Source organism: Sphingosinicella sp. BN140058 (genome assembly GCF_004135585.1).
In the GTDB taxonomy this organism is placed as follows: domain Bacteria; phylum Pseudomonadota; class Alphaproteobacteria; order Sphingomonadales; family Sphingomonadaceae; genus Allosphingosinicella.
The window spans coordinates 712082-767002 of the sequence record NZ_CP035501.1 but is presented as its reverse complement, the minus strand read 5'-3'; the positions used below and the strand labels follow the sequence as shown (position 1 = coordinate 767002).

Annotated in this window: 54 protein-coding genes and 2 tRNA genes (2 of these 56 only partly in view); 24 read left to right on the top strand and 32 right to left on the bottom strand. The window is 65.8% G+C overall.

What is annotated here, in order from left to right; translation table 11 throughout:
- The 5 genes from ETR14_RS03515 to ETR14_RS03495 form a co-directional block, all read left to right on the top strand.
- Positions 1-448: the 3' portion of a BLUF domain-containing protein gene (locus ETR14_RS03515; RefSeq protein ID WP_165356294.1), read on the top strand. 56 nt of this gene lie to the left of the window's left edge; only the last 448 of its 504 coding nucleotides appear in the window; its start codon lies off the left edge, out of view; its stop codon occupies positions 446-448.
- 376 nt (positions 449-824) lie between these two features.
- On the top strand, positions 825-1145 hold the full coding sequence (locus ETR14_RS03510) for a hypothetical protein (RefSeq protein ID WP_129383386.1): 321 nt from the start codon (positions 825-827) through the stop codon (positions 1143-1145).
- A gap of 82 nt (positions 1146-1227) precedes the next feature.
- Positions 1228-2985: a hypothetical protein gene (locus ETR14_RS03505; RefSeq protein WP_129383385.1), complete on the top strand. Its 1758-nt coding sequence runs from the start codon at positions 1228-1230 to the stop codon at positions 2983-2985.
- A gap of 168 nt (positions 2986-3153) precedes the next feature.
- Entirely contained in the window at positions 3154-3627 is a 474-nt protein-coding gene (locus tag ETR14_RS03500; RefSeq protein ID WP_129383384.1) for a hypothetical protein, read from the top strand.
- A gap of 98 nt (positions 3628-3725) precedes the next feature.
- Complete coding sequence (locus ETR14_RS03495; RefSeq protein WP_129383383.1) at positions 3726-4358, top strand: glycoside hydrolase family 19 protein; 633 nt, start codon at positions 3726-3728, stop codon at positions 4356-4358.
- A 53-nt stretch (positions 4359-4411) separates the two neighbouring features.
- Here the strand turns inward: ETR14_RS03495 and ETR14_RS03490 are convergent.
- Together ETR14_RS03490 and ETR14_RS03485 are read right to left on the bottom strand one after the other, a co-directional pair.
- Positions 4412-4487, bottom strand: a tRNA-Val gene (locus ETR14_RS03490).
- A gap of 351 nt (positions 4488-4838) precedes the next feature.
- The gene (locus tag ETR14_RS03485) at positions 4839-5402 is read right to left on the bottom strand and encodes a helix-turn-helix domain-containing protein (protein ID WP_129383382.1); all 564 of its coding nucleotides are present in this window, start codon (positions 5400-5402) and stop codon (positions 4839-4841) included.
- 104 nt (positions 5403-5506) lie between these two features.
- Between ETR14_RS03485 and ETR14_RS03480 the strand changes: the two genes are divergently transcribed.
- The 3 genes from ETR14_RS03480 (at position 5507) to ETR14_RS03470 (ending at position 7178) form a co-directional block, all read left to right on the top strand.
- On the top strand, positions 5507-5995 hold the full coding sequence (locus ETR14_RS03480; protein ID WP_129383381.1) for a metallophosphoesterase family protein: 489 nt from the start codon (positions 5507-5509) through the stop codon (positions 5993-5995).
- Positions 5996-6066: 71 nt separating this feature from the next.
- Positions 6067-6714 carry a glutathione S-transferase family protein gene (locus ETR14_RS03475; protein ID WP_129383380.1) on the top strand — a complete coding sequence of 216 codons (648 nt, stop codon included), beginning with the start codon at positions 6067-6069 and terminating at the stop codon, positions 6712-6714.
- Between the two features lie 11 nt (positions 6715-6725).
- Positions 6726-7178, top strand: a complete 453-nt coding sequence (locus ETR14_RS03470) for an OsmC family protein (protein ID WP_129383379.1) — start codon at positions 6726-6728, stop codon at positions 7176-7178.
- Between the two features lie 608 nt (positions 7179-7786).
- Here the strand turns inward: ETR14_RS03470 and ETR14_RS03465 are convergent.
- From ETR14_RS03465 to ETR14_RS03455, 3 genes are all read right to left on the bottom strand, one after another.
- On the bottom strand, positions 7787-8692 hold the full coding sequence (locus ETR14_RS03465; protein ID WP_129383378.1) for a GNAT family N-acetyltransferase: 906 nt from the start codon (positions 8690-8692) through the stop codon (positions 7787-7789).
- Between the two features lie 89 nt (positions 8693-8781).
- A complete protein-coding gene (locus ETR14_RS03460) occupies positions 8782-9048 on the bottom strand; it encodes a hypothetical protein (protein ID WP_129383377.1) in 267 nt (88 codons plus the stop codon).
- An 85-nt stretch (positions 9049-9133) separates the two neighbouring features.
- A complete protein-coding gene (locus ETR14_RS03455; protein ID WP_165356293.1) occupies positions 9134-9526 on the bottom strand; it encodes a hypothetical protein in 393 nt (130 codons plus the stop codon).
- Positions 9527-9819: 293 nt separating this feature from the next.
- On the opposite strand from ETR14_RS03455, the gene ETR14_RS03450 reads away from it, so the two are divergent.
- From ETR14_RS03450 to ETR14_RS03430, 5 genes are all read left to right on the top strand, one after another.
- Positions 9820-10056 carry a hypothetical protein gene (locus ETR14_RS03450; protein ID WP_129383375.1) on the top strand — a complete coding sequence of 79 codons (237 nt, stop codon included), beginning with the start codon at positions 9820-9822 and terminating at the stop codon, positions 10054-10056.
- A 202-nt stretch (positions 10057-10258) separates the two neighbouring features.
- A complete protein-coding gene (locus tag ETR14_RS03445) occupies positions 10259-11284 on the top strand; it encodes an SMP-30/gluconolactonase/LRE family protein (protein WP_206185961.1) in 1026 nt (341 codons plus the stop codon).
- A gap of 99 nt (positions 11285-11383) precedes the next feature.
- Positions 11384-11866 (top strand): MucR family transcriptional regulator, encoded by a 483-nt coding sequence (locus ETR14_RS03440; protein WP_129383374.1) that lies wholly within the window; start codon positions 11384-11386, stop codon positions 11864-11866.
- Between the two features lie 78 nt (positions 11867-11944).
- On the top strand, positions 11945-13135 hold the full coding sequence (locus ETR14_RS03435) for an NAD(P)/FAD-dependent oxidoreductase (RefSeq protein WP_129383373.1): 1191 nt from the start codon (positions 11945-11947) through the stop codon (positions 13133-13135).
- A 20-nt stretch (positions 13136-13155) separates the two neighbouring features.
- The gene (locus ETR14_RS03430) at positions 13156-14631 is read left to right on the top strand and encodes a carboxylesterase/lipase family protein (RefSeq protein WP_165356292.1); all 1476 of its coding nucleotides are present in this window, start codon (positions 13156-13158) and stop codon (positions 14629-14631) included.
- A 16-nt stretch (positions 14632-14647) separates the two neighbouring features.
- On the opposite strand, the gene tilS is transcribed toward ETR14_RS03430, so the two are convergent.
- Positions 14648-15610: a tRNA lysidine(34) synthetase TilS gene (gene tilS / locus ETR14_RS03425; RefSeq protein WP_129383371.1), complete on the bottom strand. Its 963-nt coding sequence runs from the start codon at positions 15608-15610 to the stop codon at positions 14648-14650.
- 148 nt (positions 15611-15758) lie between these two features.
- On the bottom strand, positions 15759-16982 hold the full coding sequence (locus tag ETR14_RS03420) for a hypothetical protein (protein ID WP_129383370.1): 1224 nt from the start codon (positions 16980-16982) through the stop codon (positions 15759-15761).
- Between the two features lie 43 nt (positions 16983-17025).
- Here ETR14_RS03420 and ETR14_RS03415 point away from each other — a divergent pair, with 43 nt between their 5' ends.
- Positions 17026-17340, top strand: a complete 315-nt coding sequence (locus tag ETR14_RS03415) for a hypothetical protein (protein ID WP_129383369.1) — start codon at positions 17026-17028, stop codon at positions 17338-17340.
- 98 nt (positions 17341-17438) lie between these two features.
- On the opposite strand, the gene ETR14_RS03410 is transcribed toward ETR14_RS03415, so the two are convergent.
- From ETR14_RS03410 to lysA, 6 genes are all read right to left on the bottom strand, one after another.
- Entirely contained in the window at positions 17439-18308 is an 870-nt protein-coding gene (locus ETR14_RS03410) for a tetratricopeptide repeat protein (protein ID WP_129383368.1), read from the bottom strand.
- Between the two features lie 75 nt (positions 18309-18383).
- A complete protein-coding gene (locus ETR14_RS03405) occupies positions 18384-19232 on the bottom strand; it encodes a helix-turn-helix domain-containing protein (RefSeq protein WP_129383367.1) in 849 nt (282 codons plus the stop codon).
- A gap of 143 nt (positions 19233-19375) precedes the next feature.
- Positions 19376-21652 (bottom strand): phosphoenolpyruvate--protein phosphotransferase, encoded by a 2277-nt coding sequence (gene ptsP / locus ETR14_RS03400; RefSeq protein ID WP_129383366.1) that lies wholly within the window; start codon positions 21650-21652, stop codon positions 19376-19378.
- Between the two features lie 87 nt (positions 21653-21739).
- Complete coding sequence (locus ETR14_RS03395; protein ID WP_206186050.1) at positions 21740-22726, bottom strand: nitronate monooxygenase family protein; 987 nt, start codon at positions 22724-22726, stop codon at positions 21740-21742.
- 47 nt (positions 22727-22773) lie between these two features.
- Positions 22774-24012: an aspartate kinase gene (locus ETR14_RS03390; RefSeq protein WP_129383365.1), complete on the bottom strand. Its 1239-nt coding sequence runs from the start codon at positions 24010-24012 to the stop codon at positions 22774-22776.
- 58 nt (positions 24013-24070) lie between these two features.
- The gene (gene lysA, locus ETR14_RS03385) at positions 24071-25345 is read right to left on the bottom strand and encodes a diaminopimelate decarboxylase (RefSeq protein ID WP_129383364.1); all 1275 of its coding nucleotides are present in this window, start codon (positions 25343-25345) and stop codon (positions 24071-24073) included.
- A gap of 116 nt (positions 25346-25461) precedes the next feature.
- On the opposite strand from lysA, the gene ubiG reads away from it, so the two are divergent.
- Positions 25462-26199, top strand: coding sequence for a bifunctional 2-polyprenyl-6-hydroxyphenol methylase/3-demethylubiquinol 3-O-methyltransferase UbiG (gene ubiG, locus ETR14_RS03380; protein WP_129391244.1), 738 nt, complete (start codon positions 25462-25464; stop codon positions 26197-26199).
- Between the two features lie 30 nt (positions 26200-26229).
- Here ubiG and ETR14_RS03375 read toward each other — a convergent pair whose 3' ends face one another.
- The 4 genes from ETR14_RS03375 to ETR14_RS03360 all read right to left on the bottom strand — a co-directional run bounded on the left by ETR14_RS03375 (position 26230) and on the right by ETR14_RS03360 (position 29412).
- Entirely contained in the window at positions 26230-26904 is a 675-nt protein-coding gene (locus ETR14_RS03375; protein WP_129383363.1) for a glutathione S-transferase family protein, read from the bottom strand.
- A gap of 67 nt (positions 26905-26971) precedes the next feature.
- Positions 26972-27454 (bottom strand): hypothetical protein, encoded by a 483-nt coding sequence (locus ETR14_RS03370; protein ID WP_129383362.1) that lies wholly within the window; start codon positions 27452-27454, stop codon positions 26972-26974.
- A 123-nt stretch (positions 27455-27577) separates the two neighbouring features.
- Positions 27578-28381 carry an undecaprenyl-diphosphate phosphatase gene (locus ETR14_RS03365; protein WP_129383361.1) on the bottom strand — a complete coding sequence of 268 codons (804 nt, stop codon included), beginning with the start codon at positions 28379-28381 and terminating at the stop codon, positions 27578-27580.
- Between the two features lie 95 nt (positions 28382-28476).
- Complete coding sequence (locus tag ETR14_RS03360; RefSeq protein ID WP_129383360.1) at positions 28477-29412, bottom strand: complex I NDUFA9 subunit family protein; 936 nt, start codon at positions 29410-29412, stop codon at positions 28477-28479.
- A gap of 104 nt (positions 29413-29516) precedes the next feature.
- On the opposite strand from ETR14_RS03360, the gene ETR14_RS03355 reads away from it, so the two are divergent.
- A tRNA-Leu gene (locus tag ETR14_RS03355) sits at positions 29517-29603 on the top strand.
- Positions 29604-29734: 131 nt separating this feature from the next.
- Here the strand turns inward: ETR14_RS03355 and ETR14_RS03350 are convergent.
- The 5 genes from ETR14_RS03350 to ETR14_RS03330 form a co-directional block, all read right to left on the bottom strand.
- A complete protein-coding gene (locus tag ETR14_RS03350) occupies positions 29735-31489 on the bottom strand; it encodes a sulfatase-like hydrolase/transferase (RefSeq protein ID WP_165356291.1) in 1755 nt (584 codons plus the stop codon).
- A gap of 232 nt (positions 31490-31721) precedes the next feature.
- Positions 31722-34709 (bottom strand): TonB-dependent siderophore receptor, encoded by a 2988-nt coding sequence (locus ETR14_RS03345; protein WP_129383358.1) that lies wholly within the window; start codon positions 34707-34709, stop codon positions 31722-31724.
- Between the two features lie 238 nt (positions 34710-34947).
- Positions 34948-36291 (bottom strand): gluconate:H+ symporter, encoded by a 1344-nt coding sequence (locus ETR14_RS03340; RefSeq protein WP_206185959.1) that lies wholly within the window; start codon positions 36289-36291, stop codon positions 34948-34950.
- Positions 36292-36322: 31 nt separating this feature from the next.
- Positions 36323-37207 (bottom strand): MurR/RpiR family transcriptional regulator, encoded by an 885-nt coding sequence (locus ETR14_RS03335; protein WP_206185958.1) that lies wholly within the window; start codon positions 37205-37207, stop codon positions 36323-36325.
- 129 nt (positions 37208-37336) lie between these two features.
- Complete coding sequence (locus tag ETR14_RS03330) at positions 37337-39610, bottom strand: family 20 glycosylhydrolase (RefSeq protein ID WP_243455739.1); 2274 nt, start codon at positions 39608-39610, stop codon at positions 37337-37339.
- Positions 39611-39925: 315 nt separating this feature from the next.
- Here ETR14_RS03330 and ETR14_RS03325 point away from each other — a divergent pair, with 315 nt between their 5' ends.
- From ETR14_RS03325 to ETR14_RS03295, 7 genes are all read left to right on the top strand, one after another.
- Complete coding sequence (locus tag ETR14_RS03325; protein ID WP_206185957.1) at positions 39926-41095, top strand: mandelate racemase/muconate lactonizing enzyme family protein; 1170 nt, start codon at positions 39926-39928, stop codon at positions 41093-41095.
- A complete protein-coding gene (locus ETR14_RS03320) occupies positions 41092-41493 on the top strand; it encodes a RidA family protein (protein ID WP_129383355.1) in 402 nt (133 codons plus the stop codon). Before ETR14_RS03325 ends, ETR14_RS03320 begins: the two co-directional genes overlap by 4 nt.
- Positions 41490-42263 carry a creatininase family protein gene (locus ETR14_RS03315; RefSeq protein WP_129383354.1) on the top strand — a complete coding sequence of 258 codons (774 nt, stop codon included), beginning with the start codon at positions 41490-41492 and terminating at the stop codon, positions 42261-42263. The genes ETR14_RS03320 and ETR14_RS03315 overlap by 4 nt, the downstream gene beginning before the upstream one ends.
- Before the next feature lie 183 nt (positions 42264-42446).
- Positions 42447-43409, top strand: coding sequence for a hypothetical protein (locus ETR14_RS03310; protein WP_129383353.1), 963 nt, complete (start codon positions 42447-42449; stop codon positions 43407-43409).
- Entirely contained in the window at positions 43394-44152 is a 759-nt protein-coding gene (locus ETR14_RS03305) for an ATP-binding cassette domain-containing protein (RefSeq protein WP_243455738.1), read from the top strand. Before ETR14_RS03310 ends, ETR14_RS03305 begins: the two co-directional genes overlap by 16 nt.
- A 459-nt stretch (positions 44153-44611) precedes the next feature.
- Positions 44612-45964, top strand: a complete 1353-nt coding sequence (locus ETR14_RS03300) for a glycoside hydrolase family 43 protein (protein WP_129383352.1) — start codon at positions 44612-44614, stop codon at positions 45962-45964.
- A 191-nt stretch (positions 45965-46155) separates the two neighbouring features.
- On the top strand, positions 46156-46755 hold the full coding sequence (locus tag ETR14_RS03295; RefSeq protein WP_129383351.1) for a L,D-transpeptidase family protein: 600 nt from the start codon (positions 46156-46158) through the stop codon (positions 46753-46755).
- Positions 46756-46779: 24 nt separating this feature from the next.
- Here the strand turns inward: ETR14_RS03295 and ETR14_RS03290 are convergent, their stop codons facing one another.
- Entirely contained in the window at positions 46780-46992 is a 213-nt protein-coding gene (locus ETR14_RS03290) for a dodecin (protein WP_206185956.1), read from the bottom strand.
- A 117-nt stretch (positions 46993-47109) separates the two neighbouring features.
- Here ETR14_RS03290 and ETR14_RS03285 point away from each other — a divergent pair, with 117 nt between their 5' ends.
- Positions 47110-48861 carry a DUF885 family protein gene (locus ETR14_RS03285; protein ID WP_129383349.1) on the top strand — a complete coding sequence of 584 codons (1752 nt, stop codon included), beginning with the start codon at positions 47110-47112 and terminating at the stop codon, positions 48859-48861.
- A gap of 7 nt (positions 48862-48868) precedes the next feature.
- On the opposite strand, the gene ETR14_RS03280 is transcribed toward ETR14_RS03285, so the two are convergent.
- From ETR14_RS03280 to ETR14_RS03240, 9 genes are all read right to left on the bottom strand, one after another.
- Complete coding sequence (locus tag ETR14_RS03280; protein ID WP_129383348.1) at positions 48869-49270, bottom strand: hypothetical protein; 402 nt, start codon at positions 49268-49270, stop codon at positions 48869-48871.
- Between the two features lie 67 nt (positions 49271-49337).
- The gene (locus ETR14_RS03275; RefSeq protein WP_129383347.1) at positions 49338-49823 is read right to left on the bottom strand and encodes a hypothetical protein; all 486 of its coding nucleotides are present in this window, start codon (positions 49821-49823) and stop codon (positions 49338-49340) included.
- A 1-nt stretch (position 49824) separates the two neighbouring features.
- Positions 49825-50400: a demethoxyubiquinone hydroxylase family protein gene (locus ETR14_RS03270; protein WP_129383346.1), complete on the bottom strand. Its 576-nt coding sequence runs from the start codon at positions 50398-50400 to the stop codon at positions 49825-49827.
- Positions 50397-50885, bottom strand: a complete 489-nt coding sequence (locus ETR14_RS03265; RefSeq protein WP_206185955.1) for a disulfide bond formation protein B — start codon at positions 50883-50885, stop codon at positions 50397-50399. Before ETR14_RS03265 ends, ETR14_RS03270 begins: the two co-directional genes overlap by 4 nt.
- 25 nt (positions 50886-50910) lie before the next feature.
- A complete protein-coding gene (locus tag ETR14_RS03260; protein ID WP_129383344.1) occupies positions 50911-52260 on the bottom strand; it encodes a S41 family peptidase in 1350 nt (449 codons plus the stop codon).
- 191 nt (positions 52261-52451) lie between these two features.
- Positions 52452-53621, bottom strand: coding sequence for a murein hydrolase activator EnvC (locus tag ETR14_RS03255; protein WP_129383343.1), 1170 nt, complete (start codon positions 53619-53621; stop codon positions 52452-52454).
- Positions 53622-53625: 4 nt separating this feature from the next.
- Complete coding sequence (locus ETR14_RS03250) at positions 53626-54048, bottom strand: 23S rRNA (pseudouridine(1915)-N(3))-methyltransferase RlmH (protein ID WP_129383342.1); 423 nt, start codon at positions 54046-54048, stop codon at positions 53626-53628.
- 95 nt (positions 54049-54143) lie between these two features.
- A complete protein-coding gene (rsfS, locus tag ETR14_RS03245; RefSeq protein WP_129383341.1) occupies positions 54144-54539 on the bottom strand; it encodes a ribosome silencing factor in 396 nt (131 codons plus the stop codon).
- A 9-nt stretch (positions 54540-54548) separates the two neighbouring features.
- On the bottom strand, positions 54549-54921 hold the 3' portion of the coding sequence (locus ETR14_RS03240) for a nicotinate-nucleotide adenylyltransferase (RefSeq protein WP_129383340.1). The gene runs 269 nt beyond the window's last position; only the last 373 of its 642 coding nucleotides appear in the window; the start codon falls outside the window, past its right edge; it ends in the stop codon at positions 54549-54551.

The window sequence follows — 54921 nt, the reverse complement described above, 5'->3', positions numbered from 1 at the left end:
CGGCCCTCGACGAGCGGCGGCGCGGGAAGGGGAACGAAAGGTCCTTGGTTTGAAGTCGCTTCTCTACGCGAGTGCCAGTGCGCTCGCGCCCGGCGATGAACAGGCGGAAATCGAGCGGATCGTTACGTCCGCGCGCATGCGCAACTCGCGCCTCGGAATCACCGGAACGCTCGTCTTCACCAAAACCAGTTTCGCGCAGATCCTGGAGGGGCCCAATGAGGCGGTCGACAGCTTGATGGAGCGTATCGCCAAGGATCCTCGCCACGATCAGGTCACCGTCGTGGACACGATCGAGGCGGACGCGCGGCTGTTCGACGGTTGGTCGCTCTCTTACTCCGGCGCGTCCCGTTACGTCGACAAGCATATCGCACCGTTGCTCGACGGCGGCGGTCGGGAAGAGGCGCAACAGCTGCGGAGACTCATGAAGGCACTCGCCGCGGTGGCGTGAGGCGCCGGCAAGCGTGATCGGATCGATCGCGTCGCGCCTTACCGGCTGTAAGCATTTCGGTGGCCTCGCGAGGCCGGCAGCCGCGCTGCAATACCCATCAGCGATATAACGCCCGTGCGGCGGTCGCACATCCGGCCGGCCAAACGACTGAACCTGCGCCGACTTGGACGGAACCAGGCGTTCGCCGGTTCCGGCGTTGGCTATTGGATGCGAACGCAAACGATGTGCCTGGTCTCGGCCGACCGGGCACACCGCGGATATTGCGGCGGAAGCTTCGCTTCAGCCTTGCTGCGCAACGCAGTGACCAGCTCGCGGCGATCGAGCGCCAGCCGGCAGGGCCGGGCGCCCTGTTTTTCAAAGCAAGTGGAGAGTAAAAATGGTGACCATCGCGATTGCGGTGCAGGCGGACGGCTGCGTGCCGTGTGCAGAGGACGCTGCGATTCTATTCGATCTCGGCGTCAGCTACGCCACAGGTACCGGCGGCAAGACGATCGACGCGATCGAAGCGCACAAGTGGCTTAATATCGCGGCGGCTTGGGGTCATCGGCCGGCGGCTGAGGCACGCGCATCGCTCGCGTCCGATATGACACGTGCGGAAATTGCCGCCGCCCAACGCGCCGCTCGGAGATGGATCGCTGCGCCTTCGGGTCTTCCACCAGCGCGCCCAGCGGCGGCCATCGTGGAAAGCACTGACTGAACCGGCGCGCAGCGGAGGCTTCGCTGCGCCGTATGCGTGAACATCAAAAACCGCCCGTGTGCCGGGCATCTTGGAGGTGGATATGGCTTTGTTCGGTGGTTCAGGCAGACGTTTGAAGGCGATCCAGCAGCCGGCGAGCCCGCTGATGGTCCTTGCGCCTCCAAGTGGCGAGCAAGACATGTTCGAGGGCGGGGGCGCGGCAGCGTTGTTTCCCAACCGCGAGCCCCAGCTTCGGCCCTATGATATCCATGCACCCTATATCGATGGGACGCGATTGCGCCCCGCCAGGTTCTTGCCGGATCTGGCGCAATTGCGAAGCGACCACCCGGACGACTATCCCGCAGCGCCTTTTGCCGACGCTGCCTACGATCCCGAGATCGTTGACGGGGCTGCGGCGGGCGACGATGGCCGTTCCTCTGACGAAACAGACGAGATCGTCGTGTCCGCACGCCGGCAGCGCCTGACGCCTGCGCAGTGGCGGGCGTTCGAGGCCCGGCAGGCTGCTGCAATCGCCGCGGAAGAGCGGGAGTCGGCAATACCGCTACGCGCCGCTCGCGGAGAGCGCATCGATGCGACGCCACAAAGAGCGTGGGTGGGGGACGGGGGCTCGGAGTCTCTGGTCGAGCCGACCGGAGATTACGTTCCGAAGGACAATCCGGCTCTGGCTGGGGTGCGCGACATCTACCGAAAGATGCTCGCTGCCAACCGACCGCATCACGAGGTCCGCCGCTTCCTGAAAGGCCGTGGCATCGTCAACGCCGATACGCTCACCTCCGTGCGGCGCCAGCTCGCCTTTCGTCGGCATCACCCCGAAGTGCCCATCTCGGCCTACTCCACCGACCAGCTTGACGACATGTGGGTCGAAGTGGACCCCTACAGGGTGGAAGCCAGAAAGCAGAAGGAGGCAATGGAGCGCTTCCAGGGAAAACCCGGTGCCGAGGAGGTGATCACCCAAGGGGTGGTGATGGGTTTCCGAGATGAAGGAGGCGGTTTCGGCAACGTGATCAAGAATGGCTTGATGTCGCCATTTACCGACGAGGAATTCGATCCGTACCGTGCTTACCAGGTCGGAAAGCAGATCGAGCTAATGCGCCTGGAGGAAGCGAGAGGGAACGTTGGTTGGGCTGCAGTTCCACTGGAGGTCGCGGGTGCGTTGCTGGCTGCCAATCCGACAGGCGTAACCAAGCTGCCGTCCGCGCTTGAGCGAGTGAAGGCTGCCAGAAACCAGGGGGCGATCGAAGGTATGGTTTCCGGCTTTGGCAACGGAGAAGGGTTCGTCGATAGTAGTCTGAGCGCAATATCTGGAGGGGTGCTTGGCGGATCGACCGCTACGCTCTCCGCGTTGGCGCCGGAATTGCCTGGGATGGCCGCCGCGCTCATTCGCCGTCGTCGAGCGTTGCGCCGCGGCGTTCACCCTGCTGGATCGGTCGCAGCAAAGAGGGAAGCGCACGGCGATCAATCCTATCGCGGGATGGGAAACCATTTCTACAGCCGGGCTCAGATAAAAGAGTGGCTGAAGAATGCGCCGCCGTGGCTCCACGGACCGATCAAGTGGTTCCGGGACAGCCCCTTCAACGTCCTGAAGCGCGATACCTATCGCGAAATGTACGTGGATCATTACCTCAACGATCCGCGCTTCTGGGGGGCGAGGATGCCCAAGGGTATGGGCGGAGGATGGAGGGGCAAGGATTTGGGGATCAAAAAGCACGACGATCTTCAGGCAACAATCCTCGGTGCGCCTCCTGCGCTCAAGATGGTGGTGGGAGTGCCGTTGCTGGGAGCAAATGCGGCTGCGGGCTCGTATTTGTTCGGGCGTGATGGTGAATCAAATGACGAGTAAACTGCTCCTCATGCTAAGTCGCGAAACGCTCAGCAGGCAGTTGGCTTTACTTCTTCATATCGACAACCTTGTTCCCCAGCGATAAGCAATCACCAAGCGCGCTCCACGCTCGATTTCCGTTCGAATGCGAGTAAGCGTTTTGAGGCGCACCATGCAGGAGAGAGAAAGATGGATCGGCAGCATGCGGCGCTCGACATGGGTTTTCCTGGCGGGATCGAGTGTCTCCATGATTTTCCGGATGAATCGCCGGACGATAGCGAAATAGAGACTGACCCTGGTTGGTGGTCCATCACTGAAGCGATCGTCGGAATCCTTGAGAGCGGTGGGTATGTCTCTGAGAGCGTTGAGCCCGAGGAAGAACATTCCTGCTGGCTCATTTCCTTGTCGAAGGGTGGAGAGGAGCTGCACGTACGGGTTTACGCTCTCGATGAAGTGATCATCTCCGCAGAGAAGATCGGCAAACGAAAGAATGATCCCGCCGCTCGAGAGCTTGTTGGAGCACTTCTGCATTTCCTCTGGGGTGAGATGGAAAGGGACGGCCGGTTCAGGGACATCGAGTGGCTGACCTACTCGATCAGCGGGCTCGGGTTGGTCGCGCCGATCGGCGAGCCGGGGCCGCGCGCTCTTGGAGGCCAGAAATGAAAACCTCCAATCAGCGCCATTTGGCCCCTTTAGGTCACGGACGCCAATGTTGTTCGAGCTGAAATAGACTAAGAAGCAAGCGTCTTGGGGGGAAGGATATGGATGTAGCAGGTCTTCAGAAGCGGCTGATAACGCTCGGCCAGGATCCTGGGCCCGCCGACGGAATCCTCGGCGCTCGGACCTATGCGGCGCTGCTGGCGCACGTCGCGGGGCGGCGGCTCGATGATCGCGGGCGGGCGCTCGGCGCGGGAGCTGCGGCGCACTTCAACGCCTATGGGGTGACCACGCCGCTTCGGCTCGCCCACTGGATCGGACAGATGGCGCATGAGAGCGGCGGGTTTCTGTACTTGCAGGAACTCGGCGGGCCTTCCTACTTCTTCAAGATGTACGACAAGGATGGCAGCCGGCCGCAGGTCGCCGCGAAACTTGGCAATGTCGAGCCAGGCGACGGCGCCCGTTACTGTGGGCGCGGTATCATCCAGCTGACCGGCCGCACCAATTATCGGGTAACGGGCGCCCGGATCGGCCTCGACCTCGAGGACCAGCCGGATCTTGCCGCCGAGCCGGACACTGCGGTGTTGATCGCCTGCGACTATTGGCGGCAGAAAGACATTAATGCGCTGGCCGACCGTGACGATATCGTCGCCGTGACCGAAGCGATCAACGGCGGCACCAATGGGCTGGACGATCGTCGCAAATACACGCAGCGCGCGAAAGACGCTCTTCTGTAGCCCTCCAGTGGAGGTCTGACCATGCCAGGCATGCCGGCAGGCGCTTCGACGCCTGGTGGGCGCTGACGGGCTCGAACCGCCGACCCTCTCGGTGTAAACGAGATGCTCTACCAACTGAGCTAAGCGCCCTTTGCAGGAGCGAGCGCGTTTGCGGGACTTTGGACGTCCGGTCAAGTCGATAGCAGGAAGGCCGCCACGCGACTGCATTTGAGCTCATTGGCTCCCGCTGCTGCCGTCACCGTCTTCAACAAGCCGGCGTTGATGACGGACGAGGACTGGCGGCGCGGCCGCGACCCGCCACCGCGCGTCGCGACGAGATGCTGTCGGCCGGTGCCGTCAGATATGGATCCAGCCGGTCAGCAGCAGCAACAGCAATGTGCCGATGGCGGTGAGCAGCAGCGAACCGGCGCATCCCATTCGGTTCGAGAAAAAGAAGAACAAGGGTCGACTCCGCTGATCTCTCGTCAACGCGGCAGTGGTTCAGAGGCTCCTGATCAACGTCACCGCGACTCCCGCCCATGGCGGGATGGCCACCACCACCTGCCGCTGCCCCGGTCCGAGCGGCAGGATGTGGAGCTTGCCGGATTCCCGGCCGATCAGGCGTCCGAACAGGAATCGGCCGCCTGGCCTTGGAACGAGTACGTCCCGATTCAGCGCGGTGCCGAGCGCTTCGGGCGGGACCCGATTGAGCCAGATCTGATCGCCTGCCCGGTAGTCTCCGATTCCCGCTGACACCGCGATCGCGATGCTGCCGGCCACCGGCCGTGGCTGGAGGGACATCTGCTCGCGCCTGGGCGCCACGGCGCCATCCGCGCCGAGCATAGCCGCAACTGGCACATCCTCGCGATCGGGCAGGCGGACGAGATCGCCGGCCTCGACCTCGAGTGCTGCGGCGATCCGGTTCAGCCAGCCGACCGAGACGGTACGGTTGCCGGTCTCGAGCCTGCCGATCGTCTGCGGCGTGGTTGGCGGCATGCAGCGCCCGGCAACGTCCTGGAGGGTCAGCCTTCTCGCCCGGCGGACTTCGCGGATGCGGGTGATCATCGCCTCTCCTCGCCTGTTCGGTACGCCAATGTGGGACAAAGAGCGCCGAGCTGGCAAGTCGCCGACGGGGCGGCACCGGCGCGCCCGCGCCGCGTTGGCGGCCTATGACGCGCTTCTTCACCAGCGACACGCATTTCGGCGATCACCGGGTGCTCAACATCCACAAGCGCGCATTCGCATCCGTCGCGGAAATGGATGCGGCTCTCGTCTCGGCCTGGAATGCATGTGTCGCACCGCAAGACGAGGTTTGGCACCTCGGGGATTTCGCCCGCAAGGCCGCGGACGTGCCGGACCTGCTCGGCAGCCTCAACGGCACCAAGCACCTCATCCGCGGCAACAATGATCCGCCGGGCACGCTGGAGGCGGGCGGCTGGGCAAGCGTGCACGACTATCACGAAATTGATGAGGAGGGGGTGAAGCTCGTTCTCTGTCATTACCCTTTCCGCAGCTGGAATGGTCAGCACAAGGGCGCGCTCAACCTCCATGGCCACAGCCATGGCAAGCTGAAGCCGATCCCGCGTCAGATCGATGTCGGCGTCGACGTGTGGAGCTGGCGGCCGGTGACGCTTGCGCAACTCCGCGCCGGCAGCTGATCTCCCCGCCCGCTTGTGCGGAAAAGGGGAGGGGCGTAGGGAGCTGCGCAAGGTTCGGATGGGGGTTCGCGATGATCGTCTACGGCTCTTCACTATCACCTTTCGTACGCAAGGTGCTCGTCTACGGGGCGGAGAAGGGGATTCCGCTCGAGCATAATCCGCTTGGCTTGGGATCGGAGGAGCCGGACTTCGTGGAAGCGAGCCCGTTCCGCAAGATACCGGGTTTTCGCGACGGCGACTTCTCGATCTGCGATTCGACCGCGATCATCACCTATCTCGAAGCGCTGCAGCCAGATCCGCCCCTGATACCCGTCGAGCCGAGGGCCCGCGCCCGAACGATCTGGTACGAGGAATTTGCGGACACCATCCTGATGTCCGCGGGGCGTACGCTCTTCTTCAACCGCATCGTTGCGCCGCGTTTCCTTGGACGCGCGGGCGACAGCGAGGCCGCGGATCGCGCCGAGCGGGACGAGTTGCCGCCGATCTTCAACTATCTGGAGACTGTGGTTCCGGAGAGCGGCTATCTGGTCGAGGATCGGCTGACCCTTGCCGACATTGCGGTGGCGAGCCCGTTCGCCAATCTCGATTATCTCGGTGTCGGTCCCGATGCCGAGGCCTATCCCAAGACTGCCGCCTACGTGCACGGCATCCTCTCGCGGCCAAGCTTTGCGAGCTGGATCGAACGCGAGCGTGATTTCCTGCAGCGCAGCGCGGCCTGATCCGCATGGCCATGGCCGACCACCTCGCAATCGTCGAATGGAGCGCGGACGGTGCGTTCGAGAGCGGCCGCTACAGCCGCCGCCATATTTGGCGGTTCGACGGCGGCGCAGAGATCGCCGCCTCGTCCTCTCCGCATGTCGTGCAACCCCCGTTTTCCGATCCTTCGGCCGTGGATCCGGAAGAGGCGCTGGTCGCCTCCGCCTCATCCTGTCACATGTTGTGGTTTCTCCACGTCGCACGCGACGCCGGCTACCGGGTTCGGCAGTATCGCGATGAAGCGCATGGCAGGATGGGGCGCGATTCTCAGGGCCGAATGGCGCTGCTTCGAATCACGCTGAGGCCGCAGATCATATTCGATGGGCAGGAACCCGATCCCGCCGCCCTGGAACGGCTCCACGAAGCGGCGCACGAGCAATGCTTCATCGCCAATTCGCTCAGAACGGAAATCGTCGTAGAAAGCTGAACCCGCTCGATGCTCTCCCGGTCAGGCGCGGCCCGAGGGGTGGTGTGTCGCGGCGGTGGGACGACGCGCTTCGTATCGGCTCCAGCCGCAGCGGGGGCAGCTCTCTCCCTCGAGAGCTGCATGGATGCCCCACGGAGTGCTCTGCGAACAGATGAGCGGAACCGGGCCGGAACGGCCCAGAAGCTGAGGCTGGCTTGCCATCAGGCGAACGCTCCCATGGTTGAGGAGGGGCGCAGATCAAGATCGTCCATCGAGACTTCTCCATGCTGCAGTGCACCAACGATCGCGCCTGCCGCCCTTGCGGTCAAGCAGGTTGGCAAAGGGCGCGATTATTTCGCCGGGCTGTGGACGGATCCGAAGATCAGCCCCGGCGATAGCGGCGACGGAACGCCCGCACGCGCAAGGTTGTAAGAACTGCGCTGATCAGCAGCAGGAGCAGAAGATACGCAAGAACCGGCATTTCGACGTTCCTTTCGAAAGAGCGTGATTTGCCTGCCGTCAACGACACGGCCCGTCCTTCCGTTTCGGCGTGGTTGTGCGAGGTTCAGCTTGGCACGACGCGCTGGTTGTGGAGCCCGACGAACCGCATCAGTCTCGCCCGAACGGGATTATTCCTCCAGTGAACGAGCATAAAGATAGGCTGCCCTGGTCCAGCCTATCCGGCGAAAGAAATCGGGCGCCGCGCCGAGTTCGATCTCCGCCATCGCCTCGACTCGGGTGCAGCCAGCATCGGCCAGGCGCGCTAGCGCTTCTTCGACGAGCGTACGGCCGATCCCGCGACGGCGCATCCGCTGCGCCACGATGAGCAAACTGATCCGCCCCAGCGGCGCATCGTCCTGAAGCAGCGGCACGGCGTGCCAGGTGAGGCAAGCCAGAATGTCTCGGTCCTCTTCCGCCACGATCGGCGCTTGGCCGGCCTTGCGCAGCGCGGCGATGCGCCTTGCAACCGCCTCCTTGGTCGTCCCCGCTCCGAGCAGATCCGCGATGCCCGCCGCGTCCGCGGGACGCGCATCGCGAACTTTCAGGATCGCTCGCAGCGGAGCCGGCGCCGGAGGCGGTGATGGCGGCGGCGGCGGCGGAGAAGGCGCAGGAGCCGGGCGAGGCCGAGGCCTTTCGGCGGCGGGCGCGACAATGCGGAGTTTGGGCTTGCTCCTGGGTGGGGGCTCGGCGCCGGCCCGCGGTTGGGCCGCCTTCGAGGGTCGCTCTGCCGGAGGTGTCGCTGCGGCTGCCGTTCCGCTCTTCGAGCTTTTTGCCGGCGGGGTCGCGGCCGCAGCGGCGAGCGAACTCTTCCAGTCCGCGACCAGGCCCTTGCGAAGAAAGGATTCGATCTCCTCGGGCGAGGCGGTAAGGCCGTCGGCAGCGATGCCGAACACGTCCCGATCGGTGCCGGCGTCCTTCAGGCCGTAACGGCCATAATCGCCGACCCCCGGGGTTCTCCGGCGCGATTTGACGAGACGGCAGCCGCGATTGGCCGCCATCTCCTTCAGCATCTTGTCACGGTCGCTTTCGGCCATCGGTCTCGCTTCGCAGCTTCGAATGCGATGGCGGCATCGCAGCGATCGCGCAAGCCGGGGCAGCGAAGCGTTTGCTGCCCGGCCGGGCGTCAGGCGTCCTGCTTGGCCTTCTTGGTCTTGGCGGCCGGTTTCGCGTCGTCGTCCGCCTTGCGGCCGCGCACGAGCGGGATCGCCGCCGCCGCGGCAAGTCCGGCGACGACCACGGCGCCTGCCGCGATCACGGTCTTGGGATTGTCACGGGCCAGTTCCGCGACCTTGGCGGCCCTCCCGGCGGATGTCGGCTTGTCCTGCTTCAGCGCTTCCTTCTTCTCGGCAGGAGCGGCATGCGGCATGGCGGAATTCGGGATGTGCGACATCGTCACCTCTTTCGCGTGAATGTGGGAATGGATTGGGAACGGAGCGATCCGGCCAAGGTTCCCGAACTGTCTCCCGCGCGAGAGTTCAACTGCACGCCCAATCCGCATCGACTTTCTCGATCGGGCGGTCGCGGGCGCCGCCGACACTGACGGTTGCCGGCCCCTGCGAGATCATTTGCTGGCCGGCGGCGGGCACGGTCCTGCCGATGCTCACGCTTGCGCCGTCTGCGACGAAGAACCCGCCCGACGGGCCCAGCGGGCCGCCGATGCGAAGCCGCAGGATGCGTCCGTCGAGCCGCGCGATCGCGCCCCGCGCATTGGCGAGCAGCAGCAGACGCTCGCCCTGGACGAGCCTGCATCCTCGGCCTTGCCGAAGATCGGCGGGGACATCGGTGGCTGTGATGGTCCCGAGCCGCGGGCCGTCCGTATCCTGCGGATCCTTGAGCACCCGCGCATCCTCGATCCGGTTGTACAGCACGTCGGCAGGAAGGTCGGACGCGCTTGCCTGCTCATCCCCCTGTCCGCACCCGACAAGCAGCAGCAGGATCGCACCCGCAAGACTGCGTTGGACGGGGCCGGTGCAACGAGTGCGTGGGGGCTCTGCCGGCGATGCGGCTCGGATCTGCGACATGATCGACCAACGAGCATCGCAGCCCGCGGTTGCCGTTCGACCGCGGCGACTCCGCGGTTTGTGCCGTGCGCGGTGCTTCTGAAACCTTGGCCGTGCTTGTGAGTAGAAGTTCGAACCTACAGCGTGCGGGAGGCAGCGATATGATGCCGGCATTCTACTTCCACTTGCGCGGCGACGAATATCACGTGCCCGATCTTACTGGCCAGGAGTGGCCCGACGAGATGGAGGCGAGACGGGAGGCGGAGCGACTTGCCGCCGAACTCGTCGACACCGCCCGGCTCGCCGGCGGTCTGCCCCGTGGCGGCACCATCGAGGTTCTGGATGCCGATCAGCGGCCGATCCTGACTCTGCCGCTGCAGAGTGGCGAACGCAAATGACGTCCAATGGCTGGTGGGGCGCCTGTCCCCGGGAATAGCGCGCTGCCCACCTGGACCGCTCCAGCATCCCGAACTTGATCTTTGCTGCCATTTTGCTGCACCAGCCTCTGCGAGGATTGGCGGACCACCGGTCGCTTTCGGCGGAGCGCCGTCGAAGCGATCGATCGGCTTCCGGCGATCCGAGAGCGGAGGGAGCGTGCCGATGAGCGTTTTGCGGATGATTGCTCTCGGCAGCCTGCTGGCGACGGGAGGATGCATGAGCGGGGAGAGTGCGAGCAGGACTTATGAGACGGTTGGCAGGATCGTTGCTCCTGCGCCCGCTCTCGCTGCGCTGGTGCCGGCCGATGCGCGCATCGAAAAGCTGGCCGATGGGCTGACCTGGAGCGAGGGGCCGGTATGGATAAGAGACGGCCGCTATCTTCTGCTGAGCGATGTTCCGGCCAACAAGATGTACCGATGGTCGGAAGCGGACGGGCTCTCGGTGTTCCTCGAACCATCAGGTTTCTCCGGTCCCGATCCATCCGGTTTCCGGGAGCCAGGATCGAACGGCCTGATCGAAGGACCCGGTAACACCATCCTTGTTGCGGATCATGGCAATCGCGCGGTCGCGCAGCTCGATCTGGCGACCAAGAAGAAGACGTTTCTCGCAACGCATTTCGATGGCAAGCGATTCAACTCGCCCAACGACCTGGTACGTGCCTCCGACGGCTCGATTTATTTCACAGACCCGCCTTATGGCCTGGAGGGCATAAACCAGTCGCCGATGAAGGAACTGGGCTGGAACGGAGTTTACCGTCTGAAGCCCGATGGTGCCGTGGAACTGGTGATCAAGGACCTGACCTTCCCCAACGGCATCATTCTTTCCCCCGATCAGCGCACGCTTTACGTTGCGAATTCGGATCCGGATCGTGCGGTGATCATGGCCTATCCGCGTTCGGAAAATGGAAAGATTGGAGAGGGTCGGGTTTTCGCCGACTTGACAGCCCTCGCCAAGTCGGGATTACCAGGTCTTCCGGATGGAATGGCGATCGACAAACAGGGTAATCTTTTCGCCACCGGGCCTGGCGGCGTCCATGTCTTCACTCCGACGGGGGAGGAGCTCGGACGCATCGATACCGGCACTGCCGTCGCGAATTGTGCGTTCGGCGAAGACGGTCGCACGCTCTTTCTCGCCTCGAACAACTTCCTCGGGAAAATACGGTTAAACACAATAGGGCTTGGATATTGACGCGAAGTGGCCGAGTAGCGCCGCAACCGAATCAATCCCGCAAAATTGCTTCGGACGTGATTCTTATTCGAGATTCATCGCGTGACCACGGAGAGTGCAATGGAAAATGAACAGCTTGTGCAACTGACTGCCGACATCGTCGCAGCTCACGTCGCCAACAACAACGTCGCCGTGGGCGACGTCGGCAACCTCGTCCAGCGAGTCTACGAGGCGCTCTCCGCGCTCGAAAAGCCGGCCGAGGAGGCCAAGCAGGAAGAGAAGACGCCGGTCGTCTCGGTCCGCGCCTCGATCAAGCCGGAATATATCGTCTGCATGGAATGCGGTGCCAAGCAGCGCATGCTGAAGCGCCACCTGATGACCGCCCACCAGATGACGCCGGAGCAATATCGTTCCGATTACGGTCTGCCGCGGGACTATCCGATGGTCGCTCCGAATTACTCCGAGCAGCGCCGCGCGCTTGCCCACTCGATCGGTCTCGGCCGCAAGAAGGGTGGCGAAGAAGCGCCTGCACCGGCCGCCGAGCCTGCAAAGGCCTCGGGTCGCGGTCGTGGTCGTCCGCGCAAGGCCGCAGCGGACGCCTGATCTCGATTGCCGCATGACAGAACGCCTGCTCCGGCCTAGCCGGGGCGGGCGTTTTTGTGTGTTTGCGCCCGAGCGGAGATGATGGTTCCAAGCGAGACCTTCGATGCGATCGTCCTTGGCGCCGGCGGCGCCGGACTGATGTGCGCAGCCGTGGCAGGCCAGCGCGGCGTACGTGTCGCGCTGCTCGATCATGCGGACGCGCCCGGCAAGAAAATCCTGATCTCCGGTGGCGGCCGCTGCAACTTCACCAACATCCATGCGGCTGCCGACCGCTACCTGTCGGCAAATCCGCATTTCGCAAAGTCGGCGCTCGGCCGTTATCGTGCCGACGACTTTCTGGAGTTGGTGAAGGCTTACGGTATCGCTTGGCACGAAAAAACGCTTGGGCAGCTGTTTTGCGACGGATCGGCGCGGCAGATCGTCGCGATGCTGCTGGAGGAGTGCGCGAAGGGTACGGTCACGCTTCGTCTCGGCGCTGTGCTGGGCGAGATCCGCCACAGCGACGGCCTGTTCCATGTCGAGCAAGGCGGAGCGACACTGGCCGCGCGTGCGCTCGTCATCGCCACCGGCGGACCATCGATCCCCAAGCTCGGCGCGACCGGCTTCGCCTACGATCTCGCCCGCCGCTTCGGGCTCAAAGTGGTCGAGCCGCGCCCGGCCCTGGTGCCACTCACGCTTGGTGGGGAGGAGATCTTGTTCCGGTCGCTATCCGGCGTTGCTGCCGAAGTGATCGCCGGAGCCGGCAAGGCGAGGTTCCGGGAAGCTGCGCTGTTCACGCACAAGGGGCTTTCCGGGCCGGCGATCCTGCAAATCTCTTCCTACTGGCGGCACGGTGAACAGATCGGCATCGACTTTCTGCCCGACGCAGAACCGGACTGGCTGGTCCAGGCGAAGCGGGAGCGGCCGCGCACCACCCTCAAGGCGTCGCTGGCGAGGCGCTTGCCGGAGCGGCTGGCGGAAACGCTCGCCGAGCGGCTCGGCATCGGTGGGGAACTCGGCAACCTCGCCGATCGGCTATTGCGGGATGGCGAGCGCCGGCTCGGCGACTGGCGCTTCAGTCCGAACGGCACCGAAGGATTTGCCAAGGCCGAAGTAACGGTCGGCGGCATTGCCACCGATGGCCTGTCCTCGCGGAGCATGGAGGCGAAGTCGGTTCCCGGGCTGTATGCGATCGGCGAGGCCGTGGACGTCACCGGATGGCTGGGCGGCTACAATTTTCAATGGGCATGGGCGAGCGGCTGGGCCGCAGGACAAGCCCTCGCATCGTGAACCCATCGCAAAACGAGAGGATGACCATGATTGCACGCGCTATCGCCGCAGCGATGGCAAGCCTGCTGCTGGCGGCAGCGCCGCCCCCGACCGTGAAGGTCGAGGGCGGTGTCGTTCGCGGAGCTCAGGACGGCGGTGCGTCGATCTTTCGCGGTATCCCGTTCGCGGCGCCGCCGATCGGGGCTCGCCGCTGGACCGCGCCGGCGCCGGTGGAGCCCTGGCGCGGCGTTCGCGACGCGGCCGCGCCGGCGGCCGCCTGCATCCAGAACGATCAGGGCTGGAACCATGCGGACTTCGTCTCTGCCGACGAAGATTGCCTCCCGCTCGACATCCGCACCCCAAGCCTCACCGGACGGCGACCCGTGTTCGTCTGGATCCACGGCGGCAGCAACCGCGCGGGTTCGCCGGGCGACATGGTGCTGTCACGGTTCGGCAAAGGCGAGATCGTGCTGGTGGCGATCCGCTATCGCCTCGGCATCTTCGGCTTTCTGTCGCATCGCGCACTGAGCGCGGAGGCGGGAAGCGCCTCCGGCAATTACGGGATCATGGATCAGATCGCCGCGCTCGACTGGGTGAAGCGCAACATCGCACGCTTCGGCGGTGATCCCGATCGCGTGACCATCGGCGGGGAATCCGCCGGCGCCCAGGATGTCGGGCTGCTGCTTGCCGCACCGGCCGCGCGGCCGTTGTTCGCGCAGGCGATCATGGAGAGCGGCACGCCGGGCTTCGGGCTGCCCTGGCGCAGCCGTGAAGCGGGCGAGCGGATCGGCGATCAGGCCGATGCCCTGCTTCAGACCGGGGGCGACGTCGCCAGGCTGCGCGCCGCATCGGTGCCCGCGTTGCTCCAAGCCGATCTGCGGCTCCACGACGAGGCGCTGGAGGCCGACGATTATCTTTGGCTGCGCACGACCGTCGACGGCCGGGTGTTTACCCGAACGCCGGACGTCCATCTGAAGGAAGGCCCGGGCAAGCCGCTGCTGATCGGCAGCAACCGCTTCGAGCTTGGCTTGCCCGGCGGCCGGCCGCATCGCGACGCCTTCGTCGCGCGCGCCTTCGGCGACAAGGAGGCAAAGGCGAGAGCCTTCTACCGGCTCGATCAACCCGATCCGACGCCGGATCCGCGGATGGGATCGCGCGACGATCAGATCGCGACCGACGTCACCTTCCGCTGCCCCGCCGGAACCATGGCGTCGCTGATGGCGGCCAAGGGCCGACCGGTCTGGCGCTACGAATTCGATCTTGCCCCGGGCGGCGGCCGCACCAGTCATTCGGCGGAGCTCGCCTATATTTTCGGCGAGCAGCGCCTGTCGCAAACCCTTTCGCTCGGCGACTACTGGACGAGGTTCGTCCTCAACGGCGATCCGAACGGCGAGGGTCTGCCGGCCTGGCCGCGCTACGACGTCGCGGATAGGGCGCACGTCACGTTCGATGCCAGCGGCGTCGTTCCGGGACAGCGGCTCCGCGAGGACGTCTGCCGGCTGAGCGATCGGCTCTGACGCCAGGGCAGGGGGCTTAGACCCGGCGCCGCGGTTCCGGCTCGAACCGCCAATGCTCCCCACCGCGGCACAAGGCGCCGGCAAGGTTGCAGGTTTCGCCTTTGCCGAGCCGATCGAGAAGGCCGCCGAGCTGATCGCCGCGCGGCGCGGCATCCGGCGCGACGTGAACAAGTGCGCGCGTGACCAGGCGCCGCAACAGCAGCGCCGGAACCCCCGCAGGGGCGAGCAGCGCCCAGCCTTCGCCGGTCGACAGACGCTCCGCTGCCAATCCCTCGGCGACTGCGTCCAGGGTCTCATCCGCTTCGGCAAGCGCGGCGGCGCTCCGGCTGAGTGCGAGCGGATCGATCCATTGCGCCTCTGAGAGCCGCCGGCGCATGCGGGCACGGTCGAAACGCTCGTCCCGATTGCTTGGATCGTCGACCGCATCGCCGCCGGCGGCAGCGACGATCGCGGCGAGTTCGTGGCGCCGCCAGCCGAGTAGCGGGCGGCAAAGCAGTGCGGACGGGCCCAAGGTGGTTCTGGCGCGTATGCCGGCAAGGCCGGCGACGCCCGATCCGCGGAGCAGGCGCATCATCAGCGTCTCGGCCTGGTCGTCCGCATGATGGCCGGTGACGATTACGGGAAGCTGCTCGGTCTCGGCCCAATGGCGCAATGCAGCGTAACGCGCTTCCCGTGCCCGTGCCTGGACACTGGCCCCGCGGGGCACCTCAACCGCAAGGATGTGATGCGGAACGCCGATGCCGGCGCAGATCCGCGCTACCGTTGCGGCCTCCTCCGCGCTTTCGGGCCGAAGCCGGTGATCCACCGTCGCTGCAGCGACCGCCGCCGGGGCGGCAGCCGAGGCGAGCAGCAGCAGCGCCAGGCTGTCGGGACCGCCCGACACCGCCACTCCGATGCGCCGGGGCACGCCGCCCGCCGCCGCATGCAGGTCGTGGCGGAATCGTTCGACGAGCAGGGGATCCGGAGCGGTGAAGGCCATCCGCGCCTTCTACCCCCAAGTCAGCGCTCCTGCGACCCACTGGGGCACCACGCAAACACCCGCGGCACCGACGTCAGCAGGGCATCCGCAAGCTGTTGCGCCCCGCCTCGATCACCTCCTCCCCACAAGTGGGGAGGAGGTCGCCCGATCATTGGCCGAACAGCTTGCCCAAGCCCTTCTTGAGCTTTGACTTGGTGCTTTCGGGCTTGGCCGGCGCGGAGTCCGTGCTGTCGGCGTCGCCAGCGTCGCGGCCGCCCAACATCTGCCCCATGTCCATGCCGAGAAGCCCGGTATAGGTGGATTTCGTGCGCAGCTTCACCGTCCAGTCCGGTCGCCAGGATGCAGGGGCCCGGGCCGGGCGGGCGGGGTGGCTGAAATTCGCCTCACCGCCGAATGCGCCGACGCTGAGCATCGACTGTGGCGCCGCCTTGGCGACCTCGGCCGGAACGGTGCAGGCGGTCGCCGTGGCCGGCAGCAGCACCTTGCCGGCGACCAAGCGGCGGACCTCCTCGGGCGCGAGATAGTCGCTCATCATAGCCATCGCCTGAACCTCGCTCGAGCTCCAGATCACGAAGTCGCCGTTTTGGCCCGATCCCATCGTGCCGGCGAGCCATGCCAGCGCTCCGGGCACAGGGCTCCACGCGAGCGGAACGGCGCCGCTCGGCCCAGCCTTGTTTGCGGTCAGGGAAATGGGGGCGAGGAAATCCTGACCCGGCGCAAGTGTGAAATTGATCTCGGGCGTGTAATTGCCCTTGATGACATGGGCTCCGACCAGCGAACCCTTTGCCGGCACGCGGGTCTTGGAGCGGTCGTTCGGCCATTCGCCATAAGTGGTGCTGCTCGCCGGCGATGGCGGGGTCATGAACTTGAACGTCGTGGTCGCAAATGCCGGCGGCATCTTGCCTGCGGTCATCGCCGCGAAGTCGAAGACCACCGGTTGCCCGCTTCGGGCATGCTCGCCGCAGCCCCAATAAATCAGCATCCTCCCCTTCGGCTTCGCCATCGTCCGCCAGGGCTCGGTCGGTCCGGATGCGCTCGGCGCCGCCTTCGGTGCCACCAAAGGGAGGCTCGCGCCGGCCTGAAGACCGGCCGGTGGAAGATGCTCCGCATTCGCCTCTCCGGCCGGACGCTGCCCGGTTCCGAGCTGCAATGTCAGATTATGGGCGTAGCCGGCGCCGCGACCGCCGCCGAGCATCGCCGACACCATCCCTCTGGTGCCGCCGGCGGCCATTGCGCCCATGCCGGACATCGTGTCCGCGCTCATCCAGTAGGTGGCGGTCGCGCCGGTCTTTTGCTGACCCTGCGCAGTGCCGATCGCCATCGCGCACACGGCGCCGGTTGCGCCGAGCAGCGCAAGCCGTTTCCTGTTCATGAAGTAACTCCCCGCACTTCCCCTCGGGCTCGATCATACCGGATTGACGATCCTGCTGCAATTCGTCGCTCGCCGTCCGCTGCCGCAAATGGTCGTGTCTCAGGTGCAACAGCGACGCAGTTGCAAAAAGAAGCAGGAACGAACTCTTCCGCCAAGGTTTCGTGACGTGGACTCGGAAGAAGGGCGTTTTTGGCGGGCGAGCATGGAAGACGCAGAGTCCCTCAGAGCCCAGGCAGCACGATGCCGACGTCTCGCGGCGATGGTGACGACTCCGGACGTGATCGAGACGCTTCGCCAAATGGCGCGGGAATATGAAGCGCGCGCCGACGCGCTGGACGCCGGCGGCGAAAAGACCTGAGCCTTCCCGCTGCTAAAGCCTGATCACCTCAGGTTGTAGCGCTTAGCTCCAACCTGAGGTGTGAATCCGGCTCTAAACCAAGGTCGAGAGCATGATCTCTATTTGCACTTCGACGCGCTGCGCGCCTGTGGCAGGCGCTGCTTCAAATAATCACGGATCGTCGCGCCGTAGACATCCTGCAATTCGTCATAGGCCTTGCAGGCGTCCGCGGGTTTGCCGAGCGCGACCAGGGATTGGCCGAGAAAGAACAGGCTGTCAGCGGCACGTTCGCCCTTCGGATTGTCCTGATAATTGGCCAGGAACACCTTCGCGGCAGCCGCCGGCTTGCCGTCATCGAGATAGGCGCGACCGGCAAGATTTGCGGCCCAGCTCGCATAACGATGCTTGGGCCACTTCTTCGCTACGGCTTCCAGCGTCTTCTGCGCCTCGCCAAATTTCTTCTGTTCCCACAATTTGTAACCCGCATTGTAGGCGGCCTCAGCCTCGTCCGCGGTCGAAGTCGCTGCCGGAGCCTGCGTCGCAGCGGGAGCCGCAGGACGCGTGCTTGCCTGTGGGGCGTCCTCGTTCGTCGCCGCCGGCTGCACCGCAGGCTGCTCCAGCACCTCCAGGCGCGCGTTGGTGGTGTCGCGCAGGGTGTTGAAGGCGGATTCGAGCTGGCGCACGCGATTGGCATTCTGCTCGATCTGGCCGGTGAGGGTGGCAAGCTGCGATTCCAGCGCATCGACCCGCGCCGTCAGGTCGGACACCGCGGTGCCGGCTGGCACGCCGTGCTGCTCTACGGTCGGCGTTGCCGGTGCGATTTCCGGGCCGACATAGGGCGCGTTCGCGCCTGGGAAGACGCGGCGCTGCACCGCGCGCATCTCCTGCTCGAGACGATCGACCCGACGGTCGATGCGCTCCGCCTGCTGGGCCGCGGCAGGCATCGCCACGCCGGCCATCAGCGCGATGGCAAGAAGATGAAAACGCATGCTTATTCCCCGCTCTCAGTCAGACGCATGTTCTACTAGCCGCTGATGGCTGTCGCCAGCATTAAGAACGTACGCTCAGCGCGCCACGCCGCCCGTGGCCGCGGCCGGCGGGGGGAACGCCGCCGCGGCGCCCGTCGCCGGCGGCGTTCCCTGCGCTCGGGCAACCAGATCTGCAGCGCGCAGGCTGACCTTCGAGATTGTCCGATCGGGCGGACCCAGCGGCGGAACCGCCGTCGGGCCGACCGTCACGCGAAGTGATTGCGGCCGCCCGGTGCGCACCTGGGGGGCCTGAGCGGTGGCCGGCACTTCGTAGCGCTCGCCGGCCTTCAGCGTGCCCTGATACAAGGCGGCAGCGCCACCGGGCTCGTCGACGCGCAACCACACGTCCTCGATCGCGGTCAGAACGACGGGTCCGGTCGCCGGCGCAGCAGGCTGCGCAGGGCGCGGCTGCACGGGCTGCGCTTTCGGCTGGGTGGTTGGAGTCTCCGTGATCTCGGTCGTCGGCAGGGAATCGTCGACCGCCCGATTGCGCCACAGGAAGTAGCCGCCAGTCAGCAGGGCCGCGATCACGATCGCCACGATGACCAGCGTCCAGGGCGGCACCCGCGCCGGATCCGCCGGTTCGTAATGGGCGGTGACAGGGCCCGAAGGACTGCGCGCCAGGCCCATCTGCTCGCGCACCTGCGCACCGACTTCGGACGGCTCGAGACCGACGACCTGGGCATAGGAGCGCGCGAACCCGACGCTGTACGTCGCCGCCGGCAGCGAGTCCCATTCGCCGAGTTCGATATGCTCCAGGTGACGGATCGGGATGCGGGTCTGTACCGCCACTTCCTGAAGGGTCAGGCCCTTCTGCTCGCGCGCGGCCTTGAGCCGATCGCCGACGGTTCCTTCATGCGCCTGATCCTGAACCGTGTCCGCCATCAACGCCCCTTGCTGTACCGAGCTTCATATCTGTTATCGCGTAATCACGCGGGAGCAAGGCTCCGAAATCAATTTTGCGGTCGCTCCACCCGGATTCACGCCGGAAACCGATGTGCGTGTTTGGGCGATTTTCCGCCGCGATTCTAGCCCACGAACACCCCATTATCCTCCGCCCAGCGGCCGAGCGTCTCGCGCATGTCCGAAGGCGGCTTCGCCAAAATCTGCTCCATCACCGGCAGCAATGCCGCGCGATCGAGCGAACGGATCATGGCCTTTATCGGCCCCACCGCAACCGGGGTGATCGAGAAGCGCTCGACGCCCAGTCCGATCAGCGCCATTGCTTCCAAAGTGCGTCCGCCCATCTCCCCGCACACGCCGACGGGCACGCCGGCCCCGGACGCCTGCCGGACCACCCGGGAGAGGAAACGCAGGATGGCCGGAGACAGCCAATCGTAGCGCTCGGCAAGCTTCGGATGCGCACGATCGGCGGCGAAGAGGAACTGGGTAAGATCGTTGGTGCCGATCGACAGGAAGTCGATCTTCGGAAGCAGGAGGTCGAGCGTCTCGGCGAGCGCCGGCACTTCGAGCATCGCCCCGTAGGAAATCCGGCACGGCAGCAATTTGCGCCGCTCGGCAAGCCAGCTTCGCTGCTGCTCGACGATGTCGCGCGCGGCATCGAATTCCCACGGCTCCGAGACCATCGGGAACATGATGTTGAGCTCGCGCCCAGCGGCAGCCTCGAGCAATGCGCGGGCCTGCGCCTTCAGCAATCCGTCGCGATCGAGCGCGAGCCGGAGCGCGCGCCAGCCCATCGCCGGATTCTCCTCCTGCTCGTCGCCGTCTCCCGATTGGAGATAGGGCAGGGCCTTGTCGCCGCCGACGTCCAAAGTGCGAAAGATGACCGGCTTGTCGCCCGCGCTTTCGAGCACCGAGCGGTAGAGACGCTGCTGGCTTTCGCGCCGCGGCAGCGCGGCCGAGACGAGGAACTGAAATTCCGTGCGGAACAGGCCGATGCCGTCGGCGCCGACCAGATGGATGGCCGACGCATCGTCGCGAAGCCCGGCATTGACCATCACGGTGATGCGGGTGCCGTCCGAGGTGACGGCGGGCATCTCGCGCAGCGCCGCGAACTCGGCGCGCTGCTTCTGGGTTGCGGCAAGCTTCGCGGTGAACGCTTCCTCGACGGCGCTCGTCGGCCGGATGAACGCCGCGCCTTCGCTGCCGTCGAGCAGGATCTCGTCGCCTTCGGACACCGCCTGGCGGATGCCCCGCACCCGGCCGAGCATCGGAATGCCCATCGCGCGGGCCACGATGGTGACGTGCGCGGTGAGCGATCCTTCCTCCAGGATCACCCCCTTCAACCGCCGGCGATCATATTCGAGGAGCTCGGCCGGCCCGAGGTTGCGGGCGACCAGGATCGCGTCGCCGCGCAGACCCATCTGGGCGGCGGTGCCGAGCTGGCCGGAAACGATGCGGAGCAAACGATTCGACAGATCGTCGAGATCGTGCATCCGTTCCTGCAGCAGCGGATCGTCGATGTCGCGCATCCTCGTCTGCATGCGCTGGCGGACCCGTTCGATCGCCGCTTCGGCGGTGAGGCCGCTGTCGATCGCCTCGTTGATCCGGCGTGACCAGCCCTCGTCGTAGGCGAACATCTTGTACGTTTCGAGGATGTCGTGATGCTCGCCTGCGGTTCCGAATTCGGCAACGCTGGTCATGTTGTCGATCTGCTCGCGCATCTTCCGGAATGCGGAATAGACGCGGTGGCGCTCGGCCTCGACGTCTTCCGCGACGGTATGCTCGATGACGACGCGAGGCTGATGGAACACCGCGACTCCGGCGGCCATGCCGGTGACGAGGCGCAGGCCGGCGAGCCGCGCCGAGCCCTGATCGCGTGCCGTTTCGGAGGCCGATGCCGCACGATCGGCAAGGCCGGCATTGGCGATCAGCTCGGACAGGACCATCGCCACTGTCTGCAGCGCTTCGATCTCGATCTCGTCATAGGCACGCGGTTCCGCGTGCTGAACGCTGAGCACGCCGATGGCGCGCTCGCGACGAACGATCGGAACCCCGGCAAAGCTGTGGAACAGTTCCTCTCCGGTCTCGGGCCGGTAGGCATATTCCGGATGGTTGGCGGCTTCGGCGAGGTTCAGCACCGACACTTGCTTGGCGATCGTCCCGACCAGCCCTTCGCCAAGACCGAGCTTGGTTACGTGGACGGCGGTCTGCTTGAGACCGACCGTGGCGAACAGCTCCAGCACGCCGTCGCGCAGCAGGTAGATCGAGCAGACTTCGCTGCGCATCGCTTCCGCGATGATCTTGACGACCTTGTTGAGCTTGACCTGCGCGGCGGCGCGCGAAGCCATGACATCGTGAAGTCCGGTCAGGATCTCGCGGGCGGAAGCGGCGGAAGTGGGCATCTTGCACCTGCGCTAACAGAATGCGCGGGAGGAAGCCAAGGGCGATGCAGTGAAGATGTGTCCGGAACGGAAAAGGCCTGTTGCGGATCAGGCCGAGCGTCGCTCCAGCGCATGCGCCGCCTGGTCGACGAGCTGGCGGAGGATCTCCGCCGCCGGCGCTTCTTCCTTGACCATGCCGACCGACTGTCCCGCCATCACCGAGCCGGACTCGACGTCGCCTTCGATCACGGCCCGGCGGAGCGCGCCCGCCCAATAATGCTCGATCTGCAGTTGCGCCTCGGCCATCTCCACCGACCCTTGATCGAGCAGGTCGGCGACCTGGCGCTGCTTTGCAGCGAAGCTCTCCATCTCGCGATTGCGGATCGCGCGCACCGGGATGACCGGCAGGCGCGGATCGATCTGCACGCTGGTGATCGCATCGCGTGCCGAGGCGCGGATGAAGGCCTTCTTGAAATTGGGGTGGGCGATGCACTCGTTGGCGCACACGAAGCGGGTGCCGAGCTGGACTCCGACTGCGCCCATTTCCAGGTAGCCGGCGATGAGGCCGCCGTGGCCGATGCCGCCGGCGACGAAGATCGGGACCTCGGCTGCGAGCGGAGGCAGGATCTCCTGGGCGAGTACCGAGGTCGACACCGGGCCGATATGGCCCCCGGCTTCCATACCCTCGATCACCAGCGCGTCGACGCCGGACCGCACCAGCTTCTTGGCGAGCGCCAGCGCGGGCGCGAAGCAGATCAGCTTGGCGCCGCTCCCCTTGATCCGTTCGATCGCGCCGGGCGGCGGAAGCCCGCCGGCGAGCACGACATGGCTGACCGCATGCTTCGCGCAGACGTCGATCAAGTCGCTCAATTGCGGATGCATGGTGATCAGGTTGACGCCGAACGGGCGATCGGTGCGCTTGCGGGTCTCGGCGATCTCGGTGTCGAGCAGATCCGGAGTCATCGCGCCGCAGGCGATTACGCCGAACGCGCCGGCGTTCGACAGAGCCGAGACCAGGTTCCGCTCCGAGATCCAGCTCATCGCGCCGCCCAGGATCGCGACTTCGCAACCCAGGAAATCGGTACCGCGCTTCATCAGCCGGGCCAGGCGATCATGCCCGATCTGCGCGGCCGCCGCGTCGGTCACGCGCCGGTCTCCGCATCGAGGCCGTAGGTGCTGTGAAGCACGCGAACGGCGAGTTCGGTATATTCCTCGGCGATCAACACCGAGACCTTGATCTCGGACGTGGTGATGGCGAGGATGTTGATGTTGCGTGCGGCGAGCGCCTCGAACATCTGTGCGGCAATGCCGGCATTGGAGCGCATGCCGACCCCGACCGCGCTGACCTTGACGACGTTGGTGTCGGCGACGAAGCCGTCAAAGCCCATCGTCTCCCGCACCTTTTCCAGCACGGCGCGCGTCTGCGGCAGCGATGCCGCCGGAACCGTGAAGGTCAGATCGCTCTTCGCGCTCGCTTGCGGCACGCTCTGCACGATCATGTCCACATTGATGCCGGCGTCGGCGAGCGGGATGAAGATCCCTGCCACGGTGCCCGGCTTGTCGGGCAGGCCGGTCAGGGTGACCATCGCCTCGTTCTTGTCGTAGGCGATGCCGGTGATCAGCTGACGTTCCATGTCGAATTCCTCGAGAGCCTCGTCGGCGACGACCATCGTCCCGGGACGGTCGTCGAAGGAGGAGAGCACCCGCAGCGGCATGTTCTCGCGCATGGCGAGCCCGACCGAGCGGGTCTGGAGCACTTTGGCGCCGACCGATGCCAACTCGAGCATCTCCTCATAGGTGATGATCGGCAGCTTGCGGGCACGCGGGACGATGCGGGGATCGGTGGTGTAGACGCCGTCGACGTCGGTGTAGATGTCGCAGCGATCGGCCTTCATCGCGGCGGCGATCGCCACCGCGGAGGTGTCGGAGCCGCCGCGCCCCAGCGTCGTGACGTCGCCGGCCTCGGTGACGCCCTGGAAGCCGGGGATGACGGCAATGCCGCCTGCGTCGAACACCCGTTGCAGGACGGCGGCGTCGACGCCCTCGATGAGCGCGGCGCCGTGGCCGCTGGTTCGGATCGGCAGCTGCCAGCCCATATAGGATCGGGCGTTGAGGCCCATCCCTTGAAGCGTGATCGCCAGCAGGCCGCTGGTCACCTGCTCGCCCGACGCCACGACCACGTCATATTCGCGCGGATCGTAGAGCGAGGCCGCTTCGCGGCAAAGCTGAACGAGGCGGTCCGTCTCTCCGGCCATGGCCGAGACGACGACGGCGACCTGATTGCCGGCCTCCGCCTCGCGCTTCACCAGGCTTGCGACATGGCGGATGCGCTCGATGCCTGCCATCGAGGTGCCGCCGAATTTCATCACGATACGGGCCATTGGGCTGCGGCTCTTATCAATTGCGGCCGCACATTCAAGCGGCGGCGCGAGGGAGGGATCAGGCTTGTGCTGAGGCAAGCCATTCCGGAACGGCGTCGGCGGCAATCAGCCGGTCGATGTCGATGCGTTTGCGAACCACCGCCCACTCGGCTCCGTTGACCAGAACCTCGGGGGTCAGCGGCCGAGAATTGTAGGTGCTCGACATCGCCGCCGCATAGGCACCGGCGGTGCGGAAGATGACGAGATCGCCAGGCGCGACCGAGTCCATTTCCCGGCCCATCGCGAACGTGTCCCCGGTCTCGCAGACCGGGCCGACCACGTTCGCGGTTACCCTGCCGCCATGCGGCGCAACGGCCTCGATCGAATGCCAGGCATCGTAAAGCGCGGGACGCATCAGGTCGTTCATCGCGGCGTCGACGACGACGAACGGGTGGGTCGATCCCGGCTTTACCCGGATCACCCGGGTCAGCAGCACGCCCGCATTGCCGACGATCAGGCGGCCGGGCTCGAACACCAGGCGCACGTCCCACTCGCTCGCGATCCGCCGCACCATCGCGCCATAGTCTTCCGGAGAGGGAGGCGAGGGCAGCTCGGCATTGTAGGGAATGCCAAGGCCGCCACCGAGATCGGCGACGCTGATCGCGTGACCGGCCGCCCGGAGCTCCCCGATCAGGCTTCCGACTTTGACGAAGGCGGCCTCCAGCGGTGCAAGGCTGGTGAGCTGGCTGCCGATGTGGACTGCGACGCCCTGAACCCGAAGCCCGGGCAGCTCCGCGGCGCGGCGATAGGCTGCATGCGTATCGGCATAGGGGACTCCGAACTTGTTCTCGGCTCCGCCCGTGGAAATCTTGGCGTGGGTCCCAGCGACGACGTCGGGGTTGACCCGGAACCCGATCGGCGCCTCGCGGCCAATGCGGGTCGCCACTTCGGACAGCATCTCCGCTTCCTCGACCGACTCCAGGTTGAACTGGAACAGGCCGCCCTCGAGCGCCAGCGCCATCTCGTCGGCGGTCTTGCCGACGCCCGAAAAGACGATCTTGTGCGGCGCGATCCCCGCCGCAATGGCGCGCCGATATTCGCCGCCGGAGACGACATCGGCACCGAGACCCTGTGCGCCGAGCGTCCGCAGCACGGCGGCGTTCGGATTGGCCTTTACCGCATATGCGATGAGCGGATCCGGCAACGGCTCCAACGAGCGCCTCAACACATCGGCATGGCGGATCATCGTTGCCGAGGAATAGACGTAAACCGGCGTTCCGACTGCGTCGGCGATCTTGGAGAGCGGCACGTCTTCGCAATGGAGGACGCCGCCGCGATGCGTAAAATAGTCCATGAAGGCCTTCGCGCGGGCTTGGAGCGGGAACGACGCTGCGCCTGCCGGTTTCGGTGTGGCGCGGCCGTTTCGCCGTGGGAAACAGGGCTCCGCCCTGATAGGGAGCAGGCATGATCATGGCAAGCGATCCGACCTCCGGCACCACCATCGACCCCAATGAAGCCGCGCATTTCGGCGCGATGGCAGCGGACTGGTGGGATCCTCAAGGATCTTCGGCGATGCTCCATCGTCTCAATCCGGTGCGGCTCGCCTACATCCGCGATCGGCTCGACCAGCATTGGAGCCTCGACGAATGCGACATCCGCCCGCTCAAGGGACGGCGCGCTGCGGACGTCGGCTGCGGTGCGGGTTTGCTCGCCGAACCGCTCGCCCGCCTCGGCGCCGAGGTGACCGGCGTCGATCCGGCGCCCGAGAATATTGCCGTGGCGCGGGCGCACGCGCTCGGACAAGGTCTGCCGATCGATTATCGCGTCGGCAGCGTCGAGGCGCTTTCCGGTCGCTTCGATCTCATCACCTCGCTCGAAGTGGTGGAGCATGTCGCGGACGTACGCCGATATCTGCAAGGTCTCGCCGACGCCCTTGCCGATGACGGGCTGCTCATCCTGTCGACTCCCAATCGGACCGGATTGTCGCGATTCATGCTGATCACCGCCGCCGAGGGCACCGGCCAGATACCGCGCGGCACCCACGACTGGGACAAGTTCCTCACGCCTGAGGAACTCACCGCTATGCTGCGCGACGTCGGCCTCGATCCAATCGATTGCACCGGGCTCAGCTGGGGGCCAGGCCGAGGCTTTCACCTGTCCGAGAACAAGGCGCTCAACTATCTGGTGACGGCGCGGCGGGCGGGCTGATCCCCGCACGCACGCCTCGTCGGCGCGCGATTAGAAGAAGTCGACCTTGTCGTAGTGGGCGGGCGGGGTGATGACCTCCATCCGTTCGCCGAGCAGCGTCCGGAAGCTCGGTCTGGACTTCATCACCGCATACCAGTCGGTCGTCTGCTTGTGCCCGCGCCAATCGACTCCGCCGAGGTAATCGGCGACCGACAGGTGTGCCGCCGCGGTGAGGTCCGCAAGGCTCAGCACCGGCCCACCGAGCCAGCGGCGGTGATCGAGCAGATAGTCGATATAGTCGAGATGGGCGTTGGCCGTCTTCATGGCTTCGCGCAGGATGCGCGTATCGGGCGCGTCCCGGCTCACCAGCCTCTTCTTCATCCGCTCTTCCATCAAGGGCCCGACCACGTCCGCATAGAGGCGCTCGTCGAACCAGGCGACAAGCCGCCGCACCTCGGCACGCGCGGCAGCACCGCCGGCCAGCATCGGTGCACGATCGATCGTCTCTTCGAAATATTCACAGATCGCGCTGGAATCGACCAGCACCAGCCCCTTCGACTCTTCCACCAGCACAGGAGTCTGCCCGGCCGGGTTCAAGTCCATGAACTCGTCACGATTGGCCCAGGGGTTCTCGCGCACGAGTTCGTGAGCAATGCCCTTTTCGCCCAGGAGAAGCCGAACCTTGCGCGAAAACGGGCAAAGAGGAAATTGGTAGAGTTGCCACATGGCAGCTGTCTTAGCGGCCGAGGCGCGCGAAAACTACGTCGATCTGAAGCAAAAGCGCAGACGAATCTCAGCGATCCCAATCATCATATCGCTCATCGTAGCGACGGTCGTGTCGGGCGGCCCGGCTCTGCGCGATCGCCGCCTCCATCCGGATCGCCGCGTCTTCGAGCGTACGCCGCAGCACCGGGGTCAGAACCGCAAGCTGGTCCATTGCGGCACCGACCTGGGAGCTTGCGACGGCAATCTCGTTGCGAACACGATCACGGGCGTAGGGGTCGTCGTGGCTGGCAAGATCGCCAAGCGTCTCGGAGCGTTCGCGCCGGCTCAGGCGGCGGCCTTCGACCGCTTCGCGCAGAGGTCCGACCGGCGTGTCGAGAATTGCATCCGCGACATCGCCGACGCGATCGCCCATGTCTTCGATCTCGCCGGGAGCGGGCAGACTGCGGACGATCTCGTCGTCCCTTGGATCGTATCCGGGTTCCGGATAGGACTGTGCGATGGCCGGTGCGGCGATAGCCAGCGCGCTTGCGGCAATGATCAGCTTACGCATCGGACAAGCCTCCTTAAGTCCTTGGCGGCACGGATAAAACGTATCTCCGTGCGAATTGGTTGCCGTCTATGGACAATAAGGGATGAGCCGCGCCTGAATAAGGCCCGGCCGCATCGTCAGGCCTCAGCGTGCGATCAGCCAGATCGCGGCCACGGTGCCAGCGACGATCCGGTACCAGGCGAAGGGTGCGAAGCCATAGCGGGTCACGATGTTGATGAACCAGCGGATGACGACCAGCGCGACGATGAAGGATACGACGAAGCCGATCGCGATCGTTCCTAGCGCATCGCCATCGAGCGCACCGCCGGTTTTGTAGAGATCGTAACCGGAAGCCGCGAGCATCGTCGGCACCGCTAGGAAGAAGCTGAACTCGGCAGCGGTCTTGCGCTCGACGCCCAGCGACAGCGCGCCCATGATCGTTGCGCCCGAGCGGCTGACGCCTGGGATCATCGACAGGCACTGGATGAAGCCGATGCCGAGCGCGACCTTCCAGCTCATCGCTTCGACGCTGTGCACCCGGGGATTCCTGATCAGCCGTTCGAGAATGAGGATGGCAACGCCGCCGACGACCAGTGCGATTGCCACCGTCATCGGACTTTCGAGCAGCGCCTTCACGCCGTCATAGACGATCAAGCCGACCACTGCGGAGGGCAGGAAGCCGAGCAGGATGTTGCGCGTGAAGACCAGTGCCTGTCCGTCGAGACGGAAGAGACCGATCGCCACATCGAGGAAGCGCCGCCAATAGAGGACCAGCACGGCAAGAATGGCGCCGAGCTGGATGACGATCTCGAACGTGCCCTGAGCCTCGCTCTTGAAGCCGAGCAATTCGGCGGCGAGCACCAGATGTCCGGTCGAGGAGACCGGGATGAACTCGGTGACGCCTTCGACGATGCCGAGCAGGATGATGGTGAGAAGATTTGCGTCCATGGTCCGTCCGAGAGCGCTGCACCGGTCGGCTGGCCGAGGGCAGAGCGTTGGCTCCTCTGCTCAGGCGGCGATCGCCGTCGCCCGAGCGAAGAGCGTCAATAAGGGGATTTGGCGGCAAAGCGGCCGTGGCGACGGTAGGCGAGCAGCCAGCCTTCCGCAACGGCAGCGATCGGCGTCTTGGGAAGACCGAACGCCTCCAGCCCTGCTGCGCCTTCGGCGGCAACGCTGTCCCGCTGCAGCATCAGCCATTGATCCCAGGTGAGCGGTGCACCCGGCGCCCAGCCGGTCAGGCGAGCAAGCCCGGACGCGACTGCATCGGGCACGTCGATCAGCGGCCGATTGTAGCCGGTCGCCTTGCAGACGAGCTCCATGATCTCGCGCATCGTCATCACTTGCGGGCCGCCGAGCTCGTACGTCTTGCCGGCGTGCGTGCTCGGATCCATTGCGGCAGCCGCGACGGCGCGCGCGACATCGGCGGCATAGACCGGCTGGAAACGGGTGCCGCCCCGGATCACCGGCAGCGCGGGCGCAAGGCGTGCGAGGCCCGCGAAGCGGTTGATGAAATTGTCTTCTCGGCCAAACAGCACCGAGGGCCGCATGATCGTCGCACCGGCGAAGGCCGCGCGAACCGCTTCCTCGCCCTGCGCCTTGGTGCGGGCATAGGCCGATTCGCTGCGGGCGTCGCCGCCGAGTGCGGAGACCTGGACGAGCGCGTTGGCGCCGGCCGCGTGCGCGGCTTCGGCGACGTTGCGCGCGCCGTCGACGTGGATTCCTTCGAAATCGCCCTTGAGGATGCCGACGAGGTTGATCACCGCGTCGCTGCCGTCCACCGCGGCGCGGACCCGGTCGGCGTCGCGGATGTCGCATGCGGCGAACTGAATCTGGCCGACGGGGCCGAGCGGCTTGAGGAAAAAGGCCTTGCGGGGATCGCGCTCGACGACGCGCACCCGGGCGCCCAGGCCGAACAGCGACTGTGCGACATAGCGGCCGAGAAAGCCGCCGCCGCCGAACAAAGTGACCACGCGGTCCATCACACGTCCCTTATTTCACGTCTTGAAGTCGCCCGCCCCATTGCCTGCTCGTTGGCACGTTGACAAGCGCGGCGAGCCCCCCTAGTTCGCCGCCACTACCCCGTGCCCAGGTGGCGGAATTGGTAGACGCACCAGCTTCAGGTGCTGGCGCTCGCAAGGGCGTGGAGGTTCGAGTCCTCTCCTGGGCACCACTCTTTCCGCGGGTTGGAAAGGGTTCGCGACACGGCACCGTTCACGATTGGACGCTGCTTCGCAGCGCATATCCCTCCATCGAGAATCATGCAGTCCGTACGCGACTTCAAGCGTCCAGTTCGTGCCGAGCCTATCTCTGACACCGAGGATCGAGAATTGGTGCGGCGGACGTGCGGTGCAGTCGCCGTGCGCGCACCAGCAGATCCGGCGTGATCCGAACTGCGCCCGGCCGCAGCGGCGTCACCTGTTCCTTCCCGCTGTGGCGATCGCACAGGTAGAGAAGCGCGCGATCCTCCTCGCGCCAGACGATCCCGGTCGATTCGGATGTGCCGACCGGCACCGCTCCCCGCCGGGTAGGGCGTTGCAGCGCGATCCCTCTCCAGGCTTTCGCCGGTGCGATCCCGATAGCGTCCGCGAAGGTCGGTGCGACATCGATCTGACTGGCCAGCGGGCGTGCGGGATAGGTGCCCGCGCGTGCGTCATAGACGAGAAGCGGAACTGCGAGCGTCGGCGGATCGGCCTCGCCGCCGTGGTAGAGGAGGCCGCCCTCCGACGTGCGTTGCCCATGGTCCGCGGTGATGATGATCAGGGCATCCTCGAGCATGCCCTTGCGGGCCAGCATGGCGAAAGCCTTGCGGATGACATCGTCGGCCTGTTCGACCCTCTTGTCGTATATCTGGCGGTATCCTGCCTTGGCCGCCGGGCTGAACAGATAGGCGCCGATCATGCCATTATCCTCGGGCGTGACCCGGAAGGCCGGTTGGATGAACGAGCCGGCATGCGGGGACATGAGGTGCAGATAGAGGAAGGTGTGTCTGGCATCGGCCACCTGCAGCCGCTCCAGGGCGTCGATCGCCACGAGATCGTTCGGCTGGGTGCGCGGCGGCTGATCGGAGATGCTGGTGATTGGCCCACCGAGCAAATTGGTCAGCCCGCCGAAGGTCGCATGCTGGCCGGCCAGGACGAGGTGAACGCCGTAGGAGCGGCTGGCCAGGTGATCGACCAGCGTTTCTGGTCGTGACCCGAAATCGTTCCAGCTTCGCGAGGCCAGGATGCTCATGATCCCGCAGAAGGAGAAGGTGCAGGTCGCGTAGCCGTCGAACTTGCGCAATTTCCCCTGCGCATCGAGGCTGCTGAGGAACGGGGTGTTGCGAAGTGCGGGATTGTAGAGACCCATGCGATCGCGGCGCAGCGCGTCGACGACGATCAGAACCAGCGGCCGGCTCCCCGCCGGCGCCGGCTGGCGGGGCAGACGTCGAGCGGTCGAGGCGGGCGACCGCGCCGCCGCGAGCAGCGCCGGCGGTGCGATCTGGAACACAGGGCGCAGGCCTTCGAGAACGGGCTCGCCTGCGCGTACGTCGAGCGGCACGAAGCCGACCGCCACATAGCTGCCAATCGAAGCGGCAGCGAGCATCAGGCGGCCGCTGAGGCGCGCCCGGCCGAGGCTGAAGCGCGCGCGGCCGAGGCGCGCGCACCATTCCGGCAGCAGGTGGCGCAGGGGCCAGTAGAGCAGGATGTGCACTCCGAACAGGAGGAGTATGGCACTGCCGAGCCGGTAGGGGCTGATCCCGATATTATCGAGCAGGGAGAGCGAGGTCAGTGGGCTGTAGAAAATGATCAGGGTCGGGGCAGGATGGCCGGTCAGATTGATGAAAACCGCCTGGTAGAGATCGAACAGGGTCAGGATCGTATGGATGCTCGCGACCAGCAGAACGGCGATGGCGGCGCGTAAAGCGGCGAAGCGGTTCCCGACCGCCAGCAGCGACAACAGCAGGCACAGCATGCACAAAAGGGAAAGCGTCAGGGCCACGTGGAGCAGCACCGCAAGAGGGCCGGTGCCGGTGTCCGCCGCGTGGAACAGGATCAGGCGGAACACGGTCTGCACGAGCCAGAGAGCGGCGATGAGAACTGCATATGCGCGGCGGAACGGCGCCGGCCTGGCAATCGTGACGCGTCGTTGGTCTGCTTCAGCCTCCCCCATCCCTGCCATGTTCCCCGTCATGTCTTCTGCTGCACAACGTGTGATAGGGACGATCGGCGATTGCAGGCAACAGGCTGGCGCATTGTGGCGCACGGCGGAGTGAGGGGGGCTCGGCGATGCCAAGCCCCCATCGCTGTCAGAAGTTGGCGCGGACGCCGACGCGGAAGATGCGACCGAGGACGTCGTACAGGAACGGATTGATGCCCGGTCCGACGCCGGTCAGCGGATTCGGCTCCGGATCCTTGTTGAAGACGTTGTCGACCCGGAAATAGGCGCTGAGCTTGTCGGTGATGTTGTAGCTGCCGCCGATATCGACATAGAGCGCGCCGTCCATGTGGTTGTCGTTGACTGTGGGGTGCTGATTGGTGGCGACGGGGCAGTTCGTCTGGCACTCGATCCACTCGTTCGAATAGACGCCGTCGCTGACGAAACGCTCGGAGATGTTGAGACTGAAGCGATCGGTGTCCCAGCTTTGGGTGAACAGCGCCTTCCAATCGGGGATGGTGCCGCCGCCGACCAGGCCGTTCACGCCCGCGGTATCGGTCGGGATCGCCCCGATCACGTCCGGATCGGTGACATATTCGATGACGTGGGTCCCGAGCGCGCGGAGGGTGAGGGTGCCGGGAAGCTTCAGTCCGGACAACGGCATCCGGTAGGAAAGCTCGATGTCGAAGCCGCGGGTCTTGATGTTGGCGGCATTGAACGCGGAGACTTCGACATAATTGGTGCCCGGGATCGGGCTGTCGAGCAGCACCTTGGCGCATTGATCCTGCGACCCGGATTCGCACAGGTCGACGATCTGCTGGTTTGACAGCGCGATGATCGCGTTGCCGATCTTGATGTCGTAATAATCGAACGAGGCGCTGAAGCCGGGCAGCCATCTCGGGTTGGACAGCACCACGCCGACTTCGGTGTTGCGGGCGATTTCGGGATCGAGATCGGTGTTGCCGGTAGCCCGGTTCTGGATGTTGATCGAATTGCCGCGGTAGATGACGGTCGCGTTGGTGACGATCTGCGCCGCGAACAGCTCGGAAAGATTAGGCGCGCGAACGTCGCGTGAGGTCACGGCGCGGAAGCGGAGGCCGTCGATCGGCGTTTCCCAGACGCCGCCGATTTTCCAGGCCTCGACCGTGCCTGACGTGGAATAATCGGTAACGCGCAGGGCCGCGTTGAGGTTTGCTTCGCCGAGCGTGTCCGATTTCAGGAACGGGAAGTTGATCTCGGCATAGGCTTCCTTGACGCCGTAACGGCCGCGGCCGCTCTTGTAATTGCCGGCATACCAATTGTTGCCGACGGTCGTGTTGAGCAGGGGATCGGCCGGATAGAGGGCGCTGTTCGGGGAGTCCGGACCCACCCCGTTGCCGTAGGGATCCGCTCTGGTGTGATATTTCTCTTCACGGCCCTCGATCCCGAATGCGAGCGCGACCGGGCCGGCCCAGGACGAGAAGGGCTCTCCGGTGACGTTGAAGGCGGCCACCGCTTGTTCCTGCTTCGAGCGCTGCCGCGGCCCGTTCTCAGGGATCACGTAGGCGAAGGCGGCTTCCGAGTTCGTGACGTCGCCGAAGATGTTGAACGGCACGCAACCCGCCGCGCGCGCCGCGGCGCTGCGGCAGACGACGGTGCCGCCCGGTCCATTGACCGCGTCGATCGCCGCGTTGAAATGCGGCTGCAGCGAAATGTCGGAAACGTCGACCGCGATGTCGCTGACGCCGTAGGCACCATAGGCGTCGTAGCGCCACTCGGTGCCGATCGCGTCGAACCGTCCGTTGATCCCCAGCACGTAACGCTGCTGGTCGCGCTTGGTCTTGACCTTGATCGGATCCGGGAACTGGCCGGTGCTGGTGCCGAAGCCGAAGCTGGTGATGTTGTTCGCGGCGCAGGCGTCGCGAATGGATTGCGGCAGGAAGGCGTTGTCGCACTGGATGGTCAGGCTCGGCCGCTCCGCACCGATATTCGGGTAATTGCGCGACAGCACCCGGGCGAGGGTGACGGTTGCGAACAACTCCGTGCGATCGTCGATATCGTAGCCGGCACGCGAATAGCCGACCATGCGCTGGATCCGGCTGGCGAGGCTCGGGGATTCGCCGATCTGGCCGCTGAGGTCGCCGCCGACGCAGAACGGACTGAAGCAGCCGCTGACCTGGCCGTTGCCGAGCGGAACCCCGTTCGATCCATATTCGAATTTGAACGGCGCGCCGTTGGCACCGAAGGCGGTGCCTTGCAGCGGACCGCTGTTGATCAGCCCGTATTTCGCATATTGGAACTGCTGCGCGCCCTCGATCACGAAATATTTGGGGCCACCGTCGACGGTCGCGGCGTTCGGGCGGGTCAGGAAGGCGGTGGCGTTGTACCAGTCGCGGCCGTTGACGCCGCCGGTGACGCCGAACCCGCCGGGCGGGGTGCCGCCCTCATAGCCATATTCGCCGCTGACCTGGATGTGCAGCCGGTCGTCGGCGAATTTGCCGCCCCAGGCGGCCTGGCCAGTGATCGTCTTGTCGTCGCCATAAGTGGTCATGCCGCCGAGGATGTTCGCGCGGAAGCCCTCGAAGCGCTTGTTGGTGATGAAATTGACGACGCCGCCGACCGCGTCCGAGCCATAGGACGCGGAGGCGCCGCCGGTGACGACGTCCACCCGCTCGACCAGCAACTGCGGGAACTGGCTGATGTCGGGCACGCCGATGAAATTGGCCGGGGTGACCCGCTGCCCGTCGAGCAGGGTGAGGGTACGAACCTCGCCAAGGCCGCGCAGACTGAACGAACTCAGTCCCTGCTGGCCGCTGCTCGTGCTGTTGACCCGGGTGGTTCGGCCGCTGCTGCCGAGCAGGGACGGAAGCTGGCGGATGGTCGCGAAGATGTTGGGCTGTGCTGCCTTCTCGATGTCGTCCAGGGTGATCGTGGTAGTCGGCGTCGGCTGGTTGAAACCGCGGGCGGAAAGCCGCGATCCCGTGATCACCAGCGCCTGCTCGGCGCCTTCCTGCGGTGCCGGCAACGCTTCGGATCCGACCGTATCGGTTGCGGCCGTTCCGCTCGGCGCCGACGAGTCCGCCTCCTGCGCGTGTGCCGCCACCGACAAGGTCATCGCTGCCGTGGTCGTCAGCAGGAATGTGCAGAAAGGTCTCGTCATCAACATATCCCCCTTGTTTCCGCCGGCCTGTTGCTTCGGTCGGATCGCGCCTGTGCTGCGGCGCCGGATACATCCGGCTTCCTCGTGCGCTGCGGACCAATTACATAACCAATTGGTCAGTGGTCCGGAGATTTTCATATGGGGGGAGGGCTGTCAACGTGATTCTTTCACGTTTGTTACTTTTTAACAGACACTGTTGTTGCGGAACACTGCAGAACCCCGAACGCCGCTGTTTACCTTACAGCAGGGCTGCCAAGGCCATGGTCAGCAGCAAGGCGATCACGGAAATCAGGGTCTCGCAGACCGTCCAGGTCTTGAACGTCTGCGCGACGCTCAGCCCGAAATACGTCTTCACCAGCCAGAAGCCGCCGTCGTTGACGTGAGAGAGGATCAGCGACCCGGCGCCGGTCGCAAGCACGAGCAATTCGGGCGAGACGCCGCCGCCGAGGGCATAGGGCGCGACGATGCCGGCGGCGGTAGACATCGCCACCGTTGCCGATCCGGTGGCGATGCGCATCATCGCCGCGACCGACCAGGCGAGCAGCAGCAACGGCACCTGAATATACTGCGCGCTCTCGACGACGGCTGCCGAGATTCCGCTTTCCATCAGAATTCGGCCGAAGCCCGCGCCCGCTCCGACGACCAGAGTCACCATCGCCGTCGGCGCCAGACACTCCTCCATGAAACGGCCGATCGTCACCCGATCGAAGCCGCGGGCGCTGCCGAAGGTGACGAAGCTCAGCAGCAGGCCGATCAGCAGGGCCGTCACCGGATGGCCGGCGAGGCGCAAGGCCTGGTTGAGCCCGCTCCCTGCGGGCGCCAGTGCATCGGCTGCGCTGCCGAGGAGCATCAGCGCGACCGGCGACAGGATGGTGGCGAGCGTGATCCCGAAGCCCGGAAGTCCGGCTTTTTCCTGAACGTCTTCGGTCAGCGCGTCCGCCATCGGGTTCGCGGCGGTCAGAACGACATGGCGATCGATCAAGGTCGCGAAAATGGGCCCTGCGATCGCCGCCGTCGGCAACCCGACGATCAAGGCGAACAGGATGGTGAGGCCGATATCCGCATGGTAGGCAGTGACGGCGAGCAGCGCTGCCGGGTGGGGCGGCACCAGGCCGTGCACCACCGAGAGGCCGGCGACCATCGGCAGTCCGATCTTGAGGATCGAGGTGCCGGTCCGCTTCGCCACGGTGAAGACGATCGGCATCAGCAGGACGAAGCCGACCTCGAAGAAGACGGGCAGCCCGATCGCCAGCGCCGCGCACATCATCGCCCAATGCACGCGCTCGGGGCCGAACCAGCTGATCATCGTCCGGGCGATGCGCTCGGCTCCGCCCGATTCCGCCATCATCTTGCCGAGCATGGTGCCGATGCCGACGACCAGGGCGATGTGGCCGAGCGTCTTGCCGACGCCGGCCTCGAACGTCTCCAGCAGCTTGTCGAGCGGCATGCCGGCGCTTGCGCCGAGCAGCAGCGAAACCAGGATCAGGGCGAGGAACGGATTGAGGTTGAAGCGCGCGATCAGCAGGATCAGCCCGCCGACGGAGGCGAGCGCCAGCAGCAGCAGCATCGCATTGTCGGTCATGATCGCCACTCGAAAGCGGGGGTGGCGGTGGTCAGTCGCCGAGCGGCTGCCGATCGTTGCCGCTTTGGCGGAAGCCGTCGAGCGCGAGCTTCACGCGCCGCAGCGTTTCCTGCGACACCGGCCGGCGCAGCAAGGCGAGTTCGGTCATCAGCACGTCGAGCACCATCATCATCGCGTAGCGCGACGCCGAAGGCTTGAAGATGAAGTCGGTTTCCATCGTCTGCACCGGCAGGCTGAGGTCGGCGATTCCGGCCAAAGGCGATCCGATTGCGGTCAGGGCGACCAGACGTGCGCCATAGCCCTTCGCCGTCGCGCAGCTGGTGTTGAGCTCGGCAAGCCCTCCCGTCATCGAGAAAGCGAGAACGACGTCCTCCGCCCGCACGCTGGCCGCGACCATGCGTTGGGTCAATGCATCCGTGTAGGCGGCGGCCGGTAGCCCGAGCCGGAACAGCCGGTTGGCCGCTTCCAGCGAGAGCATGGTCGAGCTGCCGCCCATGCCGAACGTGTAGATCATCCGCGCGCCGTCGAGCAGCTTCGCTGCTGCCATGACCTCTTCCGGATCGAGCAGGGCCTCGTTGACCTGCATCGCCTGGACGATGTCGCTCACCACCCGCTGCGACACCGATGGCGCGGTCTCCTCCTGCTGGGTCGCGTTCCCAGCGGCAATGAAGCGGTTGCCGACTGCGCTCGCACGGGCGAGCGCCACCTTCATCTCCCGCACATCCTTCAGGCCGATCGCACGGGCGAGCCGCGTGATCGTCGCTTGGGAGACCCCGGCCTTCTTCGCCAGTTCGCCGATGCTCGCCGACGCACCCGCGCCGAGATCGTCCAGGATCGCCTGTGCCGCCCGCCGTTCCGAGGGACGCAGGCTGTCCCGATGGCGCGCAATGCGGTCGACGATATCGAGAGGCTGCACGCCGGTCCCTTGTGTGAATGATGGTTCGAGCGGCCGAGTCCTTCCATGCCGGTCGGCCGATGTAAAGAACGACAGGAACATCCTTCCCGCCCTGGGCAGCGCGCCGAGGCGTCGTCCGGCAGCAACGAATCATCGAGTGACCAACTGCACCGCCGCGATCGTCCAATGCGGGTTGTTGCTGCGGCCGGTGAAGGTGAAGCAGAGATCGTGCGCGCCGGTGTTCGCGGGGATGGGGGCGGAGAGGCGGGTGATCGTCGGGCTTTTCACCTGCTCCAGCGGAATGCTGGCGATCCGCTCGCCCTCGCAGCCATCGATCCGGATTTCCAGTTCGCCGGCTGCCGTGCGGGGCGTCGGCCGCGGTGCCAACGTGCGGCCATTGTTGAGCTGGAAATTGAACGGCACCTGGCCGACATCGACGTCGATGCGGGTCACCGACTCCAGCGGGGCCGCATCGTAGATCCAGCACGGATTGAGGATGTCGCTGAGGAAATTGGCACGCGGTCCATCGGCAGGTGCATCGTCCTCGAGCGCCAATACCAGGGTCGACGTGCATTGCCTGAGTTCGCGGTCGTCGCGGCGGCGAATGCTCGCGGGATCGAGCCGCCGCTCGAGGCTGCCGGGCAGGGGCGTGGTTCCGCGGAAGGCGGCGGCGCGCAACGTGGTCGGGATTCGCAGCGGCAGCGGCGCCGCGTAGAGCGGTGACGCGGGCGTCGGACTGCTCCCGTCGAGCGTGTAGCGTATCTCGGATTTGACTTGAGTGGAGAGTGCGATCGTCGCGCCGTCGCCGGAGACGTTCGAAACCGATGCCACCGGCGTGAACGCGCTTTTCGCCGGCGTGATGCCGATCTTTTCCAGCCGCGCGATCTGGGGCAGCAGACGATCGACGAAATCGTCGAAGTCGCCACCTTCGCCGCGCCAGGCGACCTCGGCCAGCGCCGACAGCCGGGGGAAGGTCATGTAGGCGGCGCGGGCGTCGCCGCGGACGTGCTCGGTGAACAGGGCGGCCTGGAGGCCGAGCACGTGACGCTGCTGGTCCTCGGTCAGCGTGTCGGGAAGCGGATCGAAGCGGTAATAATCTTCCAGCGTGATCACCTTGTTGCGACCGGGACCCTCGGCCGCAGTCGTGCCCTGGAGGTGATCGAGATAGAGCATCGGCGAGGCCGCGAGCACGGTGTCGTGTCCGGCCTTGGCGGCGACGATCGCGCCATCGATGCCGCGCCACGACATGACCGTCGCATTGGGGGCGATGCCGCCTTCCAGGATCTCGTCCCAGCCGATCAGCTTGCGGCCCTTGGCGTTGAGGAATTTCTCCATCCTCGTGATGAACCAGGATTGCAGCTTGTGTTCGTCGGTGATGCCGAGGCTGCGCATCTTGGCCTGGGTTGCCGGCGACTGCTTCCACTGGGTCATCACCGCTTCGTCCCCGCCGATGTGGATGTAGGGCGACGGGAACAGGGCCATGACGTCGGTCAGCACGTTTTCCAGGAACCGGAAGGTCGAATCCTCGACATTGTAGAGATAGGTGTAGACGCCCCAATCGGCGGTAATGCCCGGCGGCACCGGATTGCCCGGCCCGAGCTCCGGATAGGCGCGGATCGCCGAGAGAGCGTGGCCGGGCATTTCGATCTCGGGCACGATCGTGATGTTGCGCGCCGCTGCATAAGCGACGATTTCCCGGATCTGCGCCTGGGTGTAGAAACCGCCGACCTTCGGCAAAGGCGGTGCACCGGGTGCCGTCGCCGGGCTTCGCCACGCCCCGACCGCAGTCAGCTTCGGGTATTTGGGGATCTCGATCCGCCAGCCCTGATCGTCGACGAGATGCCAGTGCAGGGTGTTGAGCTTGTGCGCCGCCATCGCGTCGATGAGTTTCTTGATGTAATCGGGGCTCTGGAAGTGACGGGCGCTGTCGAGCATGAAGCCGCGCCAGGCGAAGCGCGGCGAATCCTCGATCTTGACCGCCTGCACCCGATCGGAACCGCCGCTGGCGAGCTGCCACAGGGTCACGGCACCGTAGAGGAATCCCCCTGCATCGCCGGCGCTGATCGTCGCGCCGTCGGCCCTGGTCTCGAGCCGGTATCCGTCCTTCGGCAGGCCACTCACCCGCACGAAGCGGATCGAAGGTCCACCGGCTGACGCGGCCTTTTTCAGGCCGAGCTGCTGGTTCAGCCATGCAGCCGCTCGCTCCGCGCCGGCGTTGCCGCGAAGGGCGATGATCGGGACGTCGCTGCCGAGCCGGAAGCCGGCTCCCGCTACCGTCGCGGTGCGGGGCAACGGCAGCAATGGCAGTTCAGGGGCGGCCGCGGCGCCCGGCGACGCGGCGCCGGCAAGCAGAAGCGCCAGCAGCGCGCGTGCAGGCGATCGAAGCAGGATCGAGGGCCGGAACTTCGACACGAACGCCATCATCACTTACCCTCTCGGTGGGCTGGGAGAACAGTGGTCGACGCGCCGGCGTCGCCCTGCTTATAATCCTCTCCTGCAGCTACGGATAAGACCAGTTCGTGACCAATCCGCTCCGCGGACACATTCATTCCATGCCGATCTCAACCCGTCAACACACGTTTTTACACGAATGTTACTTTCAACCAAGAAAGTGCTGGCAAATGGTGTGCCACTGGTTATGCATTGAGCCGGAAGCGGCGGGCCTTCACCATTCTGGCCCACCGGACGGGGCGTCACCCGTGCCGCCGTCGCTCAGGGGAAAGCATTCGAGGAGCTGGAATGACCGGGATGTACGCCGCCATCGGGAGCCATGATGCTCCGGTGATTACCGGCTTCGAATTCGATGAGGTGGTGGTTCCGGCCAAGCCCGGCATGATCAACTCGGACTCGCTCGCCAAGCCCCTGCACATGCTGCCGGTCGCAGGGCAGGCGGCGTGGAGCGTGCAATTTGACGCGCTGCCCAAGCTCATCCTGCGGATGAGGCTCGCCAACGGCGTCGTCGCGCTCGGCGAATTCTACCGTGACCACGATTGGACGCGGGTCGAGGCGATCTGCAATGGACTGATCGGCACCGACATCTCGACATTGTCGTTGCAGGATCTGCCGCTGCCGCTGGTGCGCGAATTCGACGGCTTCGAGCTTGCGATCTGGGACGGTTGGGCGAAGACCCTGGGCGTTCCCCTTTACACTCTGCTCGGTGGACGCGTGCGCGATCGGGTGCTCTGCGACGCCTGGTCGAGCCATCGCACGCTCGACGAGGTCGGCCCGTGGGTGCGGGCCTATCAGGATCAGGGTTATACGTGCATCAAGCTCAAGGCCGACCTCGAGGACGACGCGGTCGGCCTTTGCGAGCAGGTCGCCGCGCACGCGCCGGGAATGAAGGTGATCTTCGATCCCAATCAGCGCTGGGAGAATATGGCGTCGGTCAAGCCGCTGATCCGCGGTCTCGAAAAGGTCGGCAACGTGCTGTTGCTCGAGGATCCGATCCCGAAATGGATGATCCCCGATTATGCCGATCTTTGCCGCTTCTCATCGATTCCGATCGTTCAGCATGTCGCTCTGCCCTACATCTATCAGGGGCAGCGGGTGCACGACATCATCGCGTTGATCCAGCAGCGCGCGGCCGACGGCTTCAACTTCAATGCCGGCCTGGCTAAATTCGCCCAGCTCAACGCCATCGCCGACGCGGCCAATCTCTATTGCTTCCACGGCTCGGAGGTCGATTTCGGTATCCTCGAGGCCATGTACCTTCACCAGGCGATCGCTGCGAAAAGCTGCGTGTGGCCGAGCGACATCTTCGGCCGGATGATCCGCGAGCATGATCTGCTGGCAACGCCGCTGCGCTTCGAGCCGCCTTACGCCTTCGTTCCCGAAGGGCCCGGCCTCGGAGTCGAGCTCGATCTCGCCGCCATCGAACGTTACGGCGTTCGCCACGAGGTGTTCGCATGAGCGACCATGACCAGGCGATCGTCCGCATCGCGTCCGAGCAGCATGTCACCGCCGGGCCGTATTCGCCCGTGCTTCGTATCCGGCAGGGCTCCGATCTCGTCGTCATCTCCGGCCAGGCGCCGCTCGATCTCGCCGGCCGTGTGATCGGCGACACGATCGAGGAGCAGGCTCGGGTCACGCTCGACAATTGCCGCAACCAGCTCGCTGCCGCAGGGGTGGGTTTCGCCGACGTGTTCAAGGTCAACGTCTACATGACCGATCTCGCCGACTGGCCGCGCTTCAACGTCGTCTACCGCGAGATCATGCCCCAGCCGTTCCCGGCGCGGACCGCGATCGGCTGCGCGCTCCTCGACGGCTTTCTCGTCGAGATCGAGATGTGGGCGGCGGTGCGGCCATGAAGTGGGAGGAACTCACCAGTCCGCGGCTCGGCGCGATCGATCGCCGCACGCCGGTCTTGCTCAATATCGGCGCGATCGAGCAGCATGGCGGCCACCTGCCGCTGGTCACGGATGCGCTGATCGGCCGCCATTTCACCGATCGGATCGACGCCGAGTTGGGCGAGCATGTGCTGGTGCTGCCGCAGATCGCGGTCTGCTGTTCGCGCCACCACATGGCCTTTCCCGGTACGCTGACGGTACGCCACGAGACCTTCCTCGCCTACCTCACCGACATGCTGGAGGCGGTCGTCGCGCACGGCTTCACCAACATCGTCCTGTTCAACAGCCATGGCGGCAATCTCGCCATCGCCCAGGTCGTGCTTGAGGCCTTCGGCAACGATCATCCCGAGATCGAAATCTTTCTGCTGACCTGGTGGAAGATCGCCGCCGAGGAGCTTGCCGCCATCCAGGAGAGCGGATTCGGCGGGGTCGGCCATGCCTGCGAGTTCGAAACCTCGCTCGTCCAGCTGATCGCGCCGCACCTCATCGATGAGGCCGCGGCGGTCGACCAGCTGCCGATCCACGCGCACGAATGGGCCGCCGCCGACATGCTGCAAGGCGCTCGCGCCGCCCATCACCGCACGATGCATCAACTGACTGCGGGCACCGGAACCTCGGGCTGTCCAAGCCTCGCGTCGCCGGAAAAGGGGCGCCGGATCTCGGATGCGGTGGTGTCGACCGCAGTGAAGATGCTGCGCGACATCCGCGAGCAGACGCCTGAGAAAGACTAGCGGCTGACGCCGCGGCGGCCTTCCCACGAAAAGGCGGGCCCTTGGCTCAACGGCAGGTCGATCAAACCTAACTTGGCCGAACCTGCTCGGCCGGGTACATCAGGTGCCGCCGGCTTTCTCAGGCCGAGGGAGGATTTGATCGCCGCGTTCGCAAGCCTTCTCGTTCGGCATGATCGCATGATCATGGCCGCAGGCCTGAAGACGATCATCCGACGCTGGCAGGACGTGCTACCGCTTCTTTTCTTCTCCATCGTCGTTCCAGCGGCGATCGTGGACTGGCTGGGCGCAGCGGCGACCATGCCGGCCTTGGTTGCTGTATCCGGCGCCGGTGCGAGTTGCGCGGCGCTGATCGCATCGATGGTGCGCAGGCGCCTCGACTTCTTCGCCGGCGAGAGCCTGTTTGCCGCGGAGGCGCTGATGCCGCGTGAGGTGCTTGCCTACCGCTTGGCCTGGCATCTTCCTGCCGCGCTGTTGCTGCTGGCGCTGGTCGCACTCGGAAAGCCCTTGCTTCTGCCTCATTGTGTCGCCGGCTATGCTGTGGGGCTTCTCTGCGCAGAGGCCGCAGGCGTTTCTACACGCGTGCTGCGCCGCTCTGCCGCGCGATGGCTTCGGCGCTCTCGATCCGCGGCGCGCTGGCGCTCGCGTCCCGACACCGCGGCAATCGCCTCGCTTTCGGGCGCCGGGGCGTTGATGTTGCTGCCGGTGATCCTCGGCACGGGGGCCGAGCTCTCCTTCGCTGTCGCGGGGATCACCGTGACCACGCTTGCTCTCGTCTCGCCGATCCGCGCATCCGAGATCCAGTTCCAGAGTGCGGCCGGGTGGAGGCTTCGGTCCAGTCTCCGCATCGCTCTGCGCTTCGCCGGCATCGCGCTGGCTCTCCTGATGGCCGCGACGTTGCTCCTCGGTTTGCCTGCGCTGGCCGCCATCGCGGCAGGAGCGGGTCTTTGCGTGCTGGTGTTGCGGACGGCACAGGTGATGGCCCACCGTTGCTTTCGGCGGCGCATGGCGGAGATCGTGCTGACGGTGCTGATCGGAAGCACGATGATCATCGGCGGCCTGCTTCCGCCGCTGCTGCCATTCGCCGCCGCTGCCGGCCTCCTGTGGCTCGGCCGACGGGCTCGGCGGAGCACATGGCTGCTGACGTGACCGCGATGCTCTCGATCCATGACGTTCACGCCCGCCGCGGCACGGAAATGGCCGTGAAGGACGTGACGCTGACGGTGGAACGCGGCACCTGGTTCGGCCTCATCGGTGCCAACGGTTCCGGAAAGACGACCCTGCTCCGCGCGATCTCCGGCCGGTTGGACCTCGCGGGCGGTACCTGCATCATCGGTGGCGAGGATCTCTCCCGCGATCGAATGCGCCGGGCGCAGAGGACGGGCTTCGCGCCCACCGGGGAAGCGTTGCCCAACAGCCTCACTGGAGGCCAGATACTGGATCTGGTTGCCCGCGGAGCCACCGATCCGCTCCGTTCGCTCGGCGCCATCGGCGAGGCCCTTGCTATCCACGCATTGCTCGACCGCAGGGTTGGAGAATGCTCGGCAGGAATGCGTCAGCGCATCAGCATCGCCTGCGCCTTCGCGGCAGGTCATGAATTCGTAATCCTCGACGAGCCTTTCAACTGGCTCGATCCGGTCGCGGCCTACGACCTGCGCCTGGCCTTGAGGGCTCGTGTCGACGCCGGGCTCACTCTGGTCACCGCGCTCCACGATCTGCCGACGCTTGCCGCGTCGTGCGATGCGGGCGTGCTGCTCAGCGGCGGGAGGGTTGCACTTGCGCTCGACCGGGAGGCTTTGAGCATGGGACGGCAGGATCTCGGCGCATTCGAGCGTCACATGATCCAAGTCCTTCGCCGTGATCGGCTCCCTTCGCCGGCTCCCGGAGAGTGAACTCTCCCAGAGCGTATGCACGGGACAGCTTTGATTTCAGGGCACGTATCTTCCGGGCAGAGCCGGCAGCAGGCCAGAGAATTCCTCCGTTCGAAAATCAGCGGTGCGCGCAGCCGCGAGGTCGAGGATTTCCTCCAGTCGTTGCCCCGTCACGGCAAGCGCGTGCTGCCTTCCGGGCGTGGATTGAAACACGTCCGCAACCGACTCCCCGGCAGGATTGCGCAGATCGAATTTCCGACACGGCATCATGGATCATGGTTCCCGGCGCACTCTCACCCTCCCAGACGACACGGGCACGCCGAAGCCGCACCCGGGCCCGCCGGGTGCTCGAACGCGGCCGACGGTTGATCATGCTCCACCGCAGCCGCCTGACTGCTGCGGTGGGCGGCGCCTGCGGCTCCATGTCGATTGCTGATCCGGACTTCACCTTTGGCGGTAATCTTCTGTAAAGCGTTGCCAATGAGCAACGAGACCCTGTTCGCATTCGACATCCAGGCCAGCGAAGACGGGAATGCGACTCTGCTGGTCGTCTCCTTGAATGGAGGCGAGGAGCACGCGTATCGAATCGCGGGACGCGAACAGCATCACTACGTCCAATTCTACGCAGAACTGGCTCGGGACTTCGGCACCCGGCTGCCGCGGGAGTTCGCGGAGATTCCCGCCGATCGTCACGAGCCGCCGTGGCGGCCGCTGATCCGCGAGAATCTCTCGCCCCGGATTCTTTCCGGCTACGGTGATCCGGCCGTGCTCAAGACCGACGAGGGCTATTATCTGGTCGCGACCTCGAACGACGCGCCCGATGCCATGCCGATCCTGCGCTCCGCCGATCTCGAGGCGTGGGAGCCGGTCGGGTTCGTCTTCGCCGAGGGAGAGACCCCGCCCTGGGCTGCGGCGGGGGTGCAGGTCGGGGATTTCTGGGCGCCGGAAATGGCCCGGGTAGGCAGCGAATATTGGCTGACCTACACCGCCCGGGACACCAACAACATTCTCTCGATCGGCCTCGCGAAGAGCGGCCATCCCGCGGGCCCGTGGGTCGACATCGGCGGCCCCTTGCTCGGCGGCGGCGTGATCGACGCGCACATCTTCATCGATGCCGACGGACATCCGCTCCTGTTCTGGAAGGAGGATACCAACGGATTGTGGCCGCGGCCGCTGGCCGGGCTCCTGCGCGAGCACCCCGAAATGGTCGGCCGGCTGTTCTCCACCGAGCAGGACCGGCGCACCGCCGCCTTTGCCGCCGCAGTCAAGGCCTGGGCGGACGGACGCCGTCCAATGGAGCGCTTCTTCCTGATGCAGCCGCTGATCCGGGCGGCACTCGCCTCCTGGCCCAGGGTGCAGCACGTGCTGCGCGAGCATGGCCGCGCCGACACCATCCTGCGGGCGATGCGGACTCCCGTTTATTGCCAACCGCTCGCCGCCGACGGCAGGTCGCTGATCGGCACGCGCACGGAAGTGCTCGCCAACGATCTCGAATGGGAAGGCCATCTGATCGAGGGGCCCTGGGTGACGCGCCAGAACGGCCGCTACTGGCTCTTCTATGCGGGCAACGATTTCACCACGCCGTCCTACGGCATCGGCGTTGCCGTCGCCGATCATCCTCTTGGCCCCTATCGCAAACGCCCGGAGCCGCTGCTCCAATCGACCGCGCGCTGGGTAGCGCCGGGCCACGCTTCGGTCGCGCCCGGGCTGGATGGAAAGCCAAGGCTCTTCTTCCACGCCTTCTTCCCCGGGCGCGGCGGCTATAACGAGTTCCGCGCTCTGCTGACGGTGGGGCTGCGCTTCGATGGGGACGATGTGGCCCCGGTCGCCTAGAACCACCCGTTTCGATCGTTCGGACGCGCCATCCGGACCTGGCGTTCACATTCCATCTGTCAAGTAAAATCCCAATGCGGCGCAACAAAGTGCGCCGATCCACGTTCTTGCTGCAGGTTAGGAAATCCGATCCGGCGGCTTCGCTGCATGGTGACGATCGTCTTCAAGTCATTAGCGTGGAGTATCTGGTGATGCGCGGACAGCGTTCGTTCGTCCGTGGGGCCGTATGTGCCCTGCTTCTTGGCCTGGCGCCGCTTTCGCCTGCTTTGTCGCAGGAACAATCACCACTTGAAACGGAAGCATTGGCGCTGGATCCGGGCCATTATGTCTGGCGGCCGGAGCTTGCATCGTCGGGTTCTGTCGAGATCGTCGTCAGCCTGCCGCTGCAGACCGCTTACGTCTTTCGCGGCGGCACGCTGATCGGTGTGTCTACCGTCTCCACCGGCGCGCCCGGTTACGACACGCCGACCGGTACCTTCCAGATCCTGCAGAAGAAGGTGGATCACCGCTCCAATCTCTACGACGATGCGCCGATGCCGTTCATGCAGCGCCTGACCTGGGACGGCGTCGCGCTCCATGCAGGCAAGATCCCGGGCTATGCCGCGTCGCACGGCTGCGTGCGCCTGCCGATGGCCTTCGCGCGCAAGCTCTATCAGGCGACCAGCCTCGGCGCCTCGGTCCACGTCGTCGATGCGATGCCCGCCTCGGCATCCGAAGCGCTGGCGCTCGGCCGCAATCCCGACGCCTGGCAGTCGGAGCTCGACGCCGAACTGGCGCGCGGCACCCGCTGAGGGGACCGCACGCCGCCTTCGCGATCAGCCGTCGTCCAGGGTGAAGCCGATCCGCAGCGTCACCTGATAATGGGCGACGCGGCCGTCTTCGACATGGCCGCGAGTCTCCTTGACCTCGAACCAGCGAATGTCGCGCAAGGTCGATGCCGCGCGCGCGATCGCCTTCTCGATCGCGTCCTCGATCCCGGTCGGCGAGCTGCCGACGATTTCGACGATCTTGTAGACGTTGTCGCTCATCTTGCTGTCTCCCATGATGGTGCGGGAAGGCAACGGGCGATCCGCCGGAACGTTTCGCTTCCGCAAGCCGTGGGCATCTGGCTAGAAGTGCGAACGCGCACTGGCCGGAGACACTGAATGCCTCGTTTCGCCGCACTCTTCCTTGCCGCAGCCCTGGCTTCGGCGGCCCCGGTCGCGGCTACGCCGTCCGATGACTTCCGCCAGTTGCTCGATGATCATTATGCCTGGCTGCTGCGCGAGAGCCCGACTTATGCGACGTCGCTCGGCGTCCGCGATTACGACGACAGGATCGAAGATCTCAGCCTCGCGGCCGCGGATCGCCGCGCGGCCGAGGCGCAGGTTTTCCTCAAGCGGCTCGACGCGATCGGGGAGGCCGGCCTGACGCCCGGCGAGCGCACCAGCCGCGCAATCCTGAGACGCGCGCTTGCCGAAAGCATCGAAGCGAACCGGTTCGGACAGCGACAGATGCTGTTCACCACCTATGCCGGCTGGCATCAGAACTTCGCCGGTCTCGCCAGCGGGCTGCCGTTCCGCACCAAGGCCGATTACGAAAGCTACCTGAAGCGCCTCGAACTCTATCCGGCGATGAACGACGAAGCGCTGAAGATCACGGCGCAGGCGGTGCGCGGCGGCTACGTGTTGCCCTGCTCGGTGCTCGGCAACTCCGAGAAGTCGATCACCGGGGTGATTGCGGAGGATCCGGCCCAGTCGCGCTTCTACGAGCCGTTTGCGGGCGCGCGCCCCGCCGATGCAAGCGAGGCCGAGTGGCAGGCGCTGCAGAGTCGCGCGCAGCGTGTCATCCGCGACGTTCTCAACCCAGCTTATGCGAAGCACGCCGCTTTCTACCGGGCCAGTTACGCGCCCAAATGTGCCAAGTCCGACAGCATCTCGGCGCAGCCCGGCGGCCGGGACTATTATGCGTTCCGGGTGCGGCAGGAGACGACCACCAGCCTGACGCCGGACCAGATTCATGCGATCGGCCTCCGCGAATCGGCACGCATCAACGCCGAGATGGAGAAAGTCGCGAAGGAAGCCGGTTTCGCTTCAAGGGCTGCGTTCATCGAGGACCTTCGCACGAATCCCGCGCATTATGCCAAAAGCCCGGAAGAGCTGCTCCGGGCGAGTGCCCGTGTCGCAAAGACGATCGACGGCAAGATGCCGGGCTTGTTCCGGACGCTGCCACGCCTCCCTTACGGCATTCGCGAGATCCCGCCGGAAACCGCGGAAGGCACGACCACCGCTTATTACGGCCAGGGCGCTCCGGAGAGCGGCCTCGCCGGCACCTATTACGTCAACACCTCGAAGCTTGATCAACGCCCGTTTTGGGAAATACCGGCGCTGACGCTCCACGAAGCCGTGCCCGGCCATCACCACCAGATCGCGCTCCAGCAGGAGATCGATCTGCCGCCCTTCCGGCGCCACTTCACCTTCTTCACCGCCTTCACCGAGGGTTGGGGGCTGTATGCGGAGAGCCTCGGCGAGGAGATGGGTCTCTACGACACGCCCGCCAGGAAGATGGGCCAGCTCTCCTACCAGGCGTGGCGGGCCGCGCGCCTGGTGGTCGATACCGGCATTCACGCCAAGGGCTGGGACAAGGCACGGGCGGTCGCCTACATGCGCGAGAATACGGCGCTCTCCGCTGCGAACATCGATGCGGAGGTCAATCGCTACATCAGCTGGCCGGGACAGGCGCTCGGCTACAAGATCGGCGAGCTCAAGATCCGCGAGCTGCGCAAGCGGGCCGAGACCGCGCTCGGCCCGAAATTCGATCTGCGGCGCTTCCACGATGCCGTTCTGCTGCAGGGATCGGTCCCGCTCGACGTCCTTGAGGCGCAAGTCGATGCCTGGATCGCTGCCGAGAAGGGATGAGCGCAGGTTAGCGCGGCTGTGCGGTTCCGGCCTGACGCTCTGCGCGCGCGCTGTTGATCAGCTGCATCTGACAGCCGCTCGCCCCGCCGGGGCCGACCGTCGAGCAGCTTTGAATGCCGGTGCGCCCAAGGAATTCCAGGCTCTCGGCCTGGGCAGCCCAGCTCGTGCTGGCCGGATCGTCGGCGGTGGCGTCGTCGCGGAACTGTTCCGGTATGCGATAACGCTCGCCGCTCGGGCGGCGCGCGCAGATCACCACTTCGCCGTCGCTGCCGCGCGGACAGCGCTCGTTGCCGTAGACGACCACGCGGCGGATCCGCTCCGCCGTCGAAGGTGCGGTTTGCGCCGTCGCCGGCGCGGCGGAAAGCAAGGTGGAGCCGGCGATGACCAATGTCGCAAGGGCGGCTTTCATGATGGCCTCCTGTTCAAGTCTTGCGAACAGAAGGCTCGGTCCGGTGCTTTGTTCCGGCGTGCCGGCCCTACTTGGGCGGGTTCTGTTCCGCTTCCACAGCCGCCGCTTCGGCGTCGATCCGCCCAAGCCGTTCCTGGCGAGCCTCCTCGATCAGCCGGTTCCAATTGACCTCGTCCCGGCCGGCACGCTCGGCCCGGGCCTGGCGGACGATGTCGTTGAAGCAGCCGATCATGCCGCCGGGACCGACCGTCGAGCAGCTGCCGATGCCGGAGCGGCCGACATATTGCAGTTCGGTCGCCTTGCTCGCCCAGGCCTGATTGGCGGGATCGTTGGGATCGCCGCGCAGCGCCTCGGGAATGCGATAGCGCTCGCTTTCGGGCTTGCGGGCGCAGACGTTGATCTGCTCCTCCGAGCTCTGCGGGCAGGGATCGTCGCCATAGACGATGAGCTGATTGATGCGCTCGCTTCCCGCTGCGGGCGGGGCGGCTTGCGTCTGCGCGGCGGCAGGCGCCGCAAGGGCGGTGAGGGCGGCGGCGGCAAGGAGAAGCTTCATGTCAGATCCTTTTCGAAAGCGCGATCGCGACGCGGCAGCCGGCGCGGATCAGAGTGGAGAGGACCGGGTAGCCGAACGTGTCTTCGGCACCGGCGGCAAGCGCGGTGTCGCGATGCTCGAGCTCTTCGGCCTGGAACGTGCGGATGGTTGCGGACAGATCCGGCTCGTCGACGCCCAGGCTGCGCACCTGGTCCTCATAATGTTTGTCGATCTCCGTTTCGACGGCAGCGGTGCACGCCATCGCGGCGCTCGGGCCCAGAAAAGCGGTGACGGCGCCGAGCGCGTGGCCCGCGACGTTCCAGAACGGCTGGATCAGGGTCGGCCGGACGCCCCGCTCGATCATCATGTCGTCGAACGTGCGCAGATGGTGCCGCTCCTGGCTCTCCATGCGCGCAATCGCGCGGGCAGCGGGATGGGGGCCGAGCACGGCGAGCTGGCCGGCATAGATTCGAGTTGCGCCATATTCTCCGGCCTGATCGACCCGGATCATCGAGTCGATGTCGGGCCGCTTGTCACCCGGCCGCCATTTCGGCCGCAACGCGATCGTGACGTCGGCGCTTGTCTGCGTGTCGCTCATGCGCTCCTCCGAGCCCTGGTGAAGCTCAGCCACAATATCACTAAGCCGAACCCGATCGACAGGATCGCGTTCCACCCCGCCATCGAGATGCCGAGGAATTCGAACTGCACCTGATCGCAGCGGATCAGCGGCGCCTCCAGGATGCTCTTCAGCATGTCGGCGGGAGACCCGCCGCCGCCGGACGACGTGCACTGGGTGAAGCCCTCGAACACGCCCGCCTCCACCCCGGCATGATAGGCGCCGATGCCGCCGCTGGTCAGGATGGCGAGGGCGGCGAGCCCAACGAGAGCCCTCCCGCCATCGGGCAAGCGCCCGCCGGCCCAGGCGAGCACCGCCAGGGCCAGGGCGGCGAAATGGGCGTAACGCTGCCACCAGCACATCTCGCAGGGGTATAGCCCGCCCCAGATCTCCGAGCCGTAGGCGCCGGCGAGCAGCGCAGCGGGAACCAGGACGGCAAGCAGCTTCGCCCGAACGAGATTCGTCACCGGCCCTTGCCCTCGGCGGCTCCGATCAACGCGTGCCGCCCTTCGGCGCCGCTCCCGCGGCGGATGCCGTGGCGGTGCGCGGCCCCGCAAGACGCGCGATCGTCTGCACCGCATAATGGAGCTGGAAGTCGTCGATGCCCTTCTTCTTCAGCTCCTCCGGCGTTGCGCTGAAGCGCGGATCCGGCTTGCCGTCATCCTGGACGACGCTTTCATCGACCTTCACTTCGTTGATCAGGTGGCGCCGCAGATCCGCCTCGCGCAGGCGCGGACGGGACTTGTAGTCGGGATCGGAGAGCTGCGGCACTTCGATGTCCGGAACGATGCCGCCCTCCTGCACCGATCGCCCCGATGGGGTGTAATAGCGCGCCGTCGTCAGCCGAAGCGCGGTGTCCTTGCTGAGCGGAAGCAGGGTCTGCACCGAGCCCTTGCCGAAGCTGCGCTCGCCCATCACGATCGCGCGATGATGGTCCTGAAGCGCCGCCGCAACGATCTCGGCCGCGGACGCGCTGCCGGAATCGACCAGCACCACGATCGGCCGGCCGCGTGTGGCATCGCCCGGCTCCGCATAATAACGCTCGATGTCGTTCTTCTGGCGCCCACGCTGCGAAACCACTTCGCCGCGCTCCAGGAACACGTCGGACAATCCGACCGCCTGATCGAGCAGGCCGCCCGGATTGGATCGAAGATCGACGATGTAACCCGTCGGCGGCCCGCCGAGCGACTTGTCGATCGCTGCGATCGCCGCGAGCGTCTCCGTCGTGGTCGTGCGGCTGAACGTGTTGACGTTGATGATCCCGACCCGGTCCTTCACTTCCCATTTGACCGCGGGAAGCTCGATCTTGGCGCGGGTGAGGGTGACGTCGAACGGCTTGTCTCGGCCGGGGCGCAGGATGGTGATCTTGATCGTGGTGCCCGGCGCTCCGCGCATCTGGTCAACCGCTTCGTCCAGCGCGCCGCCATAGATCAGCTTGCCGTTCAGATGGGTGATATAGTCGCCCGCCTTCAGACCGGCCTTGAAGCCCGGCGAATCCTCGATCGGGGCAACGATCTTGACGACGCCGTCCTCCAGCGTGACGTTGAGGCCGAGGCCGCCATACTCGCCCTCGGTGGTCGTCATCAGCGACTGGTAGCCCTTTTGATCCAGGTAGGAGCTGTGCGGATCGAGGCTGGCGAGCATCCCGTCGATCGCGCCGCGCAGCAGCGTCTTGTCGTCGACCTTCTCGACATAATCGGCCCGAACGCGGTTGAAGACGCTCATGAACTCGTCGAATTCGCGCATGCTGTCCGCCTCGGCCGAGGCGAAGGCCGCGGTCGCGGCGGGGATGATGGCGATGGCGCTGACGAGGCCGAAGGCGCGGAAGAGATTGCTGGCCATGATGAATCCTGCTGATGACCCCGGACCGATCAGGTGGCAGCGCCGTCGCGCGTCCGCCGAAACCAGGAATCAGGGCAATTCCGATTGGTCGCTGCTTTACCGGTTTTTGTAGCGCCGGAAAAGCAACGGCACGTGAACGAACAGCGCCTTCATCCCTCCGCACGCCTGCACGCGCGGAAGCGCTCCCCGTCTCACGAGATGGTGATCAGCTGAGCGATCGGGAAGGGGGCACCATTGCGGCGGAGTTCGATTCCGATCTGCGGGTCGCGATTGCTTGCGCGGCCGATCCCGGAACCAGCGCCGATCGTGTCGCCGCGCCGCACCGCCACCGAGGCGAGATTGGTGAGAGTGGTAGTCCAGCCTCCCCCATGGTCGAGGATCACGATCGATCCATAGCCGCGAAAGGGTCCGGCATAGGCGACCCGTCCGCGAGCGGGGGCTATGACTTCGGCCGAGGCTGCGGTGGCGATCGTCAGCCCGCGGGCGTGAACGCCGGCGTCCGATATCTCGCCCAGGCCGGTGACCACGCGGCCCTGCACGGGCAGGATGTAGGCCGGCGCCGCGGGCGTCGGCGCGCGCGGGCTGCCGATCGGGCGGAGAATCGGGCCGGGCAGCTGGGCGAGCCGCTGGCGAAGCTCGGCCTGGAACTGGCGGGTTCCTGCCAAGGCCGCGAGATCGCGCGCCTCCTCGCCAAAGGCGAGGGCACGATCGGATTCGGTCAGCGCCGAGGCCCGCAGGCTCTCCGAGCGTGCGCGCTCGCTCTGCTCGAGACGGGCCAGCGCGATCCGGCGCCGCTTCAGATCCTCGCGGCTGGCAGCCAGGGCCGCGACGGCGGTGTTCGCCTGCCGCCGGAGCGCATTGCCGCGCTCCACCTCGGTCCGAAGCTCCGCGGTGCGCCGGCGAATGACGGGCAGGGTGGAGGCGAGCAGCGAGCGCACCCGGATGAGATCGTTGACCGATCCCGGCTGGACCAGCGCCAGTGCCGAGGGCCGCCGGGCCATCGTCTGGAGCGCGGCGGTGAGGCGGATCAGCGGCGCCTGCTTTTCGGCAAGCCGTGCGCGCTGTGCCCGGCGCAAGGCTTCGATCAGCCGGATACGGGTTTCGCCGGCCGTGATGTCGGCTTCCGCGGCCTCGATCCGGGCCGCAAGCGCCGCGGCCTCGGCGCGCGCCTTGGCGGCTTCTCCGGTCGCGCGCGCCGCCTGCCGCTCGAGCAGCTCCGAGCGACGCCGCGCCTGCTCCGCTTCCGCCTTGGCTGCGGCGAGACTGCCGGTACCGGCCGTGCCGCCGGTCTGCGCTGCTGCCCAGCCGCCGCCGGCAAGCGCGGCGGCGATCAGCAACGAGGAGAGAAAGCGCCGGCGCATCGCGTCATCCTTCGCGGTGATAAGGATGATTGGCAAGGATTGCGGTGGCGCGAAACAATTGTTCGGCGAGCATGGCGCGCGCCAGGAGGTGCGGCCAGGTCGCCTTGCCGAATGCAAAGAGCAGGTCCGCCCCGGCGCGCTCGGCATCCCCGAAGCCGTCGGCGCCGCCGATCAGGAAGCGGGCCTCGCGCTTGCCGTTGTCGCGCCATTGTTCGAGGCGCTTGGCGAAGGCCAGCGAGCCGAGCTGCTCGCCTTTCTCGTCGAGAAGGATGGTGACCATGTGATCGGCAGCCGGGGGCAGCTTGCCGCCCGTCTCCGGCAGCTCGGTCAGCTTGGTCGGCCAGGCGATCCGCTTCAGATAGCGATCGACCAGCGCGCCCTCGGGGCTGCGGCCGATCTTTCCGCGGGCGACGATGTGAAGCAGCATCCGACCGGCCTAGCGGCGATCACCTTTGGGTGAAAGCCGCGCATGCCGCATGCTGATCGTCACGGCAGCTGCAGACGGGCGCTCGTCAGCCGTGGTCAGCGGGCCGCGTTAGCCGCCGGGGCGGTTTCTTCGAACGCCCACATGCGCTCGAGATTGTAGAAGCTGCGTACCTCGGGGCGGAACAGATGGACGATCACGTCATCGGCATCGATCAGAACCCAGTCGGCCACAGGCAGACCTTCGACGCGGACGGTTCGGCCGAGATCTTCCTTGATCCGCTGCTGGAGCTTCTGCGCCATCGAGGCGACTTGACGGGTCGAGCGGCCGGACGCGATCACCATGTGATCGGCGATGCTCGATTTCCCGCCCAAGGGGATGGTGACGACGTCCTGCGCCTGGTCGTCGTCAAGGGATCGAAGCACGAGATCGTGCAGGGCTTCGACCGGTTCAGTTGCTCCGCCGCGAGGGGGAGCCGTGTCGGATTCGGGCAATGTGCCTCCTTAACGGATCGGCCTGCGAGTCACGCCGTCGCGCAGGGCCATGGGTTTCAACGAATATAGGGACGATAGGTGCCAGTGTGGAGTAGCGGCGCGAATGCCGGTGGCGGAAGTCGGATCGAGCGGCAGTTGCAGAAGCACGAGTGCCGGCGGTCTCCAGCCTGTCCAGTCCCTGGCTTCGGTTGCGGGCCGGACGGAGCGACGCAACCAGCCCATGGCGCGAGCCGCCCGGGCAGGTCCATCATAGCCCGGACGCGCGACGACGGCAATCGGCACGAGCCGGGCGATTTCGCGCCAATGCTTCCAGCGGTGGAACTGGACGAGATTATCCGCTCCCATCAGCCAGATGAACCGGCGCTTCGGATAGCGCCGGGTC

What these genes read in the sequence shown, in the direction of transcription:
- ETR14_RS03405 (WP_129383367.1), bottom strand. Translation starts at nt 19,232, where the DNA reads ATGGCGGACACGGTTCAGGATCAGGCGCATGAAGGAACCGTCGGCGAT.
- ETR14_RS03485 (WP_129383382.1), bottom strand. Translation starts at nt 5,402, where the DNA reads ATGATCACCCGCATCCGCGAAGTCCGCCGGGCGAGAAGGCTGACCCTC.
- ETR14_RS03365 (WP_129383361.1), bottom strand. Translation starts at nt 28,381, where the DNA reads ATGGACGCAAATCTTCTCACCATCATCCTGCTCGGCATCGTCGAAGGC.
- ETR14_RS03370 (WP_129383362.1), bottom strand. Translation starts at nt 27,454, where the DNA reads ATGCGTAAGCTGATCATTGCCGCAAGCGCGCTGGCTATCGCCGCACCG.
- ETR14_RS03280 (WP_129383348.1), bottom strand. Translation starts at nt 49,270, where the DNA reads ATGAAAGCCGCCCTTGCGACATTGGTCATCGCCGGCTCCACCTTGCTT.
- ETR14_RS03450 (WP_129383375.1), top strand. Translation starts at nt 9,820, where the DNA reads ATGATGCCGGCATTCTACTTCCACTTGCGCGGCGACGAATATCACGTG.
- ETR14_RS03310 (WP_129383353.1), top strand. Translation starts at nt 42,447, where the DNA reads ATGGCCGCAGGCCTGAAGACGATCATCCGACGCTGGCAGGACGTGCTA.
- ETR14_RS03440 (WP_129383374.1), top strand. Translation starts at nt 11,384, where the DNA reads ATGGAAAATGAACAGCTTGTGCAACTGACTGCCGACATCGTCGCAGCT.
- ETR14_RS03255 (WP_129383343.1), bottom strand. Translation starts at nt 53,621, where the DNA reads ATGCGCCGGCGCTTTCTCTCCTCGTTGCTGATCGCCGCCGCGCTTGCC.
- ETR14_RS03305 (WP_243455738.1), top strand. Translation starts at nt 43,394, where the DNA reads ATGGCTGCTGACGTGACCGCGATGCTCTCGATCCATGACGTTCACGCC.
- ETR14_RS03275 (WP_129383347.1), bottom strand. Translation starts at nt 49,823, where the DNA reads ATGAAGCTTCTCCTTGCCGCCGCCGCCCTCACCGCCCTTGCGGCGCCT.
- ETR14_RS03330 (WP_243455739.1), bottom strand. Translation starts at nt 39,610, where the DNA reads ATGATGGCGTTCGTGTCGAAGTTCCGGCCCTCGATCCTGCTTCGATCG.
- ptsP (WP_129383366.1), bottom strand. Translation starts at nt 21,652, where the DNA reads ATGCCCACTTCCGCCGCTTCCGCCCGCGAGATCCTGACCGGACTTCAC.
- ETR14_RS03325 (WP_206185957.1), top strand. Translation starts at nt 39,926, where the DNA reads ATGACCGGGATGTACGCCGCCATCGGGAGCCATGATGCTCCGGTGATT.
- ETR14_RS03470 (WP_129383379.1), top strand. Translation starts at nt 6,726, where the DNA reads ATGGCCGACCACCTCGCAATCGTCGAATGGAGCGCGGACGGTGCGTTC.
- ETR14_RS03510 (WP_129383386.1), top strand. Translation starts at nt 825, where the DNA reads ATGGTGACCATCGCGATTGCGGTGCAGGCGGACGGCTGCGTGCCGTGT.
- ETR14_RS03295 (WP_129383351.1), top strand. Translation starts at nt 46,156, where the DNA reads ATGCGCGGACAGCGTTCGTTCGTCCGTGGGGCCGTATGTGCCCTGCTT.
- ETR14_RS03250 (WP_129383342.1), bottom strand. Translation starts at nt 54,048, where the DNA reads ATGCTGCTTCACATCGTCGCCCGCGGAAAGATCGGCCGCAGCCCCGAG.
- ETR14_RS03260 (WP_129383344.1), bottom strand. Translation starts at nt 52,260, where the DNA reads ATGGCCAGCAATCTCTTCCGCGCCTTCGGCCTCGTCAGCGCCATCGCC.
- ETR14_RS03410 (WP_129383368.1), bottom strand. Translation starts at nt 18,308, where the DNA reads ATGCGTTTTCATCTTCTTGCCATCGCGCTGATGGCCGGCGTGGCGATG.
- ETR14_RS03300 (WP_129383352.1), top strand. Translation starts at nt 44,612, where the DNA reads ATGAGCAACGAGACCCTGTTCGCATTCGACATCCAGGCCAGCGAAGAC.
- ETR14_RS03505 (WP_129383385.1), top strand. Translation starts at nt 1,228, where the DNA reads ATGGCTTTGTTCGGTGGTTCAGGCAGACGTTTGAAGGCGATCCAGCAG.
- ETR14_RS03390 (WP_129383365.1), bottom strand. Translation starts at nt 24,012, where the DNA reads ATGGCCCGTATCGTGATGAAATTCGGCGGCACCTCGATGGCAGGCATC.
- ETR14_RS03480 (WP_129383381.1), top strand. Translation starts at nt 5,507, where the DNA reads ATGACGCGCTTCTTCACCAGCGACACGCATTTCGGCGATCACCGGGTG.
- ETR14_RS03345 (WP_129383358.1), bottom strand. Translation starts at nt 34,709, where the DNA reads ATGACGAGACCTTTCTGCACATTCCTGCTGACGACCACGGCAGCGATG.
- ETR14_RS03340 (WP_206185959.1), bottom strand. Translation starts at nt 36,291, where the DNA reads ATGACCGACAATGCGATGCTGCTGCTGCTGGCGCTCGCCTCCGTCGGC.
- ETR14_RS03475 (WP_129383380.1), top strand. Translation starts at nt 6,067, where the DNA reads ATGATCGTCTACGGCTCTTCACTATCACCTTTCGTACGCAAGGTGCTC.
- ETR14_RS03420 (WP_129383370.1), bottom strand. Translation starts at nt 16,982, where the DNA reads ATGAACAGGAAACGGCTTGCGCTGCTCGGCGCAACCGGCGCCGTGTGC.
- ETR14_RS03315 (WP_129383354.1), top strand. Translation starts at nt 41,490, where the DNA reads ATGAAGTGGGAGGAACTCACCAGTCCGCGGCTCGGCGCGATCGATCGC.
- ETR14_RS03270 (WP_129383346.1), bottom strand. Translation starts at nt 50,400, where the DNA reads ATGAGCGACACGCAGACAAGCGCCGACGTCACGATCGCGTTGCGGCCG.
- ETR14_RS03500 (WP_129383384.1), top strand. Translation starts at nt 3,154, where the DNA reads ATGGATCGGCAGCATGCGGCGCTCGACATGGGTTTTCCTGGCGGGATC.
- ETR14_RS03430 (WP_165356292.1), top strand. Translation starts at nt 13,156, where the DNA reads ATGACCATGATTGCACGCGCTATCGCCGCAGCGATGGCAAGCCTGCTG.
- ETR14_RS03495 (WP_129383383.1), top strand. Translation starts at nt 3,726, where the DNA reads ATGGATGTAGCAGGTCTTCAGAAGCGGCTGATAACGCTCGGCCAGGAT.
- ubiG (WP_129391244.1), top strand. Translation starts at nt 25,462, where the DNA reads ATGGCAAGCGATCCGACCTCCGGCACCACCATCGACCCCAATGAAGCC.
- ETR14_RS03435 (WP_129383373.1), top strand. Translation starts at nt 11,945, where the DNA reads ATGATGGTTCCAAGCGAGACCTTCGATGCGATCGTCCTTGGCGCCGGC.
- ETR14_RS03375 (WP_129383363.1), bottom strand. Translation starts at nt 26,904, where the DNA reads ATGTGGCAACTCTACCAATTTCCTCTTTGCCCGTTTTCGCGCAAGGTT.
- ETR14_RS03285 (WP_129383349.1), top strand. Translation starts at nt 47,110, where the DNA reads ATGCCTCGTTTCGCCGCACTCTTCCTTGCCGCAGCCCTGGCTTCGGCG.
- ETR14_RS03320 (WP_129383355.1), top strand. Translation starts at nt 41,092, where the DNA reads ATGAGCGACCATGACCAGGCGATCGTCCGCATCGCGTCCGAGCAGCAT.
- lysA (WP_129383364.1), bottom strand. Translation starts at nt 25,345, where the DNA reads ATGGACTATTTTACGCATCGCGGCGGCGTCCTCCATTGCGAAGACGTG.
- tilS (WP_129383371.1), bottom strand. Translation starts at nt 15,610, where the DNA reads ATGGCCTTCACCGCTCCGGATCCCCTGCTCGTCGAACGATTCCGCCAC.
- ETR14_RS03290 (WP_206185956.1), bottom strand. Translation starts at nt 46,992, where the DNA reads ATGAGCGACAACGTCTACAAGATCGTCGAAATCGTCGGCAGCTCGCCG.
- ETR14_RS03460 (WP_129383377.1), bottom strand. Translation starts at nt 9,048, where the DNA reads ATGTCGCACATCCCGAATTCCGCCATGCCGCATGCCGCTCCTGCCGAG.
- ETR14_RS03445 (WP_206185961.1), top strand. Translation starts at nt 10,259, where the DNA reads ATGAGCGTTTTGCGGATGATTGCTCTCGGCAGCCTGCTGGCGACGGGA.
- ETR14_RS03395 (WP_206186050.1), bottom strand. Translation starts at nt 22,726, where the DNA reads ATGAAGCGCGGTACCGATTTCCTGGGTTGCGAAGTCGCGATCCTGGGC.
- ETR14_RS03360 (WP_129383360.1), bottom strand. Translation starts at nt 29,412, where the DNA reads ATGGACCGCGTGGTCACTTTGTTCGGCGGCGGCGGCTTTCTCGGCCGC.
- ETR14_RS03465 (WP_129383378.1), bottom strand. Translation starts at nt 8,692, where the DNA reads ATGGCCGAAAGCGACCGTGACAAGATGCTGAAGGAGATGGCGGCCAAT.